This is a genomic window from Luteimonas yanweni (assembly GCF_039548475.1).
Taxonomy (GTDB): Bacteria; Pseudomonadota; Gammaproteobacteria; order Xanthomonadales; family Xanthomonadaceae; genus Luteimonas.
Window position 1 is genome coordinate 1 of sequence record NZ_JBCLVC010000014.1, and the last position, 54,861, is coordinate 54,861.

General features: G+C 71.6%; 57 protein-coding genes and 1 pseudogene (1 of these 58 only partly in view). 17 read left to right on the plus strand and 41 right to left on the minus strand.

From position 1 onward, the window contains the following. The 4 genes from WCE39_RS10095 to WCE39_RS10110 all read right to left on the minus strand — a co-directional run. On the minus strand, positions 1 to 918 hold a 918-nt coding region (locus WCE39_RS10095; RefSeq protein WP_343276562.1), incomplete at its 3' end, for a hypothetical protein. Between the two features lie 10 nt (positions 919 to 928). Further along, complete coding sequence (locus tag WCE39_RS10100; protein ID WP_343276563.1) at positions 929 to 2,089, minus strand: FtsX-like permease family protein; 1,161 nt, start codon at positions 2,087 to 2,089, stop codon at positions 929 to 931. Beyond that, positions 2,089 to 2,700, minus strand: a complete 612-nt coding sequence (locus WCE39_RS10105) for a hypothetical protein (protein WP_343276564.1) — start codon at positions 2,698 to 2,700, stop codon at positions 2,089 to 2,091. The genes WCE39_RS10100 and WCE39_RS10105 overlap by 1 nt, the downstream gene beginning before the upstream one ends. A 65-nt stretch (positions 2,701 to 2,765) precedes the next feature. After that, entirely contained in the window at positions 2,766 to 2,909 is a 144-nt protein-coding gene (locus tag WCE39_RS10110) for a hypothetical protein (protein WP_343276565.1), read from the minus strand. A 277-nt stretch (positions 2,910 to 3,186) separates the two neighbouring features. Here WCE39_RS10110 and WCE39_RS10115 point away from each other — a divergent pair, with 277 nt between their 5' ends. Genes WCE39_RS10115 through WCE39_RS10135 form a run of 5 tightly spaced genes read left to right on the plus strand, consistent with a single transcriptional unit; the run spans position 3,187 to position 8,659 of the window. Further along, positions 3,187 to 4,101, plus strand: coding sequence for an ABC transporter ATP-binding protein (locus WCE39_RS10115; protein ID WP_343276566.1), 915 nt, complete (start codon positions 3,187 to 3,189; stop codon positions 4,099 to 4,101). Continuing rightward, positions 4,101 to 4,874 carry an ABC transporter permease gene (locus WCE39_RS10120; RefSeq protein WP_343276567.1) on the plus strand — a complete coding sequence of 258 codons (774 nt, stop codon included), beginning with the start codon at positions 4,101 to 4,103 and terminating at the stop codon, positions 4,872 to 4,874. Before WCE39_RS10115 ends, WCE39_RS10120 begins: the two co-directional genes overlap by 1 nt. Positions 4,875 to 4,900: 26 nt before the next feature. After that, on the plus strand, positions 4,901 to 6,772 hold the full coding sequence (locus WCE39_RS10125) for a CIA30 family protein (protein WP_343276568.1): 1,872 nt from the start codon (positions 4,901 to 4,903) through the stop codon (positions 6,770 to 6,772). A gap of 19 nt (positions 6,773 to 6,791) precedes the next feature. Next, positions 6,792 to 8,060 carry a sensor histidine kinase gene (locus WCE39_RS10130; protein ID WP_343276569.1) on the plus strand — a complete coding sequence of 423 codons (1,269 nt, stop codon included), beginning with the start codon at positions 6,792 to 6,794 and terminating at the stop codon, positions 8,058 to 8,060. Continuing rightward, a complete protein-coding gene (locus tag WCE39_RS10135; RefSeq protein ID WP_343276570.1) occupies positions 8,057 to 8,659 on the plus strand; it encodes a response regulator transcription factor in 603 nt (200 codons plus the stop codon). Before WCE39_RS10130 ends, WCE39_RS10135 begins: the two co-directional genes overlap by 4 nt. Positions 8,660 to 8,732: 73 nt before the next feature. On the opposite strand, the gene WCE39_RS10140 is transcribed toward WCE39_RS10135, so the two are convergent. The 8 genes from WCE39_RS10140 to WCE39_RS10175 form a co-directional block, all read right to left on the minus strand. After that, positions 8,733 to 10,112 carry a leucyl aminopeptidase family protein gene (locus WCE39_RS10140; RefSeq protein WP_343276571.1) on the minus strand — a complete coding sequence of 460 codons (1,380 nt, stop codon included), beginning with the start codon at positions 10,110 to 10,112 and terminating at the stop codon, positions 8,733 to 8,735. Then, positions 10,109 to 10,855: an HAD family hydrolase gene (locus WCE39_RS10145; protein WP_343276572.1), complete on the minus strand. Its 747-nt coding sequence runs from the start codon at positions 10,853 to 10,855 to the stop codon at positions 10,109 to 10,111. Before WCE39_RS10145 ends, WCE39_RS10140 begins: the two co-directional genes overlap by 4 nt. A gap of 62 nt (positions 10,856 to 10,917) precedes the next feature. Further along, complete coding sequence (locus WCE39_RS10150; protein ID WP_343276573.1) at positions 10,918 to 11,379, minus strand: hypothetical protein; 462 nt, start codon at positions 11,377 to 11,379, stop codon at positions 10,918 to 10,920. Positions 11,380 to 11,470: 91 nt separating this feature from the next. Next, complete coding sequence (locus tag WCE39_RS10155) at positions 11,471 to 12,622, minus strand: AI-2E family transporter (RefSeq protein ID WP_452299579.1); 1,152 nt, start codon at positions 12,620 to 12,622, stop codon at positions 11,471 to 11,473. A 10-nt stretch (positions 12,623 to 12,632) separates the two neighbouring features. Next, positions 12,633 to 13,148 (minus strand): protein sip-5, encoded by a 516-nt coding sequence (locus tag WCE39_RS10160; RefSeq protein WP_343276574.1) that lies wholly within the window; start codon positions 13,146 to 13,148, stop codon positions 12,633 to 12,635. A gap of 10 nt (positions 13,149 to 13,158) precedes the next feature. Then, positions 13,159 to 13,731: a phage holin family protein gene (locus WCE39_RS10165; RefSeq protein WP_343276575.1), complete on the minus strand. Its 573-nt coding sequence runs from the start codon at positions 13,729 to 13,731 to the stop codon at positions 13,159 to 13,161. Positions 13,732 to 13,733: 2 nt separating this feature from the next. Continuing rightward, on the minus strand, positions 13,734 to 14,096 hold the full coding sequence (locus tag WCE39_RS10170; RefSeq protein WP_343276576.1) for a hypothetical protein: 363 nt from the start codon (positions 14,094 to 14,096) through the stop codon (positions 13,734 to 13,736). Between the two features lie 52 nt (positions 14,097 to 14,148). Further along, entirely contained in the window at positions 14,149 to 15,612 is a 1,464-nt protein-coding gene (locus WCE39_RS10175; RefSeq protein ID WP_343276577.1) for a trypsin-like peptidase domain-containing protein, read from the minus strand. 455 nt (positions 15,613 to 16,067) lie between these two features. On the opposite strand from WCE39_RS10175, the gene WCE39_RS10180 reads away from it, so the two are divergent. The 4 genes from WCE39_RS10180 (at position 16,068) to WCE39_RS10195 (ending at position 20,221) form a co-directional block, all read left to right on the plus strand. Then, positions 16,068 to 18,227, plus strand: a complete 2,160-nt coding sequence (locus WCE39_RS10180; protein WP_343276578.1) for an adenosylcobalamin-dependent ribonucleoside-diphosphate reductase — start codon at positions 16,068 to 16,070, stop codon at positions 18,225 to 18,227. 84 nt (positions 18,228 to 18,311) lie between these two features. Further along, positions 18,312 to 18,878, plus strand: coding sequence for a hypothetical protein (locus tag WCE39_RS10185; RefSeq protein ID WP_343276579.1), 567 nt, complete (start codon positions 18,312 to 18,314; stop codon positions 18,876 to 18,878). 64 nt (positions 18,879 to 18,942) lie between these two features. Further along, positions 18,943 to 19,755: a TSCPD domain-containing protein gene (locus WCE39_RS10190; RefSeq protein WP_343276580.1), complete on the plus strand. Its 813-nt coding sequence runs from the start codon at positions 18,943 to 18,945 to the stop codon at positions 19,753 to 19,755. A 16-nt stretch (positions 19,756 to 19,771) separates the two neighbouring features. Further along, positions 19,772 to 20,221, plus strand: a complete 450-nt coding sequence (locus tag WCE39_RS10195; RefSeq protein ID WP_343255156.1) for a hypothetical protein — start codon at positions 19,772 to 19,774, stop codon at positions 20,219 to 20,221. 42 nt (positions 20,222 to 20,263) lie between these two features. On the opposite strand, the gene WCE39_RS10200 is transcribed toward WCE39_RS10195, so the two are convergent. Continuing rightward, on the minus strand, positions 20,264 to 22,228 hold the full coding sequence (locus WCE39_RS10200; protein WP_343276581.1) for a pyridoxal phosphate-dependent decarboxylase family protein: 1,965 nt from the start codon (positions 22,226 to 22,228) through the stop codon (positions 20,264 to 20,266). A gap of 156 nt (positions 22,229 to 22,384) precedes the next feature. Here WCE39_RS10200 and WCE39_RS10205 point away from each other — a divergent pair. Beyond that, positions 22,385 to 23,218 (plus strand): annotated as a pseudogene (locus tag WCE39_RS10205) (EcsC family protein); the annotation flags it as partial. 73 nt (positions 23,219 to 23,291) lie between these two features. After that, a complete protein-coding gene (locus WCE39_RS10210) occupies positions 23,292 to 23,759 on the plus strand; it encodes a YbjN domain-containing protein (protein ID WP_343276582.1) in 468 nt (155 codons plus the stop codon). A 40-nt stretch (positions 23,760 to 23,799) separates the two neighbouring features. Here the strand turns inward: WCE39_RS10210 and WCE39_RS10215 are convergent, their stop codons facing one another. Beyond that, positions 23,800 to 24,084 carry a hypothetical protein gene (locus WCE39_RS10215; RefSeq protein ID WP_343276583.1) on the minus strand — a complete coding sequence of 95 codons (285 nt, stop codon included), beginning with the start codon at positions 24,082 to 24,084 and terminating at the stop codon, positions 23,800 to 23,802. A 55-nt stretch (positions 24,085 to 24,139) separates the two neighbouring features. Between WCE39_RS10215 and WCE39_RS10220 the strand changes: the two genes are divergently transcribed. Further along, positions 24,140 to 24,583: a hypothetical protein gene (locus WCE39_RS10220; protein WP_343276584.1), complete on the plus strand. Its 444-nt coding sequence runs from the start codon at positions 24,140 to 24,142 to the stop codon at positions 24,581 to 24,583. Here the strand turns inward: WCE39_RS10220 and WCE39_RS10225 are convergent, their stop codons facing one another. Then, positions 24,584 to 25,744 carry a PQQ-dependent sugar dehydrogenase gene (locus WCE39_RS10225; RefSeq protein ID WP_343276585.1) on the minus strand — a complete coding sequence of 387 codons (1,161 nt, stop codon included), beginning with the start codon at positions 25,742 to 25,744 and terminating at the stop codon, positions 24,584 to 24,586. A gap of 263 nt (positions 25,745 to 26,007) precedes the next feature. Here WCE39_RS10225 and WCE39_RS10230 point away from each other — a divergent pair, with 263 nt between their 5' ends. The 5 genes from WCE39_RS10230 (at position 26,008) to WCE39_RS10250 (ending at position 28,642) form a co-directional block, all read left to right on the plus strand. Further along, positions 26,008 to 26,388 carry an EF-hand domain-containing protein gene (locus WCE39_RS10230; protein WP_343276586.1) on the plus strand — a complete coding sequence of 127 codons (381 nt, stop codon included), beginning with the start codon at positions 26,008 to 26,010 and terminating at the stop codon, positions 26,386 to 26,388. A gap of 99 nt (positions 26,389 to 26,487) precedes the next feature. Beyond that, on the plus strand, positions 26,488 to 27,201 hold the full coding sequence (locus WCE39_RS10235; RefSeq protein ID WP_343276587.1) for an HAD family hydrolase: 714 nt from the start codon (positions 26,488 to 26,490) through the stop codon (positions 27,199 to 27,201). Positions 27,202 to 27,278: 77 nt separating this feature from the next. Beyond that, positions 27,279 to 27,713, plus strand: coding sequence for a copper resistance protein NlpE N-terminal domain-containing protein (locus tag WCE39_RS10240; protein ID WP_343276588.1), 435 nt, complete (start codon positions 27,279 to 27,281; stop codon positions 27,711 to 27,713). Between the two features lie 14 nt (positions 27,714 to 27,727). Then, on the plus strand, positions 27,728 to 28,261 hold the full coding sequence (locus WCE39_RS10245; protein WP_343276589.1) for a hypothetical protein: 534 nt from the start codon (positions 27,728 to 27,730) through the stop codon (positions 28,259 to 28,261). A 48-nt stretch (positions 28,262 to 28,309) separates the two neighbouring features. Further along, positions 28,310 to 28,642: a MerR family transcriptional regulator gene (locus tag WCE39_RS10250; protein ID WP_343276968.1), complete on the plus strand. Its 333-nt coding sequence runs from the start codon at positions 28,310 to 28,312 to the stop codon at positions 28,640 to 28,642. Here WCE39_RS10250 and WCE39_RS10255 read toward each other — a convergent pair. The 26 genes from WCE39_RS10255 to flhA all read right to left on the minus strand — a co-directional run. Beyond that, positions 28,539 to 29,609 (minus strand): HDOD domain-containing protein, encoded by a 1,071-nt coding sequence (locus WCE39_RS10255; RefSeq protein WP_343276590.1) that lies wholly within the window; start codon positions 29,607 to 29,609, stop codon positions 28,539 to 28,541. The two genes, WCE39_RS10250 and WCE39_RS10255, sit on opposite strands and share 104 nt — an antisense overlap. Positions 29,610 to 29,664: 55 nt before the next feature. Continuing rightward, positions 29,665 to 31,482 carry an ATP-binding protein gene (locus WCE39_RS10260; protein WP_343276591.1) on the minus strand — a complete coding sequence of 606 codons (1,818 nt, stop codon included), beginning with the start codon at positions 31,480 to 31,482 and terminating at the stop codon, positions 29,665 to 29,667. Between the two features lie 59 nt (positions 31,483 to 31,541). Beyond that, positions 31,542 to 32,726, minus strand: a complete 1,185-nt coding sequence (locus WCE39_RS10265) for a methyl-accepting chemotaxis protein (RefSeq protein WP_343276592.1) — start codon at positions 32,724 to 32,726, stop codon at positions 31,542 to 31,544. 60 nt (positions 32,727 to 32,786) lie between these two features. After that, positions 32,787 to 33,830: a protein-glutamate methylesterase/protein-glutamine glutaminase gene (locus WCE39_RS10270; RefSeq protein WP_343276593.1), complete on the minus strand. Its 1,044-nt coding sequence runs from the start codon at positions 33,828 to 33,830 to the stop codon at positions 32,787 to 32,789. Between the two features lies 1 nt (position 33,831). Continuing rightward, positions 33,832 to 34,419, minus strand: a complete 588-nt coding sequence (gene cheD / locus WCE39_RS10275; protein ID WP_343276594.1) for a chemoreceptor glutamine deamidase CheD — start codon at positions 34,417 to 34,419, stop codon at positions 33,832 to 33,834. Continuing rightward, positions 34,416 to 35,285, minus strand: coding sequence for a CheR family methyltransferase (locus tag WCE39_RS10280; protein WP_343276595.1), 870 nt, complete (start codon positions 35,283 to 35,285; stop codon positions 34,416 to 34,418). The genes cheD and WCE39_RS10280 overlap by 4 nt, the downstream gene beginning before the upstream one ends. Continuing rightward, a complete protein-coding gene (locus WCE39_RS10285) occupies positions 35,278 to 37,122 on the minus strand; it encodes a putative bifunctional diguanylate cyclase/phosphodiesterase (RefSeq protein WP_343276596.1) in 1,845 nt (614 codons plus the stop codon). Before WCE39_RS10285 ends, WCE39_RS10280 begins: the two co-directional genes overlap by 8 nt. A 50-nt stretch (positions 37,123 to 37,172) precedes the next feature. Further along, positions 37,173 to 37,331, minus strand: a complete 159-nt coding sequence (locus tag WCE39_RS10290) for a hypothetical protein (protein WP_343276597.1) — start codon at positions 37,329 to 37,331, stop codon at positions 37,173 to 37,175. Between the two features lie 128 nt (positions 37,332 to 37,459). Continuing rightward, positions 37,460 to 39,862, minus strand: a complete 2,403-nt coding sequence (locus WCE39_RS10295; protein WP_343276598.1) for a methyl-accepting chemotaxis protein — start codon at positions 39,860 to 39,862, stop codon at positions 37,460 to 37,462. A gap of 62 nt (positions 39,863 to 39,924) precedes the next feature. Continuing rightward, positions 39,925 to 40,305, minus strand: coding sequence for a hypothetical protein (locus WCE39_RS10300; protein WP_343276599.1), 381 nt, complete (start codon positions 40,303 to 40,305; stop codon positions 39,925 to 39,927). Positions 40,306 to 40,425: 120 nt separating this feature from the next. Next, positions 40,426 to 41,199, minus strand: coding sequence for a flagellar brake protein (locus WCE39_RS10305; protein WP_343276600.1), 774 nt, complete (start codon positions 41,197 to 41,199; stop codon positions 40,426 to 40,428). Positions 41,200 to 41,213: 14 nt separating this feature from the next. Beyond that, positions 41,214 to 41,702 (minus strand): chemotaxis protein CheW, encoded by a 489-nt coding sequence (locus tag WCE39_RS10310; RefSeq protein ID WP_343276601.1) that lies wholly within the window; start codon positions 41,700 to 41,702, stop codon positions 41,214 to 41,216. A gap of 86 nt (positions 41,703 to 41,788) precedes the next feature. Next, the gene (locus WCE39_RS10315) at positions 41,789 to 43,786 is read right to left on the minus strand and encodes a chemotaxis protein CheA (protein ID WP_343276602.1); all 1,998 of its coding nucleotides are present in this window, start codon (positions 43,784 to 43,786) and stop codon (positions 41,789 to 41,791) included. Between the two features lie 3 nt (positions 43,787 to 43,789). Further along, positions 43,790 to 44,158 (minus strand): response regulator, encoded by a 369-nt coding sequence (locus tag WCE39_RS10320; protein WP_343276603.1) that lies wholly within the window; start codon positions 44,156 to 44,158, stop codon positions 43,790 to 43,792. A 43-nt stretch (positions 44,159 to 44,201) separates the two neighbouring features. Beyond that, the gene (locus WCE39_RS10325; RefSeq protein WP_343276604.1) at positions 44,202 to 44,492 is read right to left on the minus strand and encodes an STAS domain-containing protein; all 291 of its coding nucleotides are present in this window, start codon (positions 44,490 to 44,492) and stop codon (positions 44,202 to 44,204) included. Between the two features lie 68 nt (positions 44,493 to 44,560). Continuing rightward, positions 44,561 to 45,202 (minus strand): chemotaxis protein CheW, encoded by a 642-nt coding sequence (locus WCE39_RS10330; protein ID WP_343276605.1) that lies wholly within the window; start codon positions 45,200 to 45,202, stop codon positions 44,561 to 44,563. Continuing rightward, positions 45,199 to 45,972 carry a ParA family protein gene (locus WCE39_RS10335; RefSeq protein WP_343276606.1) on the minus strand — a complete coding sequence of 258 codons (774 nt, stop codon included), beginning with the start codon at positions 45,970 to 45,972 and terminating at the stop codon, positions 45,199 to 45,201. Before WCE39_RS10335 ends, WCE39_RS10330 begins: the two co-directional genes overlap by 4 nt. A 1-nt stretch (position 45,973) precedes the next feature. Then, positions 45,974 to 46,891 carry a flagellar motor protein MotD gene (gene motD, locus WCE39_RS10340; protein ID WP_343276607.1) on the minus strand — a complete coding sequence of 306 codons (918 nt, stop codon included), beginning with the start codon at positions 46,889 to 46,891 and terminating at the stop codon, positions 45,974 to 45,976. A 4-nt stretch (positions 46,892 to 46,895) separates the two neighbouring features. After that, a complete protein-coding gene (locus WCE39_RS10345) occupies positions 46,896 to 47,636 on the minus strand; it encodes a flagellar motor protein (RefSeq protein WP_343276608.1) in 741 nt (246 codons plus the stop codon). Positions 47,637 to 47,643: 7 nt separating this feature from the next. Further along, the gene (locus tag WCE39_RS10350) at positions 47,644 to 49,449 is read right to left on the minus strand and encodes a chemotaxis protein CheA (RefSeq protein ID WP_343276609.1); all 1,806 of its coding nucleotides are present in this window, start codon (positions 49,447 to 49,449) and stop codon (positions 47,644 to 47,646) included. A gap of 5 nt (positions 49,450 to 49,454) precedes the next feature. Further along, positions 49,455 to 50,081, minus strand: a complete 627-nt coding sequence (locus tag WCE39_RS10355) for a protein phosphatase CheZ (RefSeq protein WP_343276610.1) — start codon at positions 50,079 to 50,081, stop codon at positions 49,455 to 49,457. Continuing rightward, positions 50,078 to 50,470, minus strand: coding sequence for a chemotaxis response regulator CheY (cheY, locus tag WCE39_RS10360; RefSeq protein WP_343276611.1), 393 nt, complete (start codon positions 50,468 to 50,470; stop codon positions 50,078 to 50,080). Before cheY ends, WCE39_RS10355 begins: the two co-directional genes overlap by 4 nt. Positions 50,471 to 50,513: 43 nt before the next feature. Beyond that, positions 50,514 to 51,284 carry an RNA polymerase sigma factor FliA gene (locus WCE39_RS10365; RefSeq protein WP_343276612.1) on the minus strand — a complete coding sequence of 257 codons (771 nt, stop codon included), beginning with the start codon at positions 51,282 to 51,284 and terminating at the stop codon, positions 50,514 to 50,516. After that, a complete protein-coding gene (locus WCE39_RS10370) occupies positions 51,281 to 52,171 on the minus strand; it encodes a MinD/ParA family protein (protein ID WP_343276613.1) in 891 nt (296 codons plus the stop codon). The genes WCE39_RS10365 and WCE39_RS10370 overlap by 4 nt, the downstream gene beginning before the upstream one ends. After that, on the minus strand, positions 52,158 to 53,780 hold the full coding sequence (gene flhF / locus WCE39_RS10375) for a flagellar biosynthesis protein FlhF (RefSeq protein ID WP_343276614.1): 1,623 nt from the start codon (positions 53,778 to 53,780) through the stop codon (positions 52,158 to 52,160). The genes WCE39_RS10370 and flhF overlap by 14 nt, the downstream gene beginning before the upstream one ends. A gap of 95 nt (positions 53,781 to 53,875) precedes the next feature. Continuing rightward, positions 53,876 to 54,861, minus strand: partial view of a flagellar biosynthesis protein FlhA gene (gene flhA / locus WCE39_RS10380; RefSeq protein ID WP_343276615.1) — the 3' portion only. Its footprint extends 1,090 nt past the window's final position; the window shows 986 of its 2,076 coding nt (coding positions 1,091-2,076); its start codon lies beyond the right edge, outside the window — the gene reads right to left on this strand; its stop codon occupies positions 53,876 to 53,878.

Genomic DNA, 54,861 nt, shown 5'->3' on the forward strand with positions numbered 1-54,861 from the left:
GGGAGAGGGGGGGGGCGTGCGTTCTCCCCTCCTCCTTTTCCCCCCCCTCCCCCCCCCCAGCGCGGTATCGAGCGCGTTCGCGATCACCAGCGCCGCGCCGGCACCCAGCAGCAGCGAGACACCCGCGGCCGCAAGGCGGACCAGGCGCGAGACGAACGCCACCTGTCCAGCGTGGTAGGTGCCCTGGGGTACGACGCGCACGCCCGAAAGCCGGGGGTCGGTACGTACCGCCGCGGCAAACGCCTGGAAGGCGTCCGCGTCGGTGAGCCGCACCCACAGCACCGAGACCTGGCCCGGCGCGTTGAACGCCGCCTGCAGCGTCGACAGGTCGGCCCAGAGCTCGGACTCCCAGAGTCCGCCGTTGGCCGCAAGCCCGTGGCGCAGCGCCAGTGGGCTGCGGCGCAGCTGCAGCAACTCGCTGCCCTGCAGTTCGCGGTACTCAGGCGTGACCATGCGGCCGACGAGCAGGCCCTGCACGCCGGGTTGGCCCGCAGGCAGCTGCACCAGGCCATCGATCGTGTCCAGTACCGCCCGCGTCGACGGGTCGACGCCACGGATCTGCACCGTGCTGCGGACGCCATCGCGACGGGTGAGCTTGGTGTTGGCGATGAACTGCGAGGCGACCAGTCCGCGCCCGGACGCGTCACGCGAGACCTGCGGCAGGGCGGCGACGATCCCGGCGACATGGGCGGGCAGGTGGCTCTCCACTTCGCTGCGTGCCTGCGACGACAGCACCAGGGCGATGCGGTCGTCGCCGGTACGCGCGGCGATGCCGTCGATGCCGGCGGGCACGGACAGCAGCAGGGTGAGCGTGGCTGCCGAGATCAGGAATCCCGCCAGCATGAGCAGGGCATCGCGGGGCCTTTCGGCGTGGCCGGCAAGGAAGATCCGCAGGATGCTGACGGTGCCGCTGGCCATCGCCGCGTGCTCAGCCGCGGACCAGGTCCACCGGACGCAACCTGCGCACGGTGAATGCAGGCGCCAGCGAGGCCAGCGCGACCAGGGCCAGCAGGCAGGCCACCAGCCAGGGCGTGTCCTGCAGCGGTGCGTCCAGGCGCCCGAGCACATGGCTGGTGTGCGCGCTGATCGCCTCGAGCAGCGACAGGCCCAGCAGCGTCCCGAGCGCGGCACCCGTCGCCGCCACGGCGGAGAGCTCGAACACGATCGCCGCCAGCTGCAGGTTCCGGTCGAAGCCCAGCGCCTGCAGCATCGCCATGCTCGATCGCCGCTGTGCGGCCAGGTGCGCGGCGATGCTCGTGAACACGAGCAGCACGCACAGCCCGAGCGACGCGACCACGGCGCGCAGCAGTGCGCTGACATTGCCGAAGCTGCCGAGCACGCTGTCGCCTCCGTCGGCCACGTGCGCCTGCACCGGCGGGTCGCCGTGCTGCAGCAGCGCTTCGATGTCCGCGGCCAGTTCGGCGAGTGCCAGCGGATCCTGCCCGGACACCTGGATGATCCGCGCCTGGTCGCGTTCGGCGTCGGGCAGCAGGCGGTCGACGTGCGCGTAGTGGGCGATCGCGATCTGTTCGCCGAACCCGCCTTCGTCGCTGTGGAAGATGCCCGCGATGGTGACCGGCACGGCCTGGCCCCGCAGGCCGGCGGGTTCGATCGTCATGCCCCGCGACCAGCCGCAGCGCTCGGCCAGTTCGGCGCCTGCCAGCACCGCATGTGGCGAATCCAGCCAGGCGTCGATGTCCTCCTGGCTGGCGCGGATGCTGCGCAGCCTGCGCTCGGGGTCGTCGCCGCCCCAGCCGTTGAGGGTGGCGATGCCCGCGGGCGGCTTGCACACCACCGCGAGGACGTTCATATGGTTGACGTTCTCGACCGCAGGCATGCGCGATACCTCCGCCGCGTACCGCACCGGCACCAGTCCGCCTTCGCGCGCGCTGGACACGGTGATGCTGGCGTCGGCGAGGGCGGTCCTCGCCACGAACGGCGACGCCAGGGCGCCCAGGATCCAGAAGCCGGCCACGCCGACGACGAGGGTTGCCACCAGGTAGGCATGCCGGCCGAGCGATTCCCGCAGCCGCAGCCAGGCGAGCGCTGCGCAGGCGCGGCAGTGCCGCATGCCGCCAGCGGCGGGCACTACTGCACCAGCGCCACGCGGGTCACGTCCAGGGCATCGGGATGGGCGAGCCGGAGGCGATCGACGGTGTCGGCGTAGGGGCCGCATGACGCGCCGTCGCAATCGGATGCATCCAGCAGGACGATGGCGGCCCAGCGTTCGGTCGAAGCGGGAATGGTGGCGGTGGCGCCGGCTTCGGTGACGATGGCGAGCACGTCGTCCACGGAAAGCGTGCCGGGGCGGGTTCCGGAGGGATCGAGGCTGCCGAAGTCCTGCTGCAGCCGCGCAAGACCCGCGTCGTCGTCGATCTGCGAATGCAGGCGTCCTCCGGGCGCGTACAGCCAGATGGCCGGGAACTGGTATCGCCCGTCAGGGGCATGGCCTGCGGCCAGGCTGGCCTTGTGGAAGGCGACGATGAAGTCCTGGAGGGGCAGCGGCTGCGGGGCGGTGCCGGCATCGGTTGGCGAATCCGGAATATCAGCGGCAGCGGGCGTTGTCGCCGCACCGCCGACGTCGGCATCGGTGCCTGCCGGCCCTGAGCACGCGGCAAGGGCGAGCAGGGCGGTGATTGCCAGCGCGGCGAGGCCCGTCCGTGCGCAATGCCGGCCCGGGTGGATGTATTCGCAAGTCATGTAGGGGATTCCTGGGTGCATGTCGCAAGGCGCGGGAGGGCAGCGCATGCCCTCCCGCGAAACACTTACTGGACGATGATGACGACGCAGACGTCCTTGATGCAGACGACGATCGTCGTCGCGGCCTCGGCCTGCTGGACCGGGAACGCGAACGCGGCCGAAACCGCGAACAGGAGCCCGGCTATGCCGGAGGTGACCTTCTTGATCATGTTGACTGTCCTTGTGCATTGGGAAAAGTCCCTGTCCATGGACTTCCTTGCGTGACCCGATTTTCCCCGGGCCCCGCACGACGGCAGGGCGCATGCCCGCAGCATGGTTCCGGCTGCGGGCCCGCGGATTTCTAGCATGTCGCCAGCGCCGGTCGCAACGCGGGCGGGTCCTGCCTGCCCCGCGATGTGATGGTTGTCATGCACGACGGGTGATGACGGCGACTGCCGCCAGCCGCCGGTGATTCCCAAGCTGTGAGCACACGGAGGAGGACGCATCATGGATCACCGTCGCGACGTGCCACTGGCCCGCCTGCAGGACGCCCGCAAGTGCTACGGCAAGGTCGCCGCGCTGGACGGCGTCGACCTGGAACTGCACGCCGGCCAGGTGCTGGCGCTGCTGGGCGCGAACGGCGCCGGCAAGACCACCGCGATCTCGCTGCTGCTAGGCCTGATGGAGCCCGACGGCGGATCTGCGCGGCTGTTCGGGCGGTCGCCATCCGAACTCGGCGCGCGCCAGGGCATCGGCGTGATGCTGCAGTCCGGTGCGATCGCCGACACGCTCACCGTCGCCGAGCTGCTCGACCTGACCCGAAGCTACTACCCCGATCCGCGCAGCGTGGCCGACTGCGCCGCCATCGCCGGCCTCGACGGGCTGCTCAAGCGCCGCTACGGCAAGCTGTCCGGCGGCCAGCAGCGGCGCGTGCAGTTCGCGCTCGCGGTGTGTGGCCGGCCGCGGGTGCTGTTCCTGGACGAGCCCACCACCGGCCTCGACATCGAAGCCCGTCAGGGCCTGTGGCGCGGCCTGCGCGAGCTGGTGGCCGAGGGCACGTCGGTGCTGCTGACCACGCACTACCTGGAGGAAGCCGAAGCCCTGGCCGACCGCGTGGTCGTGCTGGCCGGCGGGCGCGTCGTCGCCAGCGGCAGCCTTGACGAGGTGCGCGCGCGCGTCGACCAGCGCCGCATCCGCTGTGCCACTACGGTCGACGCGGCCGAGGTGGCGAGCTGGCCACTGGTGCGCGCCGCGCGCTGCGAAGGCGGGCGCCTGGAGGTGGTCGCCGATGCGGCCGAAGGCATCGTGCGCCGCCTGCTCGACGCCGACCCGAACCTGTCCGACCTCGATGTCAGCCGCGCCGGGCTGGCCGAGGCCTTCCTCGAGATCACCCGCGAACCCCCCCTGAAGGAGGCCGCGTGATGAACGCCCTTGCCCACGACACCGCCGCCGTCCGCCGACACCCGCTGCTGCGCAGCTACCTGCTGGAATCGAAATACGAGTTCCTGCGCCTGCTGCGCACGCCGATTTTCGCGCTGCCGACGCTCCTGTTCCCGCTGATGTTCTACCTGCTGTTCGGCGTCGCCATGAATCGCGGCGGCAACGGCGCGCAGTATCTGCTGGCCACCTACGGGGTGTTCGGTGTGATGGGCGCGGCGATGTTCGGCTTCGGCGTCACGGTGGCGATGGAGCGCGAGCAGGGATTCCTCGCGCTCAAGCGTGCGCTGCCGATGCCGCCCGGCGCCTACCTGCTGGCCAAGATGACGATGGCGCTGCTGTTCTCGGCGATCGTTGCGCTGCTGCTGGCGCTGCTCGCGTTCGCACTGGCGGGCGTGCAGCTGCAGCCCGCGCAGTGGGCGCTGCTGTTCGCGGTGCACGTCGCCGGCGCGCTGCCGTTCTGCGCCATCGGCCTGTTCATCGGCACCGTCGCCAACGGCTCCGGCGCGCCTGCGGTGGTCAACCTGGTCTACCTGCCGATGTCCTTCCTGTCCGGCCTGTGGATGCCGCTGGCGATGCTGCCCGACGTGTTCACGCGGCTGGCGCCGGTGTGGCCGCCCTACCACCTCGGCCAGCTTGCGCTGAAGGTCGTGGGCATGGACTCCGGCCAGCCGGTGGCGCTGCACCTGGGCGTGCTGGTGGTGGTCGGCGTCGGCTTCTTCGTCCTCGCCCGCGCGCGGCTGGCACGCGTCGGCTGAACCGCCATCTTTCCGGGAGATACACCATGAAACGTTTGCCCGAGTTCATCGCCACAGGCGCGATCGTCGCGGCCATCGCCGGCGCGGTCCTCATCGCCCAGCCGTCGCAATCCACCGCGTCGCCCACGTCGCCGGCGCCCAGCGGCGCGGCCGCCGCGCTGCCTTCGGGCGGCGATGGCGCGGCCTTCGCCATCTCCGGCGTGCGCGTGTTCGACGGCGAACGCGTGCTGCCGGGCGCGAATGTGATCGTCCGGGACGGCCGCATAGAAGCGGTGGGCGCGGATACTGCGATTCCCGAAGGCATCGACATCGTCGATGGTGCGGGCCGCACCCTGCTGCCCGGCCTCATCGACGCGCACACGCACAGCTGGGGCGATGCGCAGCGCGATGCCCTGCGCTTCGGCGTCACCACCGAGCTGGACATGTTCGGCGACTGGAACAGGATCCCGGCGCTGCGTGCGCAGCGCGAGTCGCTGGGCGAAACCGGCCAGGCCGACCTGTGGACCGCCGGCGCCACCGTCACCACCGAGGGCGGCCACGGGACCCAGTTCGGCATCGCGGTGCCAACGCTTGCCGCCGGCGGCGACGCCGCGGCCTTCGTCGCCGCGCGGGTGGCCGAGGGTTCGGACTACATCAAGCTGATCGACGAGGACTTCAGCACGCACTCGGACACGCAGCGGCTGCCGACAATCACGCCGGCGCAGGTGGCGGATGCGATAGCCGCAGCGCAGACGCACGGGCGCCTGGCGGTGGTCCACGCCGCAAGCCAGGCCGATGCGCTGCATGCGGTGGACTCGGGCGCAGATGGCCTGGTGCACGTCTTCCACGACGTCGCTGCGTCGCCCCGCTTCGTCGTCGCGGCGAAGGACGCAGGCAGCTTCGTCGTGCCCACGCTGTCGGTGATCGCGGGCTTCTCCGGCGACGGCAGCGGCGCCGCGCTCGCATCGGATGCCCGGTTGGCTCCGTGGGCGGGCGTCGATCAGCGTGCGACGCTCGAATCGACCTTCCCCGGGGCGCCGCGTCCGCAGGCGCTGGACAATGCGCTGCGCAGCGTCGCCGCGCTGAACGCCGCCGGCGTCGACATCCTTGCCGGCACCGACGCCGGCAATCCCGGCACTGCGCACGGCATCAGCATGCATGGCGAGCTTGCGCTGCTGGTGCGCGCAGGCCTGTCGTCGGTCGAGGCACTGGCCGCCGCGACCGCGCTGCCGGCGCGGCGCTTCGGACTTGGCGACCGCGGCCGCATCGTCGCGGGCATGCGCGCCGACCTGCTGCTGGTGGAGGGCGATCCGACGACGGACATCCAGGCCACGCGCGCGATCGTCGGCGTCTGGAAGAACGGCTACGCCGTGGATCGTCCGCGCGTCGAGGTGACCGCGACCGCGCCGGTGATCGCCGACGGCGCGCTGGTCGCCGACTTCGAGGACGGCGGCACCGGCGTGCGCTTCGGCCACGGCTGGCAGGTCACCACCGACGCCATGGCAGGCGGCAAATCCGTGGCGACGCAGGCGTGGGTGGCAGCAGGGGCGGGTGGTTCGCGCGGCGCGCTGCGCGTCAGCGGCCAGATCCGCCCCGGCTTCGCCTTCCCCTGGGCGGGGACCATGTTCCATCCGGGCGCGCAGCCGATGCAGCCGGTCGACGCTTCGGCGCGCAGCGAGCTGGTGTTCCAGGCCCGCGGCGACGGTCGCAGCTACCAGGCGATGCTGTTCTCCGGCCCGTCGATGCAGGGCATGCCGGCGATGCAGTCCTTCACTGCCGGGCCGGAGTGGCAGGAGGTGCGGATCCCGCTCTCCGCCTTCGCCGGCGCCGACATGGCCACGCTGCGCGCGGTCGCGATCACCGCAGGCATGCCAGAGGGTGCGTTCGAACTCGACATCGACCGGGTCGAACTTCGCTGACATGGGGCATCATCGCCACATGCGGCAAGCGGTCATTCCACCTCTGGCGTCGAAGGGCTGGCGCGCCTTGCTGGCGCTGGCGCCTGATTCACTGATGGCGGCCACGCTGAGGCAGGGTCGTCCGCTGTGGTCGGAGTGGGTGCACCTGATGTGGACGATGTGGGTGTTCCTCACCCCGCTGTTCTCGCCGGGCGGCTACGACCTGCGCTGGCTGCTGCTGACCCTGTTGTCGTACCCGCTGTTCCTGCTGCTGTACGCGCTGGCCCTGCTGCGGCCCGCGCGCGAGTCGCTGCGCTATGCGCTGGCGATGGCCGTGCTGAGCATGGCCTTGCTGCCCTGGTATCCGTCGGGCATGACCTACTTCGTGTTCGGCTGCGTGATGCTGCGCGGCTGGCGCGCCAGCTCGTTGCGCAGCTACCTGCTGGTGCTGGGCGCGCTCAACGCCGCCTTCGTGGGCCTGGCGCTGGCGCTGGGCTATCCGTGGCAGGCGCTGGTCTGGCTGCCGCTGGTGACGGTGATCGTCGGCCTGATCGTGCACGCCGAACACGTCGGCCAGCGCAAGGACGCCGCGCTGCGGCTGTCGCACGACGAGGTCCGCCGCCTGGCGGCGCTGGCCGAGCGCGAGCGCATCGGCCGCGACCTGCACGACCTGCTCGGGCACACGCTGTCGCTGGTGGCGCTGAAGTCCGACCTCGCCGCGCGCCTGGTCGAACGCGATCCGGCGGCCGCTCGCGCGGAGATCGACGCGGTCAGCCGGGTCGCACGCGAGGCGCTGGCGCAGGTGCGCTCGGCGGTCAGCGGGATCCGCTCGGCCGGCATCGCCGCCGAGCTCGCCTCGGCCAAGCTGCTGCTGGAAAGCGACGGCGTGGCCTTGCGCCACGACTGGGACGAGAGCGGGCTGGCCGGCGGCGCCCTGCCGCCGCGGCTGGAGAACGTGCTTGCGCTCGTGGTGCGTGAAGCGGTGACCAACGTCCAGCGGCATGCGCACGCAAGCAGCGCGGAAGTCGCGCTGCACGCCGACGGCGGGGGCGTGCTGCTGCGGATCAGCGACGACGGCCGCGGCGGTGCGATCGCCCCAGGCAACGGCCTGGGTGGCATGCGCGAGCGCGTGGAGGCCGTGGGCGGGCGGCTGGACGTTGATTCGACCCGTGGCCGCGGCACCGTCGTCGAGGCCTGGCTGCCACTGGCCGCCAATGACGACCAGGACTTCGGGCGCTGGGGCGATTGCATCGGGCCGGGCGGGGATGTGCCGGACACCGGCCCACGCGTGGGCGATCCTGCACCGTGATCCGCATCGTCCTTGCCGAAGACCAGGCGCTGCTGCGCGGCGCATTGGCGGCGCTTTTGGCGATGGAGGACGACATCGAGGTCGCCGGCGTCGCGGGCGACGGCGAAGCCGCCTGGCGCGAACTGCAGCGCCATGCGCCGGACCTGCTGGTGACCGACATCGAGATGCCGGGGCTGACCGGCCTGGAACTAGCGCAGCGGATCCAGCGCCACGGACTTGCGACCCGGGTCGTGATCGTCACCACCTTCGCCCGCGCCGGCTATTTGCGCCGCGCGCTGGATGCCGGCGTGCAGGGGTACCTGCTGAAGGATGCGCCGGCCGAAGAACTGGCAGCGGCGCTGCGTACGGTGCAGGCCGGCGGTCGCGCGATCGATCCGCAGCTGGCGCTCGAGGCCTGGTCCGAAGCCGACCCGCTCAACGAGCGCGAGCGCCAGGTGCTGCGCCTGGCCGGCGAGGGCCAGTCGGCGGGAGGCATCGCCGCGGCCTTGAATCTTTCCCAGGGCACGGTGCGCAACTACCTGTCCGACGCCATCGGCAAGCTCGGCGTCGGCAACCGCATCGAGGCCTATCGCCTGGCGCGGCAGAAGGGCTGGCTGTAAACGCTCCCACAGTGCCTCGCGCAGGGCTTCTGCAGTGGCTTCTGCAGCTGGTGCTGGAGTCGCGCTCTCGGGGTCAGCGGGCTGCGCGCGCTTTCAGCATCGCGTAGGCGGCGCGCAGGCCGAGGGCTTCGCCGCCGGCGGGGCGGCCGGGGCGGTCGCTGTCGTTCCAGGCGTAGGTGTCGAGGTGCGCCCAGGGCATGTCCTTGGGGACGAAGCGCTCCAGGTACAGCGCCGCGGTCACGCTGCCGGCCATCTTCGAGCCGGCGTTGGCCATGTCGGCGACCTTGCTGGTCAGGTAGCGCAGGTACGGCCGCCACAGCGGCATGCGCCACAGCGGATCGCGCACCTGCATGCCGGCGTCGAGCCACGCCTGCGCCAGCGCGTCGTCGTTGCTGAAGAGCGCCGGCAGGTCGGGGCCCAGCGCGATGCGCGCGGCGCCGGTTAGGGTGGCGAAGTCGAGCAGCAGGTCCGGTGACTGCTCGCCGGCGTAGGCCAGCGCGTCGCCCAGGATCACGCGGCCTTCGGCATCGGTGTTGTCGATCTCGACGCTGGTGCCGGTGCGCGTGGCGATGACCTCGCCCGGACGGAAGGCGTCGGGACCGATCGCGTTCTCCACCGCAGGCACCAGCAGCGTGATGCGCAGCGGAAGCTTCCGCGCCATCACAAGCTCGGCCAGCGCGATCGCATGCGCGGCGCCTCCCATGTCCTTCTTCATGTTGCGCATGCCGTCGGCGGGCTTGATGTCGAGCCCGCCGGTGTCGAAGCACACGCCCTTGCCGACGATGGCCACATGCGGGTGCGACTCATCGCCCCAGCGCAGCGCGAGCAGGCGCGGGGCGCGGTGCGAGGCGCGGCCGACGGCGTGGATGGCGGGGAAGTTCTGCTCCAGCAGGGCGTCGCCGGTGATCGCGCTGAAGTCCGCGCCGTGGGCCATGGCGATGTCGCGGGCGATGCCTTCCAGCTGGTCCGGGCCCATGTCCTGCGTCGGCGTGTTGACCAGGTCGCGCACGCGCGCGGTGGCGGCGAGCAGGTCCAGGGCTTCGGCATCGCTTGCGGCCAGCGCCAACCGTGCGCGCACCGGCTTCGGCGTGCGGTAGCGGTCGAAGGCGTAGCTGCCCAGGCCCCAGCCCAGCTGCAGCGCGCGCAGGGTGTCCGCGCCGATGTCTCCGGCAGGTGCCCAGTCACCGGCCGGCAGCGCGCGCGGCGCGTGGGCGTAGGCGCAGGGATCGAGCCTGTCGCCGACCCCGATCACCGCGGCCGCGGGCGTGCCGTCGGCCGCCGGCAGCACCAGGCAGCTGCAGGCGGCGCCGTCGAAGGCGTGCGCGTCCAGCCAGGCGCCAACCACGGCAGGCTGCGTCGCGCGCCAGGCGGCGAGCCCGTCGCGATCGACGATATGCAGCGGCCGCGCGTGCGGGGCGTCGGCGGTGGGGGCGTAGCAGGCGGGAAGGGTCATGCGTGGGTGCTCCGTGTGCGGTCGCCCGGTGCGGGCAGGGCCGCATCGAGCCAGTCGGCCAGTCCGGCCAGGGAATCGAAATGAAGGTCGGGCTCGACCTCGTCGTGGCGCCATTGCAGGCGCCGGCCGTGGTCATCGGCGCGGTTGATCCAGCAGCTGCGCAGCCCGGCGCGCGCGGCGCCGGCGACGTCGGCCTCGGGATGGTCGCCGACGTGCAGCACCTCGGCCGGTGGCACGCCCAGCTGCTCGCAGGCGGCCAGGAAGATGGCGCGATCCGGCTTGGCACTGCCGAAGCTGCAGGCGCTCAGCTGCGCGCTGAAGAGGTGGTCCAAGCCGATGCGCGCCAGGTCGGCGTTGCCGTTGCTGAGCGCCGCGATCGGCAGCCTGGCGCTGATGCGCTCCAGCGCGTGGATCGCGTCCGGATAGCACTCCACCCGGTTGCGCTCGGCGAAAAAGGCGTCGTATGCGGCATCGGCCAGGGCCACGTCGCCGCCGCTCTTGCGCAGCGCCGCCTCAAGCGTCATCCGCCGCAGCGCCGACATGTCGTGGGCGAGCGAAGGGTTCTCCGCACCCACGCGCTCGCGCAGCGTGCGCATGGCCTCTGCCGGGAACATGTCCGCGGTGGCCGGGCTGTGTCGCCACATCCATTCGTCAAGCACGCGTTCGATGCGTACGCCGATGGGTGCGAACGGCCACACGGTGTCGTCAAGGTCGAGGGTGATGGCGCGGACGGGGAAGGCCATGGCGCCATTGTACGGCGTGGCCGATCACGCTCCCGGTGCCGGCGAACTGGACGGCGGTTGGGTTAGTGGCCCGTCTCTGGCGTGCGCAACCTGTCCCTCGTGTAGCTGTAGTCGATCAGAAGCCAGCCACCGCCGGTGGAATTGCTGACCCATTCGTAAGTCCACGTCTGGATCGAAACCCCCGGCGTTGCGTGGGTGAGTTCGATCACTTCGCCCGGTGCCCCGGACCCGGGCAGGGGAACGGGAAGCGGCGGTGGATCGAAGCTGCGCCCTGCCCGGTCGGCATCATGGTGCTGGCGGTGGACCACCCTGAATTCACCGTTCCGGTGAATGCTCCCGAGCTCGACACCATCCACGGAAGCGGTATGGTCCTGGAGCCATTCGCGGATGCTTCGTGCCTCGACGGACGTCGCGCTGTAAGTGGTGTCACGCACTACTTCGATCGTGGCCTTCGGATCTGCTGCGACGGAAGCTGCCAGAGCCGCCAGCATCATGACCGCCGGAGGTTTGACGAAAATGCGCATTCCCCTTCCGCTCCATATTCATGGCGCTCAACTCTTGGCATTTTGCGGGGGGAGGTCAACCGGCGGACGGTGACGCCCTTGTGTGGCGCACCTACCCCAACAGCCGCGCCCAGCCCTCCAGCCCGTCGATGCGCGCCAGCACGCGCTTCACGCAGACCAGCAGCGGCACCGCCAGCAGCAGGCCGACGATGCCCCACAGCCAGCCGAACACCAGCAGCGCCAGGATCAGGACGAGTGGCGACAGCTGCATGCGCTGGCCAAGCACCAGCGGCGTCACCAGCTGGCCTTCCAGCGTGTGCAGGCCGAGGTAGAGCGCCGCCGGCAGCAGCGAGGATCCGAGCTCGTCCCAGGTCACGAAGCCCATCAGCAGCATCGCCACCACGCCGATCGCCGGGCCCACGTAGGGCGCGAAGTTGAGCAGCATGGCGATCGTGCCCCAGAGCAGCGCCTCCTGCAGGTCAACGCCCAGGCCCCAGTGCAGCACGGCCGCAAGCAGCACGCCCACGCCGGCGTTGATCAGGGTGATGGTGAAGACGTAGCGCGACACGTCGCGCTCGATCGACTGCATGATCTCCACCGTGACCCGCTGCCGCTGGCGCGTGGGCAGCAGGGCGATCGCGCGGCGCTGCAGGTCCTCGCCGAAGACCATGAAGAAGAAGGTCAGCAGCACCACCGCCAGCACGCTGCCCGCCATCCGCGGCGCCCGGGCCAGCGCCGCGTAGGGGTCGTCGACCTGGGTGCGCACCACTTCGATCTTGGGCTCCTCACCGCTGGCCTGGCGGGCGATATCTTCGGCGACGCGGTTGGCCTCGCGCACGGGCTCGGCCAGCTCTCCGAGCTCCTTGCCGAGCTGGCGCATCTGTCGCGGGGCTTCCTGCATCCAGTCGATCGCCGGTGCCAGCAGCTGCTGGCCGAGGAGCCCGGCGCCCGCCATGCCCCCGCACAGCACCAGCAGCGCGGCGAGGAAGCGTGGCATGTAGATCCTGCGCAGGGCGCGTATCACCGGGTTGCCGATCAGGGCAAGGAACATGGCCAGCAGCACCGGCAGGATCACCCCCTGGGCGGCCCAGAGCGTGTACCCGACGGCGAGCAGGGCAAGCACCAGAACCGATGTGGGCGCGCGCGGGCGCGGCGCGGGAGGCTGGACCGCAGGCTCGCCGGGGGTAACCGGGGAGGCGTCTGCGGCGGGTCCATCCGCGGCGGCGGGGGCCTCGGCTGAAGCGGGGGTGTCACGCGTCGCCATGGAGTGCGCCTCAGCGTGATTCGGAGAGTTCGGTCGCGGCCTCGGCCGGGCGGGGCGGAGTCTCCCAGGCGGGATCGGGCCTTCTTGCACGTTCCCGGGGAATGGAGGTGGTGGTGTCTCCGGGCGGCGTTGCGGACCGCTGGCTGGAAGGCGCAGCTGGATTCTCCGCAGCGGTGACGCCGCCCTCCGGCGCTGCCTTGGCGCCCCGCGCCGCGGCGCCCGCGTCCTGGGCGGCGTCCTCGGCCGCGCCGGCGGCAAAGGCCGCCTGGATCGAGCTGGCCAGCCCGGCCACGCTGCCGAGCATCTGCAGCCAGCGCGCGGGCTGGGCGCCGGCGATCGCCTGGCCAGGCCGCACCCAACCGGCCAAGAAGCCGCCGGCCAGCCCGGCGACGACGATCCGCGGCGGCGTCCATCCGGATCGCCAGATCCCGCCGAACACGCGGAAATCCGCGGCCGTCTGGCGCTCACGTGCCTCGAGCGCGGCTTCGGCGCGCTCCACCTTCGCCTGCAGGTCTTCAAAACTCATGCCGCGCTCCTCATGGCGGGGTGACCCCCGCGGGCGTGGAATCGCCGGGCACGCCGTCGCCGCCCGGGCGCGCCCGGTCCTCGGCGTCGCGGGCGCACTCCGCCGAGCCCGCGTCGGGCATGAACCCGGACAGCTCGCCGATGCCCAGCCGCGCCAGCTGTCGGCGGGTGGCCTTCATCCGGGTATGTTCGAAATAGGCCATGGCCTTGCGCAGCGCGAGCCACGCGGCCAGGCAGCTGCCGAGCGCGCAGCAGGCCAGCGACAGCCACCACGGCAGCCCGACCTGGTTGCTCAGGGCCACGACGACGGCGGTCATCAGCATCATCCAGGCCGAGGCGCCGAACACCACGGCCAGGCCGGCGAACACCGCGCTGCGGCCGGCGGCGCTGCGCGCCAGGGACACGTCGGCCGTGACCAGGGTGCGCAGGGCACCGGCCGCCTCGCGGGCGGCGCCCATGCCGGCCAGGCCGCTGTCGCGCAGCTCCCGGACCGCATCGGCGATGCCGGGTGGCGGCGCGCCGTCACCCTTGCCCGGCGCGGGGCCGGGCGAGGGCCCCGAAGCGGGTGGTAGCTGCTGCTCCACGCTTACCTGCCGCTGCCGCGGGCCAGCTTGGCGATGATCCAGCCGGCCGCGAACGCGGCGCCGAAGGATGCGATCGGACGCTCGCGGATCAGGTCGGCGGCGCTGTCGATCAGGTCGCGGCCCTTGTCGAGCAGCACGTCGACCTGCTCGCTGCCGGCGCCGGCAACGTCCTCGAGCGCGGACAGGCCGGCAAGCGCGCCGTCGGCGAGGTCGGACTTCAGGTTGGCCCTGCCCAGGCGCACTTCCTCGCCCGCGGCGGCCGCGGCACCGCGCACTGCGTCGGCGGTGTCGGAGGCGGCCTGCTTCAGGTGGCCGCCGGCCTGGGACAGGTTGGCTTTCAGGTTGTCGGTGTGGGTGGGGTTCATCACGATCTCCTTGGGGGGTGGTTCGGGGGGTGGTTCGTTCGGTGGGGGTGCATCACTCCATCAGCAGGTTGCCCTGGCCGCGGCCGCGCTGGATGCCGAGCACAAGCGTGGCCGGTGCATCTGCCAGCGCCGCGCGCAGCGCGGACAGGTCGCCGGCACGGGCGCCGCCCGCGGCGACGACCACGTCTCCGGCCCGCAGCCCGCTGCGCGCGGCGCGGCTGTCGGGCTCGACCGCATCCACCAGCACGCCGGCCACGCCACCGCGGCGCAGCACTTCGGGCAATTCGGCCAAGCTGGCGCCGGACAGGCGCGGGTCGAGCTGCTGCCCGGCGAGGGCGCGCGGCTGCTCGCGCAGCGTCGCCTGCAGCTGCAAGGGCTTGCCATCGCGTCGCAGGCCAAGGGTGATGCGGGCGTTGGCCGGCTGCAGGCCCTGGAAGTTGCGCAGGGTCTCGCCATCGTCGATGCGCTCGCCGTTGGCGGACACGATCACGTCGCCCACGCGCAGTCCCGCGGCCGCGCCCGCGGAGTCCGCGTGGACGCGGGTCACGACCGCGCCGCGGCTGCCGGCGGCGAGCCCGAGACTGGCCGCCAGCCGGTCGTCGAGGTCCTGGGTATCGATGCCTAGCGTGCCGCGGCGCACCTCGCCGGTGGCGGCGAGCTGCTGCATGACGCCGCGCGCAAGATTGGCGGGAATGGCGAAGCCCAGGCCGATGTTGCCGGCCATGCTGCCGCGCGGGTTGAAGCTGGCGGTGTTGATGCCGACCAGTTCGCCGCGCAGGTTGACCAGCGCGCCGCCGGAGTTGCCCGGGTTGATGCTGGCGTCGGTCTGGATGAAGTTCTGGTAGCCCACGCCGGGCACGTTGGCGCGGCCGACCGCGGAGACGATGCCCGAGGTCACCGTCTGGCCGACGCCGAAGGGATTGCCCACCGCAACCACGAAGTCGCCCACCTGCAGCGCGCTGCTGTCGGCCAGCGCGATGGCCTGCAGCGCGACATCGGCGGGGACCGGGATCCTCATCAGGGCCACGTCGGTGTCGGCGTCGGAGCCGATGAACTCCGCGGCCAGCGTGCGGCCGTCGGACAGCGTCACCGAGACCTCGTCGGCGCCCTCGATCACGTGGTGGTTGGTGAGGACGTAGCCGCGGGCCGCATCCACGATCACCCCCGAGCCCAGCGATTCGTTGATCCGCTCCTCGGGGATGCCCGGGAACATCCGCCGGAAGAACGGGTCGTTCGCGAACGGATTGTTGATCCGCACCCGCTGCTTGGTGTGCACGCTGACCACGGCCGGGGTGACCCGGCGCAGCATCGGTGCCAGTGACGGCAGGGCCTGGCCTTCGACGGTGGCCGGCAGCGCGGCGACCATCGGGACCGCGGCGGCCGCGACTGGCGGCGGGGTCGCGGGTTCGGCGCGGGCCGGCGCCTGCAGGCCGTCGCGGATCAGGGTCGCGGCGGCGCCACCGAAGGCGGCGGCGGCGGCGAGGGCGAGGAGCTTGGTGCGGGTGGATGCATGCATCGGTCTGTCGTTATGCGGGTTCGGGGGTCTCTGGCCCGTGAAGTGTCGCGCGCCGGCGCGCGTCGGTCGAGGCTGAACGGATGTGCGGTGCGTCTCAGCTTGGACTGCGAACCGCGACACTGCTGGCCTGCCGCCCAAGGGCTCGCGGATCGATTGACTTGCCTTCCTGCTGCCCGTAGGGTCGATGCCCTGCCGCCACAACATGTTGGGGTCTGGCAGGCAGGTTTGGCCCAGTCCTAGTTGTTGGCGACCCGGCGGTTGCAGGGAACGAGGGGGTGGTTTGCATGCGCGGACTCGAGACCCGCCAACGAAAACAATGACAGCGCAGGGCGCGCGGTGCGCGCCTGCGGATTTCGCCGTCGGCGCGTCCCGCTCATTGGGCCCGCGACCGGCGCCATGGAACGACGACACCCGGCACGCGCGCGGCCGGTCAGGATCAAGGAGACAGGAGCAACATGAGTACGGTTCGCCTGGAGGCTGTGAGGAACACGATGGCTGGCACCGACCAGGACATCCCGATGCAGCCGGCGTCGGTCGATATCTGGGACAAGAAATACCGGCTGAAGACCAAGCAGGGCGATGCCCTGGACGCCGATATCGACGGCACCTGCCAGCGCGTCGCCCGCGCCCTGGCCGAGGCCGAGACCACCGCCGAGAAGCGCAAGCACTGGAACGAGCGCTTCCTGTGGGCGCTGCGACGCGGGGCGATCCCCGCCGGCCGCATCACGTCCAATGCCGGCGCGCTCGAGCACAAGCCCGCCACCAGCACGATCAACTGCACCGTGTCGGGCACCATCGTCGACTCGATGGACGGCATCCTGGAGAAGGTCCACGAGGCCGGCCTGACGCTGAAGGCCGGCTGCGGCATCGGCTACGAGTTCTCGACCCTGCGCCCGCGCGGCGCCTTCGTGGCCGGTGCCGGCGCCTACACCTCGGGCCCGATGTCGTTCATGGATATCTACGACAAGATGTGTTTCACCGTCTCGTCGGCGGGTGGCCGCCGCGGCGCGCAGATGGGCACTTTCGACGTGTCGCACCCCGACGTGCGTGACTTCATCCGCGCCAAGCGCGAGGACGGGCGCCTGCGCCAGTTCAACCTGTCGCTGCTGGTCACCGACGGCTTCATCGACGCGGTGAAGTCGGATGCCGACTGGCCGCTGGTGTTCCCGGTCAGCGCCAAGGAGCAGGGCGACATCGACCTGGACGACGCCGCGCAGGTGGTCTGGCGCGACTGGCCGCAGCACGAAGGCTACATCGTGCGCGACGACGGCCTGGTGGCCTGCAAGGTCTACGGCAAGGTCCGTGCGCGCCACCTGTGGGACATGATCATGGTCTCGACCTACGACTACGCCGAGCCGGGCTTCATCCTGATCGACCGCGTCAACGAGATGAACAACAACTGGTGGTGCGAGACCATCCGCGCCACCAACCCCTGCGGCGAGCAGCCGCTGCCGCCGTATGGCGCCTGCCTGCTGGGCTCGGTCAACCTGACCCGGTTCGTGCGCAAGCCCTTCACCGACCAAGCCGAGTTCGACTGGGAGGAATACAAGGAAGTGGTGCGCGTGTTCACCCGCATGCTCGACAACGTGGTCGAGGTCAACGGCCTTCCCCTGCAGCAGCAGAGGGACGAGATCATGCGCAAGCGCCGCCACGGCATGGGCTTCCTCGGCCTGGGCAGCACGGTGACCATGCTGCGCATGAAGTACGGCTCGAAGGAGAGCTGCGAGTTCACCGAGCGCATCGCCCGCGACATGGCGGTGGCGGGCTGGGAGACCGGCCTGGCACTGGCGCAGGAGAAGGGACCGGCGCCGATCATGGAAGAGCGCTTCACGGTCACGCCCGAGATGCTGCGCAAGCGCCCCGAGATGGCGGATGACGGCTGGAAGGTCGGCCAGGAGGTTCCCGGGAAGGTGCTGCACGCGCGCTACTCGCGCTACATGCAGCGGGTGGCCGGCGTCGCCCCGGAGCTGGTCGAGCAGATCGCCGAGACCGGCGCGCGTTTCACCCACCACAGCTCGATCGCGCCCACCGGAACGATCAGCCTGTCGCTGGCCAACAACGCCTCCAACGGCATCGAGCCCTCGTTCGCGCACCACTACAGCCGCAACGTGATCCGCGAGGGCAAGAAGTCGAAGGAGAAGGTGGACGTGTTCTCGTTCGAGTTGCTGGCCTATCGCCACCTGGTCAACGAAGGCGCGATGCCGTTCAGCGACGACCCCGCCACGCAGCTGCCGGACTACTTCATCTCGGCCGACGACATCAGCCCGAAGGCACACGTCGACGTCCAGGCTGCCGCGCAGAAGTGGGTCGATTCATCGATCTCCAAGACCGCCAACGTCCCGACCGACTTTCCCTACGAGGACTTCAAGGACATCTACCTGTACGCCCACGCGCAGGGCCTGAAGGGCTGCACGACGTTCCGCTTCAACCCCGCCGCCTTCCAGGGCGTGCTGGTCAAGGAGTCCGACCTTGCCGGCACCACCTACCGCTTCGAGCTCGAGGACGGCAGCACGGTGGAAGTGAAGGGCAACGAGGAGATCGAGTACGACGGCGAGACCCACACCGCGGCCAACCTGTTCGACGCCCTCAAGGAGGGCTACTACGGCAAGTTCTGACCAGGGGCCCGCGGCCGGTTCCGACCGCGCTACATTCCGCGCTGCGGGCGCCCCGCCCGCGACCATGACGACGAGGGAGCAACGATGAGCAACGGCAATGGGGTCGCGACAACGCTCGGCACGGCCGCCGAGGTCGTCGCCGACAAGGCGAAGGCGGTGGGTGGTGCGGTATCCAAGCGTGCATCCGGCGCGGTGACCAGGGCGAAGCAGGCCGCGGGCAAGGCCGAGAAAGCCGTCGCCGGCACGGCGGGCAAGGCGAAGGCCGCGGTGGCGAAGACAGCGGGCACGGCCAAGAAGGCCGTGGCCAGGCGCGTCGCCGGGGCCAGGCAGTCGCTGGCCACCACCAGCGCCAACGCGAAGGCCGAGGCCGCCACGCTCAAGCGCAAGCGCGCCATCAAGAAGGCCGCGAAGAAGGCGGTGAAGAAGGCCGCCGCGAAGAAGGCGGTGGCGAAGAAGGCCGGGACCAGAACTTCGGTGGCCAAGAAGACGGTGTCGAAGAAGGCCGTCGTCAGGAAGGCCGCGGTGAAGAAGGTCGCGGCGAAGAAAGTGGCAGTGAAGAAGGTCGCAGTGAAGAAGGTCGCAGTGAAGAAGGCTGCGGTGAAGAAGGCGCCCGCCCGCAAGTCGGCGGCGCGCGGGACCACCGGCAGGTAACCCGCCCGGCCTCCCCCGCGACAGCAGGGGAGGCGGGCATCAACGAACACCAGGGAACAGCGTCATGGCCGTCAAGATCCAGCAGAAAATCACCGGTTACTCCGTCGCCACCGACGACGCGCCCAAGGCAGCGGCCGCGGCGTCGTCCGCGGCCAGCGCCGGGCCGGACGCCGCCGCCCGGCCGTCGGCGGAAGTCATCCAGATGCACGAGCGCATCGAGCGCCCCGAGGTGCTGATCGGCAGCACCTACAAGATCAAGTCGCCGCTGGTCGAGCACGCCATGTACGTGACCATCAACGACATCGTGCTCAACGCCGGCAGCGAGCACGAGCAGCGCCGCCCGTTCGAGATCTTCGTGAACTCGAAGTCGATGGAGCACTTCCAGTGGATCGTCGCGCTCACCCGCATCATGTCGGCGGTGTTCCGCAAGGGCGGCGACGTGACCTTCCTGGTGGAGGAGATGAAGGCGGTGTTCGACCCGCGCGGCGGCTACTTCAAGGCCGGTGGCGTGTACATGCCGTCGCTGGTGGCCGAGCTCGGCGCGATCGTCGAGGACCACCTGAAGTCGATCGGCATGATCCACGACCCCGACATGAGCGCCGAGCAGCGCGCGCTGATCGACGAGAAGCGCCGCCAGTACGAGGCCCGCTCAAAAAAAAACGCTGACGCGGGCGTAGCCGCCGCCGAGGCGGGCCCCGTGGGCGAGCTCCTTGCCGACCAGGGCCGCGACCGCAGCGGCGAAGACGTGGCGGTCACCGGCGACGGCACCAGTTTCCCGCCGTCGGCCACCATGTGCCACAAGTGCAGCACCAAGGCCGTGGTGGTCATGGACGGCTGCGCGACCTGCCTGAACTGCGGCTACTCGAAGTGCGGCTGAGGCCGGTGCCGCGCGGATGAACGCGGTCAAGACGCTTGCGATGGTGGTCGCCGCCGCCGGTGCCTTCGTGCTCTGGGACGCGCTCAAACCCGAGGGTGGGCTGGGCGCGGTGGTCGACCAGGTGGCGTCGCGAGGTGCGTCCGCCGGGCCTGCCGGCCCGCGTGGCTTCGTCGAGATCCCGATGCCCGACGGACTGCCGTCGCGCGGCGTGGTGGTGTTTGCGCCGGCGAACTGTCCCGAAGATGCCGGCCAGCGTGCGGATGCCATCGTCCGGCACCTCGAGTCGCAGGGCATCCCGCACCGCCGCTCCAGCAGCGCCAACTACAGCAATCTGGCGAGCGCCGAGGACGCGCGCCGGGTGACGGCGGTGATGAACGGCCCGATCCCGGTGGTCTACGTCAACGGCCGCGCGCGCGCGAACCCGTCGCCGCAGGACGTGGTGGCCGAGTATCGCGGCGGCGGCTGAGCCGCGCCGAGCTGCTTTGCACGGGCGCGCAATCGGGGCGCCTCAGGCGCACTCCGCGCGCGTGGCAGGCGCCAGCGCCGCGGACACCAGCCGTTCGAGATAGTCGAAATAACCGCGGATGTAGCCGCCGCCGGCGGCGCCGGCATCGAGCAGGAACGGGTTCATCAGCGTGTGCCGCAGCACGACGATGCGGTCGTCGTCGCCGCCGTCGACCAGGGCGCCGGGCGCGAGTCCCAGCGCCTGCAGCACGCGCGCGGTGTCGGCCACGCCCATGGCCTCGGGCCGGAGCGTGGTCATCGAGCCGAAGTACTCGCCGCGCTGGAGCGGCTGCCCCGGATCGGCGCGCAGGGTGTCGTGCAGGCCCCGCATGAAGCGGTTCATGCGCGCGACGTCGTGGTTGCCGCGCGGGTTCATCGCCAGGCACACCAGGTTGCAGTCGGGCGCGAACGGCACCATGGCGGTGGCCAGCGGTGCGATGCGCGCGATGAAGCCGCGGGCCTCGTCCATGAACGCCTCGGTCGCGTGCAGGCCCTGCGCCGGCAGCCGACCGAAGTTTTCATGGTCCAGCGGCAGCACGCGATGGGTGACATAAACCGCCGCGGCGTTGGCGCCGGGCTTGGAGCCTTCGGGGATGTAGCGGCCGAGCTGGCGGTGGCGCTGGAAGAAGTCGGTGGCCGCTGCGCCGTCGAAGACGTAGTCGGCGTCCTCCGCCAGCAGCCCGATCGCGCGCTGGTCGCGGCAGAGGAAGGCGCCTGAGCCGTAGGGCAGGTAGCCGAGTTTGTGCGGGTCGATGGTGACCGAGTCCATGCGCGGGATCGCGGCGAAGGCGGCGTGCACTTCCGGCCGCGGGAAGGTGCTGAACCCGGCGCCCACTTCGGCCTGCGAGCGGAATCCGCCCTCCGCGCTGCGGAACAGCGAGGCCAGGTAGCCACCCCAGGCGGCGTCCAGGTGCAGTGACAGGCCAAGTCCGCGCGCCTGCATGCGCTCGCGTGCGCTGGCCAGACGGTCAAGCGGGTCGATGGTGCCGAACTCGGTGCTGCCGAGCACGCCCACCGCCATCAGCACCGGCTGTCGCCGTCGCAGGCAATCGTCAAGCGCCTCTTCCAGCGCGTCGACGTCCAGGCGCATCGCCCGGCCGGGGATCAGCTCCAGCTGCGCGCGCCCGAGCCCGAGCATCTTCATGCCCTTGCTCCAGGAGTAATGCGCGGTGGCCGGAGCGAACACCCGCGGCGTCGACAGCTGCGGATGCTGCTCGAGGAAGCCGGGCAGGCCCATGGTCTCGATGCGCCGGGCGTCGACCCGTCGCTGCCACGCGGCGCGTTCGCGCGGCGGCAGGGCGTCACGCCAGGCACACCACTGCGCGAACAGCGACGTGGCCAACGCGGGGCCGGTGTTGAACGCGTCCCAGTCGTCGTCCGGCAGGCCGGGCAGTGGCACCGATGCCGCGCGCAGCGCCACCGGGAAGGCCTTCAGCGCCAGCGCCAAGCGCAGGCCCTGCACGTTGGCCAGGGTGCCGCCGGATGTCAGGTGGCCGAAGGCGCAATCGTCGTTCCCGGGGTCGGCCGGCCAGCCGAGCATCGCCGCCAGCTGCAGGCCGGCCTTGAGTTCCAGGTCGATGGTGATCGGCGCGGCGTCGGCGCTGACGTTGTTGGGGTTGTAGGGCAGTGCCAGGACCTGCGCGGCCAGGCCCGGGATCAGCAGGTCGCTGACCATGTGGCCGAGGTAGCGCGGGCTGTGGAAGGGCACGCTGCGCTTGAGCGCCGCCGACAGCAGGTGCAGTTCGCGGCGCAGGCGCGACTCGAAGGCGACGTAGTCGGGAAGGCGGTTGGCCCCGGTCGGGATCGCCGGCAGGTCCTCGGGATGCAGGTTGCGTCGCCAGTAGACGTGGTCGCGCAGGAACTCGACCAGCAGCGACTCGAGCAGCTGGTCGTTCTCGCCGTAGGGTCCGAGGAAGCAGGCATGGAGCCCCGCCTGGTTCGTGGCGGCGACTTCATGGCGCTGGCTCATGGGCGTTGCTCCGCGACGCTGGCAGGAGACCCAGCTTGGCGGCGCGGCGGCGGCGGCGCCTTGAGCGGGGTCAAGCCGGACGCGAGTGCACGCGCGCTGTCCGCGGCGACAGGGTCCGTGCCACAGGGACCACGCCGCCTGCGCTAACGTGCGCCGATGACCACGCCGTTGCCGACCCCAGCCCTGTCGCCCGCCGCACCCGCTGCGCTCGATGCCGCAGCGCTGTCGGAACTGCGGCAGGCCAGGGCGCTGCTTGAAAACCCGGGGCTGGCGGCACAGCTGGCCAACCTGGTGGGCGCACCGCTCGAGTACGTGATGGAAAAGCGCCTGCCGGCGTCGATGACGCGGCTGGTGAACGCGCTGGTGCGCACGGCGTTGCGGCAGTCCCTGCGCATGGCGGTGGCGACGCTCGGCAAGGACGCGGCGTCGTCTGCGCCGCGCAATCGCGATCACACCATCGCGGCGGCGGCCAGCGGCGCCGTGGGCGGTGCGTTCGGCTTCGCCGGGCTCGCGGTCGAGCTGCCATTGACCACCACCCTGATCCTGCGTTCCATCGCCGGGATCGCGCGCGCCGAGGGCGAGCCGCTGGATGATCCAGCGACCATGCTCGCCTGTTTCGAAGTGCTGACCATGGGTGGCCGCGCCAGCGCCGACGATGGCGCGGAGTCGGGCTACTTCGCCGCGCGCGCAGTGCTGGCGCAGCAGGTGGCGGCGGCGGCCGAATACGTGGCGGTGCACGGCCTGGTCGGCAAGGGCGGGCCGCTGATCGTGCAGCTGCTGTCGGCCATCGCGTCGCGGTTCTCGGTCAACCTCGGCCACAAGATCGCGCTGCAGGCGGTGCCCGTGGTCGGCGCGGCGAGCGGTGCCGCGCTCAATACGCTTTTCATGCGCCACTTCCAGGCCATGGCACGCGGCCACTTCACCATCCGCCGCCTGGAGCGGCTGCACGGCGTGGACGCGGTGCGCCGCGCTTATGACACCGTTGGCGCCCCGATGGCCCCGGGCACGCGCGCGTCGAGCCCCGTTCAGGCTAGGATTCAGCACCATCCGAGGGGGGACCACCATGAAGGAACTATTGCGAGCAGGCCTGCTGGCACCGCTGCTGGCACTGGCCGCCGCGCCGGCGCTGGCTGATGCCGGTCGCGGCGTCACCGGCGAAGAAGCCATGGCGACGCTGCAGGGCATGGAGCTGGAGCCTGAGCTGCTGGCCGACGAACACGGCGATCCGATGATCAGGTTCCAGATCAACGATCTCACCGCCTATCTCAATTTCTATGACTGCGACGACGGGCGTTGCGGTTCGCTGCAGCTCCAGGTCGCCCTTGATCTTGAACATGGCACCACGCTGCAGGTCGCCAACGTCTACAACACCCGCTACCGCTATGGGCGGATGTCGCTGGACGACGAGATGGATCCGTTCCTGCGTTACGACTTCGAGGTGTTGCACGGCAAGCACGCCGCGCAGATCCAGAGCCAGGTCGAGATCTTCGGCCAGCTGCTGGTCGACTTCGTGCAGGCAGTCGATTTCTGAGCCCTGGGCGCCGAGCCCGGCGCCGCCCGGGTCGTCCCGATCACGCCTTGCGCAGTGCCGGGAACTGTGCGGTCATGCGCACGCCGTCGGCCAGTCCCCAGCGGATGGCGATGCGACGCAGGCGCGCACTGGTCTCGTCATGCAGGTGCGGCGGTGCCAGCTGCATGACCGCATCGTGGCGCTCCGCCCAGGCGTTGGCGTAGGCGAACAGATCGCGGTGGCGGAGCTGGAGGTCGGCCATTTCGTCCTCGAGCCCGACGATCGCCTGTTCGAGGTCGGTCTCGGTCTCGGTATCGGTACGGTCGGCGGACGGAGTGGCAGTCATCGGGTGTCGGATCAAACCGGGGCACCGTACTATGGCAGCTATGCGTGCAGGTGCAATGAACAAGGCGACTGTCGACGGGCCCGCGGGCCGTCGTATCCCGGGCAAGGCCACGCGCGTGGCCTTGCTGCTGCTGCCGGTGGTGCTTGCCGCGTGCGGTGAAGCCGCGCAGGCTCCCGCGGCCACGATCGCGACTCCGCCGCGGCTCGACTACCCCGGCAAGAGCTCGATCCCGGTGCGCCTGGACATGCGCGGCACCGCGGATGGCGGCCGCGCCGTGGCGATCCAGGGGGCGTGGCGCGGGACGGTCGCGTTCGACGGCGCCGACGATGACGCGCACTGCGGCATCCAGCGCGGTGGCGTGGCGGCCCTGGAGCCGGGCAGCAGCCACGACGTGCATCTGATCTGCTCGCGCGCCGTGCGCCTGCCGGACGAGGGCAGCCGTGGGTTCCGCGTGCTGGAGGACGGCCGCGAGATTGCCACGGGCAGCGTCCTGCCCTGATCAGCCGCCGGCGGGCAGCAGCTTCAGCAGCCGGCCCTGCTCACCATCCTCGAGCAGCCACAGGCCGCCCTCCGGACCCTGTTCTACCTCGCGGATGCGCGCGCCCATGTCGAAACGCTCGGCCTCGCGCGCCTGGCCGCCATCGAATTCCACCCGCACCAGAGACTGCGACGACAGCCCGCCGATGAAGGCGCTGGACGTCCAGTCGGGGAACACGTCGCCGCTGTAGAAGACCAGGCTCGACGGCGAGATCACCGGCGTCCAGCTCACTGCCGGCGCCTTGAAGTCGGGACGGGTGGCGTGGTCCGGGATCGGACGGCCATCGTAGTGGTCGCCGTTGGACACGATCGGGTAGCCGTAGTTGCCACCGCGCTCGACCAGGTTGAGCTCGTCGCCGCCGGCCGGACCCATCTCCACGTCCCATGGTTGGCCGGCGGCATCGAAGGCGAGGCCGAGCACGTTGCGGTGGCCCAGCGACCACACCTCCGCGGCCACGCCGCCCTTGTCCGCGAAGGGATTGCCGGCCGCCGGCCGTCCGTCTTCCTCAAGGCGCAGGATCTTGCCCATGTTCGAGGCCATGTCCTGGGCGGGATCGAACTTCTGCCGCTCGCTCGAGGTCAGCCACAGCTTGCCCTCGCGGTCGAAGGCGATGCGGTGGCCGTAGTGGCCCTCGCCGGAGACCTTCGGTACCTGGCGCCAGATCACCTCAAGGCCTTCAAGCCGCCCGCCGCCGGCGTCGTCGAGGATGAGCTTCGCCCGCGCCAGCGCCGCGCCGCGGGTGTCGCCGCGTCCGGGCTCGGCATAGCTGAGATAGACGATGCCGTTCCCGGCGAACCCGGGATGCGGCAGCACGTCGCCCAGACCGCCCTGGCCACCGTAGGCGACCTCGGGTACGCCGGTGACCTCGTGCGTGGCGCCGCTCTCGACATCGACCAGCTGCAGTCGCCCACGCTTCTCGGTGACCAGCAGGCGTCCGTCGGGCAGGAACGACATCGCCCAGGGTTCGTCGAGGGCGGCGATGACGTCGATGTCGAACGGACGTCCCGCGGTCGCCGCGTCCGCGCCGGCGCCGGCCAGGGCCCGACCCTGGCTTGCCTCGCCATTGCAGGCGGTGACGGCGAGGGCGAGCAACGCGGCGGCGACAAGTGGCTGCATGGTCATGGCATCGGTCTCGGGGCGGGCGGGCCGCCAGTATCGACCAGCCGGCGGCCGCGCGCACGCTGCCATAACCGCTGCCACGCGGCGGGTGGTTAAGGCCGCGTCGAGGCGCCGATCGCGGCCTGTGCGCGGTTAATGCGCGACGCGGCAGGGTGTCGCCGTGGCCGGGTGCACACCCGGCCGCGACCAATCCGACAGACATCCGGATGCCCCCCCCCCCCCCCCAGAGAAACCCCCCCCCGCATCCGCCAAGGAGATCCCCCCTGATGAACAATGCACGCACGCAGCTCACCTCCGTCCTCGCCCTGGGTGCCGCGCTCGCCATGCCGCTGGCCTTCGCGCAGAGCGCGGTGACCCCGGAGGTGCGCGATGCGCAGGAAGCCGCCACCGAAGCTGCGGCTTCCGCGCAGGCCGACGATGCGCAGGCCAGCGACGCCCAGGACCCGCAGGACGCCGCTGCGCAGCCCGCCCCGCGTCAGCTGGGCTGGGCCGACGTCGACGCGGATGGCAACGGCACGATCTCCCGGGAGGAGTCCGCGGCGCTGCCGGCGCTGGCCGCCGTATTCGCCGAAGCCGATGCCGATGCCGACGGCGAACTCACCGCCGACGAGTACCGCACGCACGCCGCCAAGGCCGGCGGCGAGTAAGCGGAGGGCATGCGGCCGCGTCCCCCCTGGCGACGCGGCCGCGACCAGTGCGTGGCGGAGGCAAAGCCCGCCGCCACGCTTTTGCCGGATAATCGGCCCATGGCCAAGATCAAGATGGTCGGCTTCGACGCCGACGACACCCTCTGGCGCAGCCAGGACTATTTCGACCGCGCGCAGGACGACTTCGAAGCCATCATCGCCGGCTACGTCAACGGTGACGCCCGGACCAGCGAGCGCCTGTACGCGGTGGAAAAGGCCAATCTCGCAGTGTTCGGCTACGGCGTGAAGGGCATGGCCCTGTCGATGATCGAGACCGCGATCGACATCACCGAAGGCCGCATCAGCGCCACCGACCTGCACCGCATCGTCGCGCTGGCCAAGGACCTGCTGCGCCACCCGGTGGAACTCTTGCCGGGCGTTCGCGACGCCGTCGAGGCGGTGGCGTCCACGCTGCCCGTCGTGCTGATCACCAAGGGCGACCTGTTCCACCAGGAAGCGAAGGTGCGCGACTCCGGCATGTCGGCCCTGTTCCGGCGCATCGAGATCGTGAGCGAGAAGGACGTGCCGACCTACCGCCGGCTGCTGGAGGAGTTCGCGATCGCGCCCGCGGAGTTCGTGATGGTCGGCAACTCGCTGCGCTCCGACATCGCACCCGTGCTGGAACTCGGCGGCTGGGGCCTGCACCTGCCCTACCACCTGACCTGGGTGCACGAGCGCGAGGCCGAGGTCCCGGAGGCGCACGCCGCGCGCCTGCGCAAGCTAGGCTCCGCCGGCGAGCTGCCGGACGCACTGCGCCGGATCCTCGCCGACTGAGCGGCGCCATCCGTCCCGGCGGCGGGGTGCGGAAGTCCGGCGCAGCGGGTCCCTGCGCGCTGCGGCACAATCAGCGCATGCCACGCGCCCACGCCTCCGTCCTCGCGCTGCTGCTGGTCGCCCTGTCGGCCGGCTGCACGCGCGGCGACCACGCCGCCGGCAACGCCGGCCTGCCCGGCCTGGACGCGGGGCAGGATGTGGTGGAGTGGCGTGGCAGCCTGCCCTGCGCGGACTGCGAAGCCATCGACACCCGGCTGGTCCTGGAGCGCCGTGGAGGCGAGCAGGTGTACGAGCTGGTCGAGGTGTACGTGGCCCTTGATGGCAGCGTCAGCTTCGAGGAAACCGGCGAATGGCGGATCGACCAGTCGACGCTGAGCCTGGAGCCGCGCACCGGCGGGCTGCGTCGCTATGCCCTGGTGCACGGCGGCGTGCTGCAGGTGCGCGACCTGCGTGGCCGCGTCTTCCCCGGGCGCGAACACGATCTCCTGCTGCCCGCCGGCCGCCAGCCTTGACCGAGGACACGAACGTGAACACGCATCGCCCGTCGATACCGATTGCCTGCCTCCCGGCCCTGCTGTGGGCGGGCCTGGCCCTGGCCCAGGATCCCGCCCCCGCGCAGGATGCCGCCGCGACGCGCGCCGATGCGGCCGTCGAGGATGCGGCACCGGCGGCGGACGCCGCGCCGGCCTGGGCGCCGCGCACCGGCGATACCGCGGTCGACGCGCTGCTCGCCGACATCAACATCTACGCGGCGCGCTACCCGGATGCCTTCACCGACGAGCTGGTGCGCTATTTCGACGCGCCGCGGCCGCTGATCGAAGAGTTGCTGGGCAAGGGGCGCGCGGCGGGCGACCTGTACTACGCCTGCGCCCTGGCCCGCGTATCGGGCCGGCCGTGCCGGGGCGTGCTGGACGCCTGGCAGGCCGGTGGCGGCGCGGGCTGGGAGGCGGTCGCGCGCCGGTTCGGCATCGAGCCCGGCGACGCGCGCGCGAAGCGGCTGCGCGACGGGATCGCCGTCAGCTACGCCCACTGGGGACGGCCGCTGCCCGGCGCCGGCTGAACGCCGCGCCCGCCCACGGCTTGACCTTGCCATGATGGGAAGGAACACATCCGGGCCGCGACCGCATCGGGCGTGTCGGCGAAGATGATCCGCTACTACGAACAGGTGGGGCGGGTGCCCGAAGCGGGACGCAGCCAAGGCGGCTACCGGGTCTACGGCGCGGCGGACGTGCACCGGCTGCGCTTCATCCGCCGCGCGCGCGACCTCGGGTTCCAGGTGCCGGAGATCGTCGACCTGCTCGGCGACGAATGCGCCAGGCCGCGCGGCCTGACGCATTTCAGTCGTCGTTCGCGGCCGCTTCGGCCATCGCGCGCCAGCGCGGGAGGCGGTCGAGCTGCCCGACCGACCGCAGGTAGGCTTCGTCGACCTCGCGACCGTTGACCAGCGCGGCGGCCACGTGCACCGCGCCCGTGACCCAGAAGCTGCCGCCCGAGAGGGCCGGCCGGTCGTGGAAAGCCACCGCTTCCACGATGGGTGCCGGCAGGCCCCACAGTCCCAGCAAATAGGCGCCCGTGGTGCTGTAGGGCGCGTCGCCGGTATCCAGCGGCGGCAGCAGCAGCCCCACTTCCGCCAGCAGCCCGGCGGTCCCCGCGAGCTCGGCGCTGGAGCCGGCAAGCAGCTCCCGGGCAAGCCGGGACGTGCGCAGTGCGCGGTCGCGCAGCGCTTCGCTCTCGGGGCCTGCGGAAAACACCTCGCTGGCAAGCACGAGCCGGCGCAGCGTGTTTCGGCCGAGGCGGATGATCGCCGTGCGCAGGTCGCTGATCTCGCGGCCGCCGGAGTAGTACGCGGAGTTGGACAGCCGCAGCACGCGCGCAGCGGACGTGGGGTCCTGCGAGACCACCTCGGCAATGCGGACGACGCTGCTGTCGGGGTCGCGCAGCAGTTCCGTCAGCGCGAAATACTGGCGCGGCGCCGCAGGCAGGTTGCCCACGCGCGCGATCGCCTGCTTGAGGGCCGGGTCTTCCAGCAGCGCATGCAGGGCGGTGACGCCCTCGATCGCCTCGACCAGCGCGAGGGCGTCGAGCGGGCCCGGAAGTACGCGGTGGCTCACTTCCAGGGCCGCGAGCACGTCGTCGCCGCTGTCCTCGTCCACCAGCAGGATGCGCATGGCATCCGGCATGTCCGCGCGCAGCCGGGCGAGGAATGCCAGCGCATTGAAGTCGCCGGCGTGCGCGGCGCAGACGACGACGTCGGCCGCGAGCCCGCTCGCGGAGGCGGCTTCGGCGGGATCCATGCGCGCGAGTTCCCATCCGGGTGCGATGTCGGCAAGCTCGCGGGCCGCCGTTCCGGCCTGCACGTCCTCGCCGCCCACCACCAGGATCCGCAGGGCGTCGTCCTGCTGCGTCATTGGCGCATTCCACGTTCCATCACGCCGGCTAGTATGCCCTCCCGCCCGCGTGGCGTCAGTCGTCGCGGGGCAGCGGCAACACGGCCTGGACGATCGTTCCGCCGCCGGGGCGCGGCAGGACCGCGAGCCGGCCGCCAAGCTGCGTGGCGCGTTCGCGCATGGTGAGGAGGCCGAGCCCGCCGGGACGATCCGGGTCGATGCCGTCGCCGTCGTCGGAGACGCGCAACACCAGTACGTCCCCGTCGGCATCGTCATCGATCTCGACCTCGATCGCGATGCGGGTCGCGTTGGCGTGGCGCGCGACGTTGGTCAGGGCTTCCTGCGCTATGCGGAAGCACGCAAGCTCCACCGCGTCGGGGAGCCGGCGCTCCATGGGCGCCAGTTCCAGCCGGATATCCAGCCCGGAATTGCGCGACATCAGCGCCACCTGTCCGCGAAGCGCCGCCTCCAGGCCCAGCGAATCCAGCTGCGGCGGCCGCATCAACAGCGACAGGTTGCGCAGCTTGAGCACCGTCTGGTCGGCGATCGCGGTGATCTCGTCGAGGATCTCGCGGCGCGCGGCCGGGTCGCCACCCACCGATTCCTCGCCCAGCGAGCCCGCGGCCAGACTGATGGCGGTGATCGACTGGCCGATGTCGTCGTGCAGCTCGCGCGACAGCGTGCGGCGCTCGTCCTCCTGCACCGTGAGCAGGCGTTGCGCGACCGCCTGCAGTTCCTCGCGAAGGCGGCGCTGCTCCTGCAGGCTCTGGTTCACCTCCTCGTACGACGCGCGCGCGCGCGCCGCGAGGGCGTTCATGGCCTCGGCGAGCGGCAGCAGTTCACGCGGCACGTCCGCGGGCGCGATCCGCGCCGATCCGCTGCCGAGTGCGAATGTCTGCATGCGTCCCAGCAGCCGCTGCACGCTGCCGCCCAGGCGGCGCATCTTGAACAGGACCACCACGATCACGCCGGCCAGGACCAGCGCCAGCAGTCCCAGCATCGCGAGCGCGGTTCGCCGCACCTCGGCCTCGACGTTGGCGCTGGGCTGCAGCAGGACGAGCTGCCAGCCGTTCCCGAGCACGACCGGGCGCGCGAACGCGTCGCTGCCATCGCGCAGGACGCCGCGGAGCAGGTGCACGCCGTCGCCGTCGCGCGCAAGGCCAGCGAGCCCATGTGTGTCGCCGGGGCTTGCGAGCGCATCCATCGGCCGCTGGGGCATCCCGGCGCTGGCCTGGACCACCGAATGCGCACGGTCCAGGACCAGCAGCTCGAATCCCTGTTCTTCCAGGTCCGCCGCGCGCAGTTCGAGCGATCCGATGGGGATCGAGCCCTCCAGCACGCCGGCGAATGCACCGTCGACGAGCAGCGGCACCGAGGCCGCGACCAGGATGTCGTCGCCAAGCCCGCGCCCCTGGAACACGCCCGATACATGTGCAGCGCCGGTGCGGCGGGGCTCCAGGAAGTATTCGCGGTCCGCGACCACGGCCGGGCCGTTCCGCGCCGGCAGCGAGGGTTCGCTGGCGACCACCACGCCATCGGCATCGGTGACCAGCAGGGTCCGGAAGGCGGGGTAGTGCAGGTGGATGCGGGCAAGGTCCGCGCGCCACTGCGCGAGGTCGGGCACCGTGCGCTCGCTGTTGCGGCGGTCGGCGAGCACCCGCATCACCGCCAGGTTCACCTTCAGGAAGGCGTCGAGATCGTCGGCGGTCGACGTGGCGGCCGCGGTGAGCCTGCTTTCGGCCTGCGCGCGGACGGACATCGAGGTTTGCCACAACAGCACGCCCGCCAGGGCCAGCACCGGCAACACCACCGCGAGCAGCAGCAGGCGCGCGAACTCGCGCAGCAGGGTCCAACCGGAGCGGGAAGTCGTTGCGGGCGTCACGTCGGGGGACATGCAGGCACGCTACCGGGAGCGGCGCGGTGGCCGCAAGCCGCCGCGCGCGCGCCCGGTGTTCAGAACAGCTCGACGCTGCCTGCGTCCATCGACTGCTGGGTCACGGGCTTGTGCGGCGGGCGTTCCCACTCGCCGCGCATCTGGGCGATGCGCTGCGAAATCTGCGCCAGCGCCTTGCGTAGTTCGCTGCCCATGTGGCCGCCACTGCGGTGCAGCAGGTCCTGCAGCACCGTGGCCTCGCGATTGATCGCGGCAAGGCGGTCGAGGTGCACGTTGGCCGCGCCCAGCGCCTGGGTGGCGATGTCTTCGAACTGGAGCGAGCGCACCGCTTCCGCGACCGAGCCATCGATCGCCCTGCTGCATTCGGCGATCTCGCGCATGCCGCTGCCGAGGCCGCGGTTGATGCCGTCCACGCGCTCCAGCATCGCCGCGGCCTCGATGCGCGCCAGCCGGCTGCGGTCGAGGTCGCGCGACGCCATCGTGCTGACGGTGTCGCGGACGCGCGCGATCGAATCCTTGGAGCTGTGCGCGAGCTTGCGGATCTGCTCGTTGAACGCGGTGGATCGCTCGGACAGGTTGCGCACCTCGTCGGCGACCACCGCGAAGCCGCGGCCCGCCTCGCCGGCGCGCGCGGCCTCGATCGCGGCGTTGAGCGCAAGCAGGTTGGTCTGGTCGGCGATCGACTTGACGTCCTCGAGCAGCGAGAAGATGCCGTCCAGGTGCTCGGCCATGGCGTCTATGTGGGTGACCGTGGCGCCACTCTGGCTGCTGACGGCTTCGAGCGCCTCGACCAGCTGCTCCATCTGCTGGCTGGCCTGCACGGCGAAGCGATGGACGTCGGAGCCGTTGCCATCGCCATCACCATCGGCACGGCGATCGATGATGCGCGTGGCCACCTCGTTCTGCTGCCGCGACTTGCGGTTGACCGCCTCGAAGCTGCCGCCGAGCTTGGCGACCGAGTCCCGGATCAGTTCCCGGGTGCGCTCGATCTCGTCGCGCGAACCCTGCACCTCGGCGCCGATGAACGTGCGCAGCTCCTGGAGGACGCGCTCCTGGTCGCGGAGAAGCAGGCTGTCGCCGCCGCCCGGGCGCAGCACGGTCCATGCAAAACCAAGCCAGGCGAGGATCATCGCCACCACCGCGCCCCACTGCACGGGCGGCGCGAGGTCGAGTGCGAGCGACAGCACCAGCACCAGGGTAAGCACCAGAGGCGCAGCCAGGCGGATCAATACGCGCGAATCCATTGTTCAGTTCCGTATGTGGCGTGGGCGTCTCCCGGGTTAACGGCCGCGACCGCGTCCGCTTTAACCGTCGCGCGCCCAGGCGAGCAAACGGTGAGCCACGTCGCACAGCGGCGCGACGTCGTCCACGGCGCCCTGCGCCACGGCGGCGCCCGGCATGCCCCAGACCACGCTGCTGGCCTCGTCCTGCGCGATGGTGCGCCCGCCGGCGCGACGCAGGGCCAGCATCCCGGCCGCGCCGTCGTCGCCCATGCCCGTCAGCAGCGCGGCGCAGGCATTGCGGCCCGCATGCGCGGCAACCGATTCGAGCAGCACGTCCACGCTTGGCCGGTGCCTGCGCACCGGGTCGTCGTCGCCCAGGTGGCAGGTCCAGCGCGCGCCGCTGCGGACCACGCGCAGGTGGCGCCCGCCGGGTGCAAGGTAGGCGTGGCCGGCGAGCAGCGGCTGCTGGTCCGCGGCCTCGACCACCGTCATCCGGCTGTGGCGGTCGAGGCGCTCGGCGAACGCCCGGCTGAACGCGGCCGGGATGTGCTGCACGATCACCGTTGCCGGGGCGTTCGCGGGCATCCCCGCCAGGACCTCTCGGATGGCCTCGGTGCCTCCTGTCGAGGCGCCGATCGCGAGCAGCCGGGCGGTGGTCCGGTAGCCGATGGGGCCTGCGTAGGCCGCGGCGGGCGCGGGCGCGGTCCTGGCCACGCGGGCGTGGGCGGCGTGCCTGACCTTCTCCACGAGCACGGCCGCGTAGTCGGCCAGGCCGCGGGCGACGTCGATCTTCGGCTTGGCGATGAAGTCCACCGCGCCCAGCGCAAGTGCGTCCAGCGTCACCTGCGCGCCGGCCGCGGTCAGCGACGACACCATCAGCACCGGCATCGGCCGCAGCCGCATCAGGTTGCGCAGGAAGGTCAGCCCGTCCATGCGCGGCATCTCCACGTCGAGGGTCAGCACGTCCGGCGAAAGCCGCCTGATCTTTTCGCGCGCGATGTAGGGATCGGACGCGGTTCCGACCACCTCGATGCCGGGATCCGCACCCAGCAGCTCGGACATGAGCGCGCGCACGAGCGCCGAATCGTCGACCACGAGCACGCGGACGGGCCGGCGCGCAGCCATGTCAGAACAGCTCCACCGTGCCCGACGAAGGCGCGCGCGCCAGGCGGCCGTACAGCGCGCGCTCCGCGTCCACCACGTCGTCGCGCGTGGCCGGGAGCCGCCTGACGAAGCTGCGCCCGGTCTGGACGAAGAACGCGACCTTGCGCGCCTGGTTGTCGCCAAGGTCGCTGGCGAGCACCGGGATCTTCTCGGCGCGCAGGTAGTCGAGCACGAAGTCGGCGTTGCGGGTGCCGATGGGGTCGCTGTGGAAGCCGCTCAGCACGTTCCCGCCGCCGAAGACCTTGGCCTGCAGGCGCTGGCGCCGCGCACCGCGCTTGAGCATGTCGTTGATCAGCAGCTCCATCGCGTTGACGCCGTAACGTGCGGAGCTGGCGTCATTGGCGTCGCCGCCGGGGAGCATGAAGTGGTTCATGCCGCCAAGGCCCTGCAGGGGGTCGTGCAGGCAGGCGGCCACGCAGGAGCCCAGCAGGGTCACCAGCGCGAGAGGCTGGTCGGTGACCCGGTAGTCGGCGGGAAGCAGCCGGATGGCCCGCGTCCGCAGCGCCGCGTCGAAGTAGCCTTCCTGCGCCCGCAGGGCGGCGGCGTTCATGCGCCACCGCTGCCGGCGGCGCGGTAGACCGTGCGCCCGCAGGGCAAGACCAGGTCGGCGGCATGGTTGAAGCTTTCTGAATGCCCGGCGTAGAGCCGCCCGTCGGCCGACAGCAGCGGCGCGATGCGCTCCAGCACCCCGTACTGCGTGGGCTTGTCGAAGTAGATCATCACGTTGCGGCAGAACACGGCGACGTAGGCGCCGCGCCCGAGGCCATGGTCGGCGTCGAGCAGGTTCAGTGCGCGGAACTCCACCAGCGCGCGCAGCTCGGGGCGTACCCGGCACAGGCCGGCGTTGGCGCCCGCGCCGCGCTGGAAGAACCGGCGCCTGCGCGCGGGCTCGATGCCGTCGATGCGTTCGATCGGGTACTCGCCGCGGGCGGCGGTCGCGAGGACGCTCGTGTCGATGTCGGTGGCGAGTATGCGCACCGGTGGCGCCAGCGTGTCGAAGGCCTCGCAGGCGGTGATGGCGAGCGAGTACGGCTCCTCGCCGGTGGACGCGGCGCAGCACCAGACCTGCAGCGGCCCGCTGCCGCGCGGCGCGGAGCGCAACTGGGCGGCCAGCAGCGGGAAGTGATGGGCCTCGCGGAAGAACGAGGTCAGGTTGGTGGTCAGCGCATTGATGAAGTGCTGTCCCTCGCCGTCGTCGCCCGCGTCGACGACGTCGAGGTAGTCGCCGAAGCGTTCGATGCCGCACGCGCGCAGGCGGCGGGCAAGGCGGCTGTAGACCATGTCGCGCTTGTGCGCGCTCAGGCTGATGCCGGCGCGGTCGTGGATCATCCGGCAGACCCGGCGGAAGTCGTGGTCGTCGAATGCGAAGGGACGCGCTTCGGCCGCGTGCGCATGGCCTGCCGCCACCTCAGCCATGGTTGCCGGCCTCCGCCGCGAGCCACGCGTCGAACAGCCGCGGCGCGAGCGCCTCCGAGTACAGGAAGCCCTGCACCTCCTGGCAGCCGAACTCCCGCAGCAGTGCCGCCTGGTCGTCCGTCTCCACGCCTTCGGCGATCACGTGCATGTCGAAGTTCTTCGCGATCAGCGCGATCGAGCGGACGATCGCCTTGTCACCGCGGCTCCCGGCCAGGTCGCGCACGAAGGAGCGGTCGATCTTGACGCGGTCGACCGGCAGCCGGTGCAGCATCGACAGCGATGCATGGCCGGTCCCGAAATCGTCGTAGGACACTCGGACACCGCGGCTGCGCAGCCGCAGCAGGGTCTTCTCGGCAACGCCGTCGTCGCGTAGCGCGATCGTCTCGGTCAGCTCGATCTCCAGGCGGGTCGGATGCAGCCCGCTGGCGGCAAGCGCATGGTCGACCTTGTCGACCAGCGCGTCGTCGTCGAACTGCGACGGGAACAGGTTCACCCCGACCTTCAGCGGACGGTCGCCCGGAGCGGCCCAGCCGGCGGCGTCGTGGCAGGCCTGCTCCAGCACCCACGTCCCCACGGCCGATGCGATGGTGCTGCGGGCCAGGGCGTCGATGAAGGCGGCCGGCAGCAGCAGCCCGCGCTCCGGGTGTCGCCAGCGCAGCAGGGCCTCCGCGCCCGCGGGACGCCCGCTGGCGAGGTCGATCTGTGGCTGGTAGTGCAGTTCGAACTCGCTGTCGCGGAACGCCCGGCGCAGCTCGAGGTCCAGGTGGCGGCGATTGATGGCTTCCTCGCGCATGGATGGCGAGAACCGGCGCAGCTGCAGGCTGCCACCACGCTTGGCGTGGCGCATCGCGAGCGCGGCGCGCGCGGGCAGGCCGATGCTGTCGCGGTCGTCCCGGGGGCTGGCGATGGCCTCGCCCGGCAGGTCGAAGGCCAGCCCGATACAGGCCTCGACGTGCACGCGCTGGTGCTCGATCTCGCAGGGTCGCGACACCTCGCGCATCAGTTCCAGGAGATCCGGTTCGATGTCGGCCCCGGCCTCGGCGGGGAAGACGATCGCGAACTCGTCGCCGCTGAAGCGTGCCAGGTGGGCGGTGGCCGGAAGCCAGGCCATCGCCCTGCACGCCACCACCTGCAGCACCGTGTCGCCGATGACGTGGCCCAGCGCTTCGTTGACGGCGCGGAAGTTGTCGAGCCCCATCAGCGCCAGGCCGAGGCGGACGCCGCGCGCGCGCAGCCCGTCGATGGTCGCGAACAGGGTCTCGCGGTTGGGCAGCCCGGTCAGCGCATCGCAGCGGTCGGAGGCCGTCGCGTACCAGGCATCGGGGCCGGTGCGCTCCATGGCGTGCCCGGCCAGGTCGGCGAGCGAGCGCATGCGCGAGGTTTCAATCGCGCCGGCCCCCGGGTGGAGGCGGTGGTCGCCCGCGCCGAGGACGCCGATCAGCTCGCCCTGGGGGCCGGTCAGCCGGGTCGCGATGAAGAAGCGGATGCCCGGTGGGCCCGCGACCAGGGTGTCGCCGGCCAGGCGTGGATCGACCGAGGCGTCGGGCACGACGGTGGCCGCGCGCCCACCGAGCGCGGACGCAAGCAGGGTGTCGGCTGCGGCCGGTACCGACGGCAGGCCGTGCGTGGCCGCGAGGAGCAGGTCCTGTCCGTGTGCGATCCAGAGCATCGCGTAGGGGCAGTCGAGCAGGTCGCCGGCAACGGCAAGGAGCGCGCCGCCGCCATCCACCCGGTCATCGGCCAGCGCGGCGGCTGGTTCCTGCGGCATCGGGTCCGGGGCGCGCGTGGCGCCACGCGGCCGGGGGCCCGGGTCGCAGCCGGTGGCAAGGGGTGTCATGGACAGCTGTTCCGGAATCACGGGCACGCGCTCTGTACGTACGGGTCGGGTCAGGCCACGCCGCGGATCGCGGCGTTCCGGTCCGCCGTTGGCACGGGACGTTCGACAACCAGGTGGTAGGCCATCACGGCCAGCACGGCGAGGAGGCCGGCCAGGGTCACGAGGCCGAGGCACCGGGAGGCGCTGTCGCGCGGGGAGGGGGTGGTCATGGCGGCTCGGCGGATGGCGTTGCCGGGGTTATCGGCCGGCGCCGGGGAAAGTGTTGCAGTCCGGAGTGGTCCGACACGACGCGCGTGGGACAGCCGGGGCCGCCCCACGCGCGTCATGAAACGCGAACTCAGAACTCCTGCCACTCCCCCGGGGCCGCGTCGGCGACCGCGGTCGCGGTGAGGGCCTCGAGCGGCCTGCGCGCGGGCGGCCGCCTGGCGGGATCCGCGGCCTGCGGCATGCGCCGGGACAGGGAGGCCGGGGCGGGCGCGAATGCCGCGACGGCGGGGCGCTCCGGGGCGGCAGCTGCGGCTTCGCCACCCTGGATCCGGAACACCGCCACCGTCTGCACCAGCTGCCCGGCCTGCTGCTCCATGCTGCGTGCCGCGGCCGTGGCTTCCTCGACCAGCGCCGCGTTCTGCTGCGTGCTCTCGTCCATCTGGGTGATGGCGTGGTTCACCTGTTCGATCCCCGAGGACTGTTCCTGCGAAGCCGCGGAGATGTCGGCGATGATGTCGGTCACCCGCTTCACGCTGGTCACGATGTCGCCCATGGTGCGCCCGGCCTGGTCCACCAGCGCGTTGCCGTGGCGGACCTTGTCGGCGGAGTCGGTGATCAGGGTCTTGATCTCCTTCGCCGCGCCGGCCGAACGCTGCGCCAGCGAGCGCACTTCGGCCGCGACGACCGCGAAGCCGCGGCCCTGTTCGCCCGCGCGCGCCGCTTCCACCGCCGCGTTCAGCGCCAGGATGTTGGTCTGGAAGGCGATGCCGTCGATCACGCCGATGATGTCGGCGATGCGGTTGGAGGACTCGGAGATCGCGGACATGGTCTCCACGACCTTGCCCACCACCTCGCCACCCTGGGAGGCGACGTCGACCGCGCCGATCGCGAGCTGGTTGGCCTGGCGCGCGTTGTCGGCGTTCTGGCGCACGGTGGAGGTGAGCTCCTCCATCGACGACGCGGTCTCCTCGAGCGACGCGGCCTGCTGTTCGGTGCGGCGCGACAGGTCGTCGTTGCCGGCGGCGATCTCGCCGGCGGCGGAATTGATCGCGTCGCTGCCCTGCCGGATCTGGCCGACGATGGCGGAAAGCCTGTCGACGGTGGCATCGGCATTGTCACGCATCGTCGCGAACACACCCTGGAACTCGCCGTCCATGCGCGCCGTGAGGTCGCCATCGGCGAGCGCCGTCAGCACGTGCGAGACCTGCTCAAGGCTCGCCGCGTTGGCATCGAACAGTCCATTGAGCTGGCCGGCGAGCTGCAGGTAGAAGCCCTTCTTGCCGTCCATGCCGATGCGCTGCGACAGGTCGCCCATGGCGGCGGCCTGGACCACGCGGCCCAGCTCCACCTCGACGTTGACCTGCGGCGTGCGGTCGCGCCACTCGACCACGTAGCCGAGCAGCGTGCCGTCCACGTCGTCGACCCGGGCGATGCTTTCGCCGAAGTGCGCGTCGCCCATGGAGATGTCGCTGGAGTGGACGCCCTGCAGCTGCTCGAGCGCGGTGGCGAGGCGGGCCGGGTCTTCGTGGTAGTCGTCGATGCTCGTGCCGATGAAGCGCTCGATCTCGAATTCCGGCGCCATCGCGCGGATGTCGCCTTCGTACTGGCCCAAAAGCTCGGTGACCGAGGCATTGGCGTAGATGATCGTGCGGCCGGGGTCGGTGATCATCACGCTGGTCCCGGAGCTGTCGAGCGCGGTCCGGATGCGCAGGTTCTCGCTGGCGATCGCCTGGTCGCGCTCGATGCGCTCGCGCAGGTCGTGCTGCATGCGCTGCATGGCCTTGAGCATGTCGCCGATCTCGTCGCCGCGGCTGGTGTCGATGTGGCTGTCGAGCTTCCCGCCGGCGACGTCGTTGCTGATCCGGACGGCCTCGCGCGCGGCGCGGGTCAGGCCGCGCGCCACCAGCCAGGCCACCACCAGGCCGATGCCGATGCCGGCCAGCAGCAGGATCACGAGCAGCGTGTTGGACGTGGCGTAGGTGCTCCGGGCCTCTTCCGTCGACGCGGCCGCGACCCGGTTGGACTCGTCGGCCAGCGCGGCCAGCGCGGCGCTGGTGGCGTCGTGCAGGCGGCTGGTCTCGCCGATGAAGGTGTCGGTGGCGTCGTCGGGCAGCTCCAGGTCCAGCATCTCGTTGACCGAAGCGTAGGACGCCCGTGCGGCCTCCCATGCGGCGACCAGGTCGGCGAGCATGCGCTCCTCGTCCGGCGACGAGACGAAGCGGCCGTAGGCGTCGAGGTTCGTGGCCAGCTGGGCCTCGATCGCGACCGCGCGCTCGCGCGCCTCCTGCTTGGATGCTTCGCTCGCGCGGACCAGGCCGCGGTAGGACGCCGTGCGGTACTCACCCAGCAGGGCGCGCGTCTGGCCCACCAGGGTGACGGCTGGCAACACGTCCTGCGCAAGGCCCCGGGTCACGCGGTCGATCGAGCGCATGCCGCTGTACGCGCCGATGCCCTGGACGATCATGATGAACAGGACGATGCCGAAGGTCAGCATCAGCTTGGGCGCGAGTTTGAGATTCCTGAACCGGTGCATGGGTTGTTCCCTCTGGGGGGATGGCGATCGGCCCGGCCGCCCTCGGCGACCGGGCCCGGCCATCACTTGATCGTGGCGAGCTTGACGTCGTTGGGCGAGCGGACCGCGATCTCGGCGCGGCTGGCGTCGCGCTGGATCATGCCCAGCACGCAGACGTCGCGGCCCTCGAGTTCCTCGAGCGTGGGGTTGAACTTCTCGCGCTGGGCGTGGGGGATGCGGGCCGAGAATTTGTGGTGCGGGAATGCGCCGCCCATGTACAGGAAGGTCGGCTGGCCTTCGGAGTTCTCGGCGTAGCGCGTCCGCTCGACCTTGCCGCAGACCATGCCGCTCGTGCCGACGTGGCGGGTGGCCTGGTCGGGACGGATGGCGTCCTGCGCGAGGGCGTTGAATGCACAGCCGCTCGCAAGCAGTGCGGCCATGAGGCGGGTGGTCGTGGGGGTCATCTATCTGCTCCGTTGGGGCTGGGGGCGCACGCGTCGATGCGCGCGCCGTCGACCCACTAGCGGCCCCGCGGCCGGAAACTTTAGGGGCGCGCGTGCGGATCGGCCGGAGGCCGGCGCGCGTCAGCCGCCGCGCCGCGTGCGCGCATTGCGCTGGCGGTCCACCTGGAAGATGTACTGCATGACCTGCTGCTCGACGGCCCGGGGCATGTCCAGGAACCTGCAGCCCGCGCGCCAGTGCGCCACGCCGCGGATCTCGTGGCGCCTGGTGTAGGTGACCTCGAGCGACACCGGCAGCGGCTGCGCGTCGCCCAGGCGCAGCAGGCATGGCCCCAGCCGGGCGAGCGGCTGGAAGCGCGCGTGTGCGCTGTCGGGCACGGCCAGCGCGATCCCGCCGCCGCTGATGTCGAGAACCTGCATGCCGTGCGCCGCGGGATCGGGCGGCCGGCCGGCCTCGCCGACATGCACCGTGGCCGGCACGGTGGACGAAGCCTGCAGGCGATACGTTTCGCGCCGCTGCAGGCGCAGCAGCGCCTCCGGCCACTGCGTGGTGAATGCGACGTAGTCCTCGTGCATGATCCGCAGCGGCGCGGACAGGCGGAACCGGATCGGGACCAGGTCCAACTGCGCCGTGCAGACGATCCGGCTTGCCGCGGCGATCCGCAGGTTCATCGCCTCGTCCCGGTGGCCGTCGAGCACCAGGATGCCGTCGTCGGAGACCGCCAGCAGCGCGGTGGGACAGGCGTACCCGCCGGGCACGAGCCGGCCGCTGATCAGCGACCGGGCCTCAAGCAGTCCGCGCAGCACCTGCGCGATCTCCCGCGGCTCGCGCAGGGAGAACCGCGACTGTTCTTCGTCGTCAAGCAGGTGCGAGAGGTCGTCGTCGGCGCCAGGCATCGTCCAAGGCTGCCTCAGGCGGCCGCGGCCGCCACCAGGCCCATGTCCTGGCTGACCATCAGGCGTTCGATATCGAGCAGGATCAGCATGCGCTCGTCGAGGATGCCGATGCCGGTCAGGAACTGGCGGTCGATGGTGGCGCCGATCTCCGGCACCGCGCGCACCTGTTCACCGGCCAGGCGCACCACGTCGGACACGCTGTCCACGACCATGCCGATGACGCGGCCGCCGACGCTCAGCACGATCATCACCGTGAGCGCGTTGTACTCGGCACTGGCGAGTCGGAACTTCAGCCGCATGTCGACCACCGGCACGATGATCCCGCGCAGGTTGATCACGCCCTTGATGTAGTCGGGCGCGTCGGGCAGGCGGGTCACGGCGTCGTAGCTGCGGATTTCCTGCACGCGCAGGATGTCGACGCCGTACTCCTCCTCGCCCAGAGTGAAAGTGAGGAATTCGCCGGCGTCCTGCGCGGCGTTCGCGGTGGCGTTGGGCTGGGACATGGTCTGCTCTACTCTCGGGGGCATGCATCTGGATCGGCGCGGGCCGCGGATTCTTTAGCCGGGCGGCCCGGCCGCGCGCCCCGGCCTCAGGTGGTCGCGGGCTGCGGGGTGCCCCGCGCGAGGCTGCCCGCGTCGACGATCAGCGCCACGCGTCCATCGCCGAGGATGGTGGCGCCCGACACGCCGGCGACGCGGCGGTAGTTGCTTTCCAGGTTCTTGACCACGACCTGCTGCTGGCCGAGCAGTTCGTCGACCTCCAGTGCCAGGCGGCGGCCGTCGGCCTCCACCACCACCGCGATCCTGGCTGGCGCAGGGTCGTCCGCGCCACGGGTGGTGGCGGGCAGGCCGTACTGGCCGGCGAGGTCGAGGAGCGGCAGGTATTCGTCGCGCACGCGCAGCACACGTGCCTCGCCCGCGATCGTCCGCACGTCGGCGGCCCTGGGCAGCAGGGACTCCACGACCACGCCCAGGGGCACGATGAAGACCTCCCCGCCGACCGCGACCGTCATGCCGTCGACGATCGCCATGGTCAGCGGCAGGCGGATCGACACCGTGGTGCCCTCGCCGGGCCGGCTGCGGATCTCGACCTGGCCACCGAGCGCGGCGATGTTCTTCTTGACCACGTCCATGCCGACGCCGCGGCCCGACAGGTCGGTGAGCGTTTCCACGGTCGAGAACCCCGGCGCGAACACCAGGTCCCAGACCTGGGCATCGGTCGGGTGGCCCGGCGTGGCGATGCCGCGTTCGGCGGCCTTGCGCAGGATGCGGTCGCGATCGAGGCCGCGGCCATCGTCGGCGATCTCGATGACGATGGTGGCACCCTGGTGGGCGGCGCTCAGGATCACGGTGCCGGCTTCGTCCTTGCCCGCCGCGCGCCGGTCGGCCGGCGATTCGAGGCCGTGGTCGATGGCGTTGCGGACCAGGTGCACCAGCGGGTCGACGATCTTCTCGATCACGCCCTTGTCGAGCTCGGTCGCCTCGCCCTGCGTGCGCAGGTGCACTTTCTTGCCGAGCCGGGTGGCGAGGTCGCGGACCATGCGCGGAAACCGGCTGAAGGCGAATTCCACCGGCAGCATGCGCACGCCCATGACCGACTCCTGCAGGTCGCGGGTATTGCGCTCGAGCTGCTCCAGGCCCGACAGCAGCGCTTCGCTGGCGACCGGGTCGAGGTGCGCGGAGCGCTGGCGCAGCATCGCCTGTGTGATCACCAGCTCGCCGACGAGGTTGATCAGGGCATCGACCTTGGCGACGGCCACGCGGATGGAGCTTTCGGCATCGCCGCCGCGGCGGCCGGCGGCCTGGGCCCGGGCCGGGGTCGTGGCCGCGTGCTGGCCGGCGGCCGCAGGCGCGTCCGCGGTGGCGGAGGCCGGTGGCGGCGTGGATTCGATCTGCAGTTCGCACGCGTCCTCGACCCATGCGAAGGCCTCGTCGATCGCGCCGCGCGGCACGCTGCCCGGCAGGGTCAGCGTCCACGCCAGGTAGGCCTCGAAGGGGTCCATCCGGTCGAAGGGCGGCAGGCGTTCGTCGATGCACTCGACGCCGAGCTCGCCATGGCTGGCGAGTTCGCGCAGGATCCGCAGCGGATCGTTGCCGCTGAGGAACAGCGAGGGCGCCGGCGTGAAGCCGATGCGCCAGTCGCCGGTGGCGGTGGTGCCGGCGGCGTCCGGCGCGGGGCCGGCGGGAACGGCCGCGACGCCATCGCCGAGCAGGGCGTCCAGGCCCGCGCGCGCCTCGGCCAGTTCGCCTGCGTCGATCGCGCTGCCGTGCTCGCAGGCCGCCAGCAGCGCGCGCAGCACGTCCACCGATACCAGCAGCGCACCGATCGACCCGGGGTCGAGGGTCCGGCGCCCGGCACGGGCCTCGTCAAGCAGGGTTTCCAGCAGGTGGGTCAGGTCGGTGATGCTCGAAAACCCGAAGGTCGCCGCGCCACCCTTGATCGAGTGCGCCGCGCGGAAGACGACGTTGATCGTCTCCGCGTCGGCCGCGCCGCCGCCGGCCTCCAGTGACAGCAGCCCGGCCTCCATGGCATCGAGCCCTTCGCGGCTTTCTTCGAAGAACGCGGCATGGAAGCGGCTGATGTCCATGGGTCAGGCCAGGACCTTGCGCACGGTGGCGACCAGCTGCTCGGGATCGAACGGCTTGACCAGCCATCCGGTGGCGCCGGCGGCCTTGCCCTCCATCTTCTTGTCGCCGCCGGACTCGGTGGTGAGCATCAGCAGCGGCGTGAACCGGTAACCCGGCAGCTGGCGCAGCTCGCGGATCAGGGCGATGCCGTCCATCCGCGGCATGTTGACGTCGGTGATGACGGCATCGAAGCTCCGCGTGCGGGCGATGTCCAGCGCCGCCTGCCCGTCTTCGGCCTCGCTGACCTCGTAGCCGCCCGAGGTCAGGGCGAAGGCGACCATCTGTCGCATCGATGTCGAATCGTCGACGACGAGCAGGTGCTTGGCGCTCATGCCGTAACTCCAGTGTGTCCAGTCGGGTGGAAGGAAGGAATGGTCATCGGGCCGGCCCCGCGTCGGCCGGGTCCAGGCCGAGGCTGCGGTCGAGCGCGAGCTGGCGCGCGGCGCCGGCGAGCGTCGGCGACGCCCCGGTGATGGTGGTCTGGTGGCCGCGCGCGGCGCGGTCGCGGACGAATGCGTGCAGCAGCTGAAGCCCGGCGGCGTGCACGCGCTCGACGCTCCCGCCGTCCAGCCGCAGCGCCGGCGCGTCGAGGTGCGGCTGCAGCGCCGCCTGCAACTCGGCGACGTGCTCGATACCGAGGTCGGTTTGCAGCGAGAGATGGGTCATGGGCAGGGCCACGTCTATGCGGTCAGGAGGATTAACGGCGCCTCCCGCCGCGACTTGAGGGGCCGCGCTCAGCCGTAGAGGGCGTAGGCGTCGAACAGGACGGTGGGCGCCGTGCCCACGCGGGCGACACCAAGCACCGCGCACAGCGGATCGCCGGGCAGGGGCGGCTCGATGCGGTCGGGGCCCAGGGTCACCACGTCTTCCACGGCGCTCACCAGCAGTCCGACCAGTTCGTCGTCGCGCTCGACGACCACGATCCGGGCCTGCTCGCCGGCATCGACGCAGCCCGTGCGCAGCCACAGCCCGAGGTCGAAGACCGGCACGATGCGGCCGCGCAGGTTCATCACTCCCAGGACGGCCGGCGCCGTGCCGCGCATCGCCACCACCGGCGCGACGCGGACGACTTCCTGCACGCGCAGCAGTTCAAGCGCATAGCTGTCGGTGCCGACCAGCACGCGCAACCAGCGCGAGGCGACCTGGACCTGCACCCGGGGCGGGGGCGGGGCCTGGACGGGCGCCTGCAGCGCGGGCGGCGGGCGCCGTGCCGGGGCCGGCGCGGGAGCGGGCGGCGCGACCGGCGCCGGTGCGGGGACGGGCGCCGGTACGGGTACCGCTACAGGCGCCGCGCATGCGGGGAGGGCGGGGTCGGCCCCCGGGTCCAGCAGCTCGTCGAGGTAATCGATCACGTCGTTGGCGGCTTCCGGGCTCACGCGGCCTTCCTCTGCCGGGCCTTGCCCTGGGCCAGCAGCCACTCGAGCGCGCGTGCGTAGGCCTCCGCGCCGCGTCCGGTGCAGCCCGCTTCGCTGGCAAGGGCGTGGGCATCGCGCAGGCGGGTGTCCATCGGCACCGCGTCTGGCCAGGCCTGGTCGGGGTACTGGGCGTGGAGCTGTTCCAGACTCTGCACGCCCGACCGCGTGCGCCGGTCGAACAGGGTGGGCAGCACGTGCTGTGGCAGCGGCCTGCGCCGCGAGCGCTCCACCATCGTCGCCGTGCGCAGCATGTCCGCCAGGCCGTGCAGCGCCAGCGGATCGGTCTGGGTGGGCACGACCAGGCGGTCCGCGGCGGCCAGGGCGTTGACCATCAGCAGGCCGAGGGTCGGCGGGCAATCCAGCAGCACGTGGTCGTACGAGGCGTGGCCGGCGTGCAGGGCCCGGCCAAGCGCCAGGCCCAGGCCCGGCTGGCTGGAGCCGCGGCGCTCCAGCGTGGCCAGCGCCGGCTGCGCGGCGACCAGCTGCAGGCCCGGCACGTCGGTGCGACGCGCCAGCGCGGCCAGGCTGGCGCCCGAGCCGACGAAAAGGTCGTGGGTGCCCGTCGGCGGCGGATCGCCCTGCACCGCGAAAGCGCGGGTCAGGGACGCGTGGGGATCGAGGTCGACGACCAGCACGCGGCCGCCGTCGGCGGCCAGCCCACGCGCCAGGCACAGCGTGGTGGTGGTCTTGCCGACGCCGCCCTTCTGGTTCGCGATCGCCCATACCTGCATGTCAGCCCACCTCCGGGTCGGGCGCGGCCGGGGCGGGGTCGAGGATCGCGTCCACGCGCTGCGGCGCGGCCAGGATCACCAGCAACACCCGGCGATTGGCGTTCCGCCCTTCGACGGTGGCGTTGTCGGCCACCGGCTGGTGCTCGCCGTAACCCACCACCGCCAGGCGGTCGGGTGCGATGCCTTCGGCCGCGAGCACGTGGACCACGCCGGCGGCGCGCGCGGCCGACAGCTCCCAGTTGGACGGGAAGGCCGCGGTGCGGATCGGGACGTCGTCGGTATAGCCTTCCACGCGCACCGCGTTCGGTTCGTCGCGCAGCACCGCGCCGAGCTTGCGCGCGGTCGCGGTGGCGACCGGGCTGGGCACGGCGACGCCGCTGGCAAACAGGATGTCGCTCTGGATCTCGACCTCCAGGAACGTGTTGCCGCGGCGCACGGTCACCAGTTTCTGGCGCACCAGTTCGGCCAGCGCGTCCTGGATCCGGCGGCCCAGGCTGCTGAGCTGGGACTCGCCGCCCATCCGCGCGTTCGCCGCCGCCCTGGCCAGCTCCGCCTGCTCCCGTGCGGCCTGCTCCCGCTGGCCGCCGGACAGCGCATCCACCGGCCGCTGCACGCGCACGATGTCGACCGGCGTGGCGGCCGCGGGGCCGGAGCTCGCGCCGGGCGCGATCAGCGAGGGACGGTCGAAGGAGGACCCGCGCAGCTGCGTCGTGCCCAGCTGGAGCGGGGTGATCGAACGCGGCGTGCCGCCGAAGGCCGACGACAGCGCATCCGATACCGCGCGGTACTTGCCCTCGTTGATCGACGAGATCGCGTACATCACCACGAAGAAGGCGAGCAGGAGGGTCATGAGGTCGCCGTAGGGCACGGCCCAGGCCTCGTGGTTCTGGTGGTCTTCCTGCTGGTGGCGGCGTGGCATGGCGTCAGTGCACGTAGCCGCTGAGGCGGGCCTCGATGTTGCGCGGATTCTCGCCCTGGGCGATCGCGATCAGGCCCTCCACGATCATCTCGCGCTCGAGCGTGCGCGCGTTCACCAGGGTCTTGAGCTTGTTGCCGATCGGCAGCAGCGCGAGGTTGGCCGCGCCGATCCCGTAGATGGTGGCGGTGAACGCGGCGGCGATGCCGTGGCCGAGCTTGCTCGGGTCGGCAAGGTTCTTCATGACCGCCATCAGCCCCAGCACCGCGCCGATGATGCCGAGCGTGGGTGCATAGATGCCCATGCCTTCGAACACCTTGGCGGCGGCCAGGTCGCGCGCGCTCTGTCCGTGCAGCTCGATCTCGAGCATCTGCCGGATCGACTCCGGCTCGACGCCGTCGACCACCATCTGCAGGCCCTTGCCCAGGAAGGGATCGGACTGCTCGGCCACCTGCGCCTCGAGGCCGAGCAGGCCCTGCTTGCGCGCGGTGGTGGACCAGTCGACGATCTGCGCGATCATCGCGGCATGGTCGTGCGCCGGTGGCTTGAAGACCCACGCGGTCATTTTCATCGCGCGGATGAACGTCGGCATCGACGTCTGCAGCAGGATCGCGGCGAACGTGCCCACGATCACGATCAGGAACGCGGCCGGCGACCACAGGCCGGCGAGGCCTGCGCCCTTGAGCACGCTGCCGCCGATCAAGGCGACGATCGCGAGCACGGCACCGATCACACTGAGTCTGTCCATTGCCTGTTTAACGGTCCGTGCCACGGTTACTTGAACGATGCGCCGGCATGCGCAGGCCGGTGCCAGGCAGCGCGTCGACATCCAGGATGAGCGCCATCCGGCCGTCGCCGATCAGGCTCGCGCCGGCATAGCCGGGCAGGCCGCGCAGGGTGCGGGGGAGCGCCTTGATCACCACTTCCTCGCGCCCGAGCACCCGGTCCACGGCCAGGCAGTAGCGCTGCTCGCCGGACTGCAGCACCACGCAGGTCGACTCCGGCGAGGATGACGCCGGCATCCCGAGCCAGTCGCGCAGGCCCAGCAGCGGCACCGGCTGCTGGCGCAGGTCGAGCACGTGCTGGCCATCGATCCAGAGCGCCTTGCGCGGATCGTGCGGCAGCACCTCCACCACGCGCACCAGCGGCAGCGCATAGACATCGCCCGCCACCTCGACCAGCAGCGTCGGCAGGATCGCGAGCGTCAGCGGGACGCGGATCGCGAACCGCGAGCCGGCGCCCGGCTCGGAGTGGATCTGCACGGTGCCCGAGAGCTCGCGGATGCGTGACTGCACCACGTCCATGCCCACGCCGCGTCCGGACAGGTCGCTGACCTCGTCGCGGGTGGAGAACCCGGGCAGGAACAGCAGCTGCAGGCATTCGTCGCTGGACAGGCGCGCGGCGACGTCCTCGTCGACGAGGCGCTTCTCCACGGCGATGCGGCGGATCCTGTCGGGATCGATGCCGGCGCCGTCGTCGCGCACGTCGATGGCGACGTGGTCGCCCTCCTGCTGCGCGCTGAGGCGGACCCGGCCCTGCTCGGGCTTGCCGGCGCTCCGCCGCGCCGCGGGCGACTCGATCCCGTGGTCGATGGCGTTGCGCACCAGGTGCACCAGCGGATCGGCGAGCGCCTCCACCAGGTTGCGGTCGAGCTCGGTGTCGGCGCCGGAAACCTCCAGCTGCACCTGTTTGCGCAGCTGACGGGCGACGTCGCGGGCGAGCTTCGGGAAGCGCGCGAACACGCGGCCCACCGGCTGCATGCGCGCGGTCATCACCGCGCCCTGGAGGCGCGAAGTGGCGACGTCCAGCGATGCCACCGCGCGGTCGAGGTCATCGTCGCGCAGCCTCGGCCGGATCGTCTTCAGGCGGTTGCGCGCGAGCACGAGCTCGCCCACCAGGTTGACCATGGCATCGAGGCGGCGCACGTCCACGCGCACGGTGACGTCGATGGCGTCCTGGGACGGCGCGACGGGGGCCAGCGCGGTGGGTCGTGGCGGCGGCGCCGTGACGCCCGCCGGTGGCGCGGGTGCCTGCGCCGGCACCTGGCCGGGAGCGCCGCCGGCGCCGTGCAGGCTGTCCAGCAGGGCTTCGAAGTCGAGGTCGTCGATGGCGTCGCCGGCGGCGGCGGGTGCCGTCGCCGCGGGCTGCGGCGCGGGCCCTTGCGGCGACGCGGGTCCGCCATCGCCGGTGGCGCGCAGCGTGGCCAGCAGGGTGTCCGGGGCGGGATCGGGCTCCGCGCCGCCCGAGATGCAGTCGAGCATGTCCACCAGCAGGTCGATGCCCATCTGGACGCCGTCGAACGCCGTCGCATCCAGCGGCGCACTGCCGTCGCGCGCCGCGTTGAGGCGGTCCTCGACGGCATGGCACACCGACACCAGGGTGGCGAAGCCGAGGAAGCCGGCACCGCCCTTGATGGTGTGGAAGCCGCGGAACACGGCGTTCAAGCACTCGCGATCGGCGGGGCAGCGCTCCAGCGTGGCCATCTGGGCGCCCAGCTGGTCGAGGATCTCGCCGACCTCGACCAGGAAGTCGTTGCGGATGTCGGAAGCGGCGGACGCCATGTGGGCTACAGGCCCAGCGACGTCAGCAGGCGGTTGGCGTCGTCCTGGCTCGTGGCGGGTGCGTCGAGGCCCTGGACCGACGGTCCCTGGCCATGGTTCGAGAGCTGCAGCGGGCGGTCGCCCCCGGGCGCATGCTCACCCATGCCTTCGTGGACCGCGCGCACCAGGTCGACCACGCGGCGGATGATCTGCCCGGTGAGGTCCTGGTAGCCCTGGGCCGCCGTCATTTCCGACAGGCGGGTGCGGATCGCGGCCACGGTGCCGGCCAGGGCGTCGGCGTCGCCGCCCGGGAGCCGGCCGAGCAGGGTGCCGCATTCCTGGATCAGGTCGAGGGTGTGGTGGCTGGCTTCTTCGCTGACCTTGACCACGTGCTCCAGGCGCAGGCAGGCCTCGGGCAGCGAGCCGCCGCCGGCACCGGTCCCCAGCGCGAGCTCCAGTTCCCGGGCAAGCCGGACCAGCCCCTGTACCAGGGGCCGGGTGCGCCACTGGATGAGCTCGTCGACGTTGCTGCGCCAGGCGTCGTCGTCCTCGTCCTCGAGCGCGGCCAGCGCCGCGTTGAGGCAGCCGACCAGCACGCTGCGTTCGTCGGGCGCGGTGGCGTACGGGCACGCGTCGGCGGGCGCCGCGTTCATGCCGTGGTTTCCAGGCGCTCGAACACCTTGCCAAGCTTGTCGCCCAGGGTGGCGGCGGTGAACGGCTTGATCACGTAGCCGTTCACGCCGGCCTGCGCGGCCTCGATGATCTGCTCGCGCTTGGCCTCGGCGGTGACCATCAGCACCGGCGTCCTCGCCAGCGTGGCATCCGCGCGGATCGCACGCAGCAGGTCGATGCCGGGCATGCCGGGCATGTTCCAGTCGGTGATCACCAGGTCGAACGGCCCCTTGCGCAGCTCGACCAGCGCCGTGGTGCCGTCGTCGGCTTCCACGGTGTTGAAGAAGCCCAGGTCGTTGAGCAGGTTCTTGACGATGCGGCGCATGGTCGAGAAATCGTCGACGATCAGGATTCGGATGTTCTTGTCCATGCGGACCTCGTGGTTTGCGTGTGTGGAAGCGCGCCGTGCGCGCTCAGGGCAGGTAGTCGTCGGCGTCGTCGCCGTCGTCATCCTCGCGACGCCAGTCCGACAGGCGTGCGCGCAGCCGCACCGCGGCCTGGCCGTGGATCTGGCAGACGCGGGATTCGCTCACGCCAAGCACGGCGCCGATCTCGCGCAGGTTGAGCTCCTGTTCGTAGTACAGCGACACCACCAGGCGCTCGCGCTCGGGCAGGCCGTCGATGGCGCGCGCCAGTGCGTCGCGGAACGCGCCCTGCTCGAAGGTGCGCGCGGGGGTGGCGGTGCCGGGACTGGCCAGGCGGGGTTCGCCGTCGTGCTCGTCCATGTGCGCGTCCAGGCTCACCAGCTGTCCGCGCGCGGCGTTCTCGACCATGGCGTGGTACTCGTCCAGCGGCACGTCCATCTCGGCCGCCACCTGCTGCGCGGTGGCGGACTGTCCGGTGCGCTGCTCGACGCCGCGGGTCGCGGCGACGATGTCGCGATAGCGCCGGTGCACCGAACGCGGGACCCAATCGCCGCGGCGGATCTCGTCGATCATCGAGCCCCGGATCCGGATCGAGGCATAGGTCTCGAACGCCGCGCCCTGGTCGGACTGGAAATTGCGCGATGCGTCAATGAGCCCCAGCATCCCGGCCTGGATCAGGTCGTCGATCTCGACGCTCGCCGGCAGGCGCGCGGCCAGGTGGTGGGCGATGCGCCGCACGAGCTCGCCGTGCTTCTCCACCACATCCGCGGCCGACCCGTGCTGGTTGGCGCGGTAGCGCGCGGTGGCGACGGCATTCATGCCGTGGTTCCCCGCGCGACGGCGTCGACGGCCGGGGCGACCAGGCGTTCGAGGAAGAACTCCACGTGGCCGCGCGCGCCGGGGGGTGACTGCCACTGGCGGGAACGGCGGGTGATGTCCCGGAAGGCGACGGCGGACGGCGCCGACGGAAACGCGTTGACCACCGCTTGCTGGCGCTGGACGGCCCGGCGCAGCCACTCGTCGCGGGGGATCGCGCCGAGGTAGTTGAGGGTGACGTCGAGGAAGCGCTCGCTGACGCGCTGCAGCTTGTCGAACAGCTGCGCGCCCTCGCCGGGGCCCTGCACCTGGTTGGCAAGCACCTGCACGCGGCTCACCCCGCGCTCGCGGCTGAGGACCTTGATCAGCGCATAGGCGTCGGTGACCGAGGCCGGCTCGTCGCAGACGACGACGATGACGTCCTGCGCCGCCTGGCAGAAGGTGAGCACGCCATCGGCGATGCCGGCGGCGTTGTCCACCACCATCACGTCCAGCGCGAGGTCGAGCTGCGAGAACGCGTGCACCAGTCCGACGTGCTGCCGCGGCTCCAGCTCGGTCATGTGGCGCTTGCCGGACGCGGCGGGGACCACCATCAGCCCGTTGCCGACGTCGATCACCGTGTCGCGCAGTTCGCAGCGGTCGGCGAACACGTCCGCCAGCGTGAAGCGCGGCGACAGGCCCAGCATCACGTCGATGTTGGCCAGGCCCAGGTCGGTGTCCAGCAGCAGGGTGCGCTGGCCGGAGTTGGCCAGGGCCGAGGCGAGGTTGATCGAGACCGAGGTCTTGCCCACGCCCCCCTTGCCGCTGGCGACCGCGATCACCCGCACGGGCCCGCCGGCGTGCGGCCGGTCGGCGGTGGAAACGGAAGGAGTGGGGTCAGGCGATTGCATGGCGGTCCTCGGTGGCGAGGGGGTTATCGGCAGCACGGCGGGATTTCTCCAGTGACTGGACGAGGAGGCCGGCGTCGGCGGCGTCGATGTCCGCCGCCACCTGCTGGCCATGGGTGGTGTAGGCGAGCCCCAGGCCGTGGCGGACCAGGACCGAGAGCGCCGAGCCGGGACGGCTGGCTTCGTCGAGCTTGGTCAGGACCACGCCTTCCGGCGCGGCCGGGCGATAGCGGCGTATGACCTCGCCGAGGTCGTGCGGATGCGCGTTTGCCGGCAGCACCAGCAGGCTGCGCACCCTGCGCGCCGCCCTGAGCCACAGGATCTGGCTGAACAGCGCGCGGTCGCGCGGCGCGTGGCCGGTGGTGTCGACCAGCACCAGCGGGTAGTCCGCCAGCTGTTCGAGCGCGGCATGCAGCCCTTCGGGGCCCGCGGCTTCGCACACGGTGATGCCGAGGCGGCGACCGTGCGCCTGCAGCTGTTCGCGGGCGCCCGCCCGCTCGCAGTCGGTGGTCACCAGGGCGACGTCGCGCGCGCGGTGGCGGGCGGCGAACCGGGCCGCGAGCTTGGCCGCCGTAGTGGTCTTGCCCGCGCCGGTGGGGCCCACCAGCGCGATGACGCCACCGTCGTCCAGCGGCTCGCCGCGGACGATCGTGACCATGCGCGCCAGTTCGGCCAGCATCGGCGCCTGTACTTCATCCGCCGCCAGCCGGGGGTCGATGCGGGCGGCGACGGCCTGGGCCAGGGATTCCTCGCAGCCGCAGCCGACCAGCGCATCCAGCACCGCGGCGCGTGCCGGCGAGCCGCGCAGGCGCTCCAGCGACAGCTGCTCCATCTGCGCCTCCATCATGTGCCGCATGCGCGCCATCTCGTCGCGCATCGCCGCGATCGCGGGATCGGCCTCGGGCGTGGCGACCGGACCCAGGGCACGGAGGGGTGCCGCGGAAGCTGCCATGGGCGCGGTGGGCGCGGTGGGCGCCGTGGCGGGTGCGGGCGTGGCGCTGGCCCGGACAAGGATGGCGGGGGGGTCGGGAACGAAGTCCGCCGCATCCCCGGCGGCGGCCGCGGGGGTGTTTCGCGCGGCCAGCGGAGGCGCGTCGAGCGCGGCCATCATCGCGTCGAAGCGGCTGCTGGCCGCCTCGGCCGGGGCGGCCGGCGCCGCAGGTGACGCAGTTGCCGCAGTTGCCGCAGTAGCCGCAGTTGCCGCGGGCGGCGGGGTCGCGACCAGCTCGGCCAGCGTCGGCCCGTCGCCGATCCTGAAGACCGCGCGTGCGCGCGCCATCAGGGTTTCCCGCTGCGCCGGCGTCGCGTCGTCGCCGGCCACCGCTGCCTGGGCTGCGGACGCGTCGGCAACGTCGCGTGCGTGTACGTGCAGGGCCGGCACCACCACCGGCGCAGGCTGCGTCGGGGGTGCGGGATCCTCGATCGTCGGCGCCGCGGCGCGCAGGGCCTGCGCCACCAGCGCCTCGTCGTAGTCGGTCGCGGCGACCACCTCGATGCCGGGGCCGTCGGCGCTGGCGCGGGTGGACAGGATGACCGCGTCGGGACCCTGTTCGTCGCGGATCATGCGCAACGCGGTGCGCATGTCGGGGGCGGTGAAGCGCTTGATTCGCATGTCGTGAGCCCGGTTCGGAATACGTTGGGAAGTGGCCTGCCACAGTCCCTGCAAGAGCCGGGCCTGCGCCCGGGCCTGCCGCCGTCAACAGTCCGTCAGCCGACCGCGCCCACCAGGCGCAGGCGCTTGTCTTCCGGCACTTCGCCGTAGGCGAGCACGGAGAGCGAAGGCACGCTGTGGCGGACCAGCCGCGCCACCGATGCGCGCACGCCGCCGGGAACCAGCAGCACCGCGGGCTCGCCGTTGCTTTCCTGGCGGGTGACGCAGTCGCCCAGGTTCTGGTGCAGGCGTTCGGCCAGGCCCGGTTCCAGCGCGGCGCCATGGCCGCTGACCGAATCCTGCAGTACGCGCTCGAGCGCCGGGGCCAGCGTGTACACCGGCAGCTCGGGCGCCATGCCGTTGAGCTCCTGCACGATGAAGCGGCCCAGCGCTACGCGAACCGCCGCCGTGAGCGCTGCGGGATCCTGCGTGTGCGCGCCATGTTCCAGCAGGGTCTCGACGATCTGCCGCATTTGCCGCACCGGCACCCGGTCGGCGAGCAGCGACTGCAGCACCTTGACCACCACCGACAGCGGAAGCAGCTTGGGCACCAGGTCCTCGACCAGCTTGGGCACGCTGCGCCCGAGCGTGGCCAGCAGGTGCTGGACCTCGTCGTGGCCCAGGAGTTCGGACGCGCTTTCGCGCACGATGTGCGACAGATGGGTGGCCGCGACCGTGGCGGCGTCGACCACGGTGTAGCCGAGCGACTCGGCGTGTGCACGCTGTGCGGGGACGATCCATACCGCGTCCAGGCCGAACGCCGGGTCCTTCCCCGGGATGCCGTCCAGCGGTCCGAACACGCGGCCGGGATCCAGCGCCAGCTCGCGGTCGGGCACCAGTTCGCCGGTGGCGACCGGAACGCCGTGCACCAGCAGGCGGTACTGGCCGGGCGCGAGTTCGAGGTTGTCGCGCACGTGCACGGCCGGGATGAGGAAGCCCAGGTCCTGGGTGAGCTTGCGGCGCACCCCCTTCAGCCGTGCGAGCAGCTGCCCGCCCTGCGCCTGGTCGACGAGCGCGATCAGGCGGTAGCCCACCTCCAGCG

Coding starts and splice junctions, on each gene's coding strand:
- WCE39_RS10105 (WP_343276564.1), bottom strand. CDS start 2,700: ATGACTTGCGAATACATCCACCCGGGCCGGCATTGCGCACGGACGGGC.
- WCE39_RS10110 (WP_343276565.1), bottom strand. CDS start 2,909: ATGATCAAGAAGGTCACCTCCGGCATAGCCGGGCTCCTGTTCGCGGTT.
- WCE39_RS10115 (WP_343276566.1), top strand. CDS start 3,187: ATGGATCACCGTCGCGACGTGCCACTGGCCCGCCTGCAGGACGCCCGC.
- WCE39_RS10120 (WP_343276567.1), top strand. CDS start 4,101: ATGAACGCCCTTGCCCACGACACCGCCGCCGTCCGCCGACACCCGCTG.
- WCE39_RS10125 (WP_343276568.1), top strand. CDS start 4,901: ATGAAACGTTTGCCCGAGTTCATCGCCACAGGCGCGATCGTCGCGGCC.
- WCE39_RS10130 (WP_343276569.1), top strand. CDS start 6,792: ATGCGGCAAGCGGTCATTCCACCTCTGGCGTCGAAGGGCTGGCGCGCC.
- WCE39_RS10140 (WP_343276571.1), bottom strand. CDS start 10,112: ATGACCCTTCCCGCCTGCTACGCCCCCACCGCCGACGCCCCGCACGCG.
- WCE39_RS10145 (WP_343276572.1), bottom strand. CDS start 10,855: ATGGCCTTCCCCGTCCGCGCCATCACCCTCGACCTTGACGACACCGTG.
- WCE39_RS10150 (WP_343276573.1), bottom strand. CDS start 11,379: ATGCGCATTTTCGTCAAACCTCCGGCGGTCATGATGCTGGCGGCTCTG.
- WCE39_RS10155 (WP_452299579.1), bottom strand. CDS start 12,622: ATGGCGACGCGTGACACCCCCGCTTCAGCCGAGGCCCCCGCCGCCGCG.
- WCE39_RS10160 (WP_343276574.1), bottom strand. CDS start 13,148: ATGAGTTTTGAAGACCTGCAGGCGAAGGTGGAGCGCGCCGAAGCCGCG.
- WCE39_RS10170 (WP_343276576.1), bottom strand. CDS start 14,096: ATGAACCCCACCCACACCGACAACCTGAAAGCCAACCTGTCCCAGGCC.
- WCE39_RS10175 (WP_343276577.1), bottom strand. CDS start 15,612: ATGCATGCATCCACCCGCACCAAGCTCCTCGCCCTCGCCGCCGCCGCC.
- WCE39_RS10180 (WP_343276578.1), top strand. CDS start 16,068: ATGAGTACGGTTCGCCTGGAGGCTGTGAGGAACACGATGGCTGGCACC.
- WCE39_RS10185 (WP_343276579.1), top strand. CDS start 18,312: ATGAGCAACGGCAATGGGGTCGCGACAACGCTCGGCACGGCCGCCGAG.
- WCE39_RS10190 (WP_343276580.1), top strand. CDS start 18,943: ATGGCCGTCAAGATCCAGCAGAAAATCACCGGTTACTCCGTCGCCACC.
- WCE39_RS10195 (WP_343255156.1), top strand. CDS start 19,772: ATGAACGCGGTCAAGACGCTTGCGATGGTGGTCGCCGCCGCCGGTGCC.
- WCE39_RS10200 (WP_343276581.1), bottom strand. CDS start 22,228: ATGAGCCAGCGCCATGAAGTCGCCGCCACGAACCAGGCGGGGCTCCAT.
- WCE39_RS10210 (WP_343276582.1), top strand. CDS start 23,292: ATGAAGGAACTATTGCGAGCAGGCCTGCTGGCACCGCTGCTGGCACTG.
- WCE39_RS10215 (WP_343276583.1), bottom strand. CDS start 24,084: ATGACTGCCACTCCGTCCGCCGACCGTACCGATACCGAGACCGAGACC.
- WCE39_RS10220 (WP_343276584.1), top strand. CDS start 24,140: ATGAACAAGGCGACTGTCGACGGGCCCGCGGGCCGTCGTATCCCGGGC.
- WCE39_RS10225 (WP_343276585.1), bottom strand. CDS start 25,744: ATGACCATGCAGCCACTTGTCGCCGCCGCGTTGCTCGCCCTCGCCGTC.
- WCE39_RS10230 (WP_343276586.1), top strand. CDS start 26,008: ATGAACAATGCACGCACGCAGCTCACCTCCGTCCTCGCCCTGGGTGCC.
- WCE39_RS10235 (WP_343276587.1), top strand. CDS start 26,488: ATGGCCAAGATCAAGATGGTCGGCTTCGACGCCGACGACACCCTCTGG.
- WCE39_RS10240 (WP_343276588.1), top strand. CDS start 27,279: ATGCCACGCGCCCACGCCTCCGTCCTCGCGCTGCTGCTGGTCGCCCTG.
- WCE39_RS10255 (WP_343276590.1), bottom strand. CDS start 29,609: ATGACGCAGCAGGACGACGCCCTGCGGATCCTGGTGGTGGGCGGCGAG.
- WCE39_RS10260 (WP_343276591.1), bottom strand. CDS start 31,482: ATGTCCCCCGACGTGACGCCCGCAACGACTTCCCGCTCCGGTTGGACC.
- WCE39_RS10265 (WP_343276592.1), bottom strand. CDS start 32,726: ATGGATTCGCGCGTATTGATCCGCCTGGCTGCGCCTCTGGTGCTTACC.
- WCE39_RS10270 (WP_343276593.1), bottom strand. CDS start 33,830: ATGGCTGCGCGCCGGCCCGTCCGCGTGCTCGTGGTCGACGATTCGGCG.
- cheD (WP_343276594.1), bottom strand. CDS start 34,419: ATGAACGCCGCCGCCCTGCGGGCGCAGGAAGGCTACTTCGACGCGGCG.
- WCE39_RS10280 (WP_343276595.1), bottom strand. CDS start 35,285: ATGGCTGAGGTGGCGGCAGGCCATGCGCACGCGGCCGAAGCGCGTCCC.
- WCE39_RS10285 (WP_343276596.1), bottom strand. CDS start 37,122: ATGACACCCCTTGCCACCGGCTGCGACCCGGGCCCCCGGCCGCGTGGC.
- WCE39_RS10290 (WP_343276597.1), bottom strand. CDS start 37,331: ATGACCACCCCCTCCCCGCGCGACAGCGCCTCCCGGTGCCTCGGCCTC.
- WCE39_RS10295 (WP_343276598.1), bottom strand. CDS start 39,862: ATGCACCGGTTCAGGAATCTCAAACTCGCGCCCAAGCTGATGCTGACC.
- WCE39_RS10300 (WP_343276599.1), bottom strand. CDS start 40,305: ATGACCCCCACGACCACCCGCCTCATGGCCGCACTGCTTGCGAGCGGC.
- WCE39_RS10305 (WP_343276600.1), bottom strand. CDS start 41,199: ATGCCTGGCGCCGACGACGACCTCTCGCACCTGCTTGACGACGAAGAA.
- WCE39_RS10310 (WP_343276601.1), bottom strand. CDS start 41,702: ATGTCCCAGCCCAACGCCACCGCGAACGCCGCGCAGGACGCCGGCGAA.
- WCE39_RS10315 (WP_343276602.1), bottom strand. CDS start 43,786: ATGGACATCAGCCGCTTCCATGCCGCGTTCTTCGAAGAAAGCCGCGAA.
- WCE39_RS10320 (WP_343276603.1), bottom strand. CDS start 44,158: ATGAGCGCCAAGCACCTGCTCGTCGTCGACGATTCGACATCGATGCGA.
- WCE39_RS10325 (WP_343276604.1), bottom strand. CDS start 44,492: ATGACCCATCTCTCGCTGCAAACCGACCTCGGTATCGAGCACGTCGCC.
- WCE39_RS10335 (WP_343276606.1), bottom strand. CDS start 45,972: ATGCAGGTATGGGCGATCGCGAACCAGAAGGGCGGCGTCGGCAAGACC.
- motD (WP_343276607.1), bottom strand. CDS start 46,891: ATGCCACGCCGCCACCAGCAGGAAGACCACCAGAACCACGAGGCCTGG.
- WCE39_RS10345 (WP_343276608.1), bottom strand. CDS start 47,636: ATGGACAGACTCAGTGTGATCGGTGCCGTGCTCGCGATCGTCGCCTTG.
- WCE39_RS10350 (WP_343276609.1), bottom strand. CDS start 49,449: ATGGCGTCCGCCGCTTCCGACATCCGCAACGACTTCCTGGTCGAGGTC.
- WCE39_RS10355 (WP_343276610.1), bottom strand. CDS start 50,081: ATGAACGCGGCGCCCGCCGACGCGTGCCCGTACGCCACCGCGCCCGAC.
- cheY (WP_343276611.1), bottom strand. CDS start 50,470: ATGGACAAGAACATCCGAATCCTGATCGTCGACGATTTCTCGACCATG.
- WCE39_RS10365 (WP_343276612.1), bottom strand. CDS start 51,284: ATGAATGCCGTCGCCACCGCGCGCTACCGCGCCAACCAGCACGGGTCG.
- WCE39_RS10370 (WP_343276613.1), bottom strand. CDS start 52,171: ATGCAATCGCCTGACCCCACTCCTTCCGTTTCCACCGCCGACCGGCCG.
- flhF (WP_343276614.1), bottom strand. CDS start 53,780: ATGCGAATCAAGCGCTTCACCGCCCCCGACATGCGCACCGCGTTGCGC.